This is a genomic window from Veillonella sp. CNR 79/14, assembly GCF_003992185.1.
In the GTDB taxonomy this organism is placed as follows: Bacteria; Bacillota; Negativicutes; order Veillonellales; family Veillonellaceae; genus F0422.
Genome location: NZ_RQVH01000004.1, coordinates 57,672 through 115,342 on the forward strand (window position 1 = coordinate 57,672; position 57,671 = coordinate 115,342).

The 57,671-nt window shown below is 40.0% G+C and carries 48 protein-coding genes, 3 pseudogenes and 1 riboswitch (2 of these 52 cut by a window edge); of the genes and pseudogenes, 8 read left to right on the top strand and 43 right to left on the bottom strand.

Going from position 1 to position 57,671, the window contains the following annotated elements:
* The 22 genes and pseudogenes from aspS to EO119_RS02610 form a co-directional block, all read right to left on the bottom strand.
* Positions 1 to 1,605, bottom strand: partial view of an aspartate--tRNA ligase gene (gene aspS, locus EO119_RS02510; RefSeq protein ID WP_126940556.1) — the 5' portion only. It extends 192 nt beyond the left edge of the window; only the first 1,605 of its 1,797 coding nucleotides appear in the window; its start codon is at positions 1,603 to 1,605; its stop codon lies beyond the left edge, outside the window.
* A gap of 1 nt (position 1,606) precedes the next feature.
* Complete coding sequence (gene hisS, locus EO119_RS02515) at positions 1,607 to 2,881, bottom strand: histidine--tRNA ligase (RefSeq protein ID WP_009352959.1); 1,275 nt, start codon at positions 2,879 to 2,881, stop codon at positions 1,607 to 1,609.
* A complete protein-coding gene (gene hemZ, locus EO119_RS02520) occupies positions 2,881 to 4,473 on the bottom strand; it encodes a coproporphyrinogen dehydrogenase HemZ (RefSeq protein ID WP_126940557.1) in 1,593 nt (530 codons plus the stop codon). The genes hisS and hemZ overlap by 1 nt, the downstream gene beginning before the upstream one ends.
* Before the next feature lie 22 nt (positions 4,474 to 4,495).
* Positions 4,496 to 4,987, bottom strand: coding sequence for a Fur family transcriptional regulator (locus EO119_RS02525; protein ID WP_009352981.1), 492 nt, complete (start codon positions 4,985 to 4,987; stop codon positions 4,496 to 4,498).
* Positions 4,980 to 6,050, bottom strand: a complete 1,071-nt coding sequence (locus EO119_RS02530) for an AI-2E family transporter (RefSeq protein ID WP_126940559.1) — start codon at positions 6,048 to 6,050, stop codon at positions 4,980 to 4,982. Before EO119_RS02530 ends, EO119_RS02525 begins: the two co-directional genes overlap by 8 nt.
* An 8-nt stretch (positions 6,051 to 6,058) precedes the next feature.
* The gene (locus EO119_RS02535) at positions 6,059 to 6,682 is read right to left on the bottom strand and encodes an MBL fold metallo-hydrolase (protein ID WP_009353002.1); all 624 of its coding nucleotides are present in this window, start codon (positions 6,680 to 6,682) and stop codon (positions 6,059 to 6,061) included.
* A gap of 12 nt (positions 6,683 to 6,694) precedes the next feature.
* The gene (gene dtd / locus EO119_RS02540; protein WP_009352832.1) at positions 6,695 to 7,144 is read right to left on the bottom strand and encodes a D-aminoacyl-tRNA deacylase; all 450 of its coding nucleotides are present in this window, start codon (positions 7,142 to 7,144) and stop codon (positions 6,695 to 6,697) included.
* Positions 7,141 to 9,300, bottom strand: a complete 2,160-nt coding sequence (locus EO119_RS02545; protein ID WP_370447308.1) for a bifunctional (p)ppGpp synthetase/guanosine-3',5'-bis(diphosphate) 3'-pyrophosphohydrolase — start codon at positions 9,298 to 9,300, stop codon at positions 7,141 to 7,143. Before EO119_RS02545 ends, dtd begins: the two co-directional genes overlap by 4 nt.
* 65 nt (positions 9,301 to 9,365) lie before the next feature.
* The gene (gene recJ / locus EO119_RS02550; protein WP_126940561.1) at positions 9,366 to 11,372 is read right to left on the bottom strand and encodes a single-stranded-DNA-specific exonuclease RecJ; all 2,007 of its coding nucleotides are present in this window, start codon (positions 11,370 to 11,372) and stop codon (positions 9,366 to 9,368) included.
* A 439-nt stretch (positions 11,373 to 11,811) separates the two neighbouring features.
* On the bottom strand, positions 11,812 to 13,212 hold the full coding sequence (locus EO119_RS02555; protein ID WP_126940562.1) for a DASS family sodium-coupled anion symporter: 1,401 nt from the start codon (positions 13,210 to 13,212) through the stop codon (positions 11,812 to 11,814).
* A gap of 91 nt (positions 13,213 to 13,303) precedes the next feature.
* Positions 13,304 to 13,696: a 30S ribosomal protein S9 gene (gene rpsI, locus EO119_RS02560; RefSeq protein WP_009352806.1), complete on the bottom strand. Its 393-nt coding sequence runs from the start codon at positions 13,694 to 13,696 to the stop codon at positions 13,304 to 13,306.
* A gap of 21 nt (positions 13,697 to 13,717) precedes the next feature.
* Positions 13,718 to 14,158: a 50S ribosomal protein L13 gene (rplM, locus tag EO119_RS02565; protein WP_009352918.1), complete on the bottom strand. Its 441-nt coding sequence runs from the start codon at positions 14,156 to 14,158 to the stop codon at positions 13,718 to 13,720.
* Positions 14,159 to 14,283: 125 nt separating this feature from the next.
* On the bottom strand, positions 14,284 to 14,811 hold the full coding sequence (locus EO119_RS08200) for an N-acetyltransferase (protein WP_231723389.1): 528 nt from the start codon (positions 14,809 to 14,811) through the stop codon (positions 14,284 to 14,286).
* Positions 14,812 to 14,823: 12 nt separating this feature from the next.
* Positions 14,824 to 15,726: pseudogene (gene murB, locus EO119_RS08205) on the bottom strand (UDP-N-acetylmuramate dehydrogenase); the annotation flags it as partial.
* 1 nt (position 15,727) lies between these two features.
* Positions 15,728 to 16,078 (bottom strand): YlbF family regulator, encoded by a 351-nt coding sequence (locus tag EO119_RS02575; RefSeq protein WP_009352993.1) that lies wholly within the window; start codon positions 16,076 to 16,078, stop codon positions 15,728 to 15,730.
* A 192-nt stretch (positions 16,079 to 16,270) separates the two neighbouring features.
* A complete protein-coding gene (trmL, locus tag EO119_RS02580) occupies positions 16,271 to 16,759 on the bottom strand; it encodes a tRNA (uridine(34)/cytosine(34)/5-carboxymethylaminomethyluridine(34)-2'-O)-methyltransferase TrmL (RefSeq protein ID WP_062400978.1) in 489 nt (162 codons plus the stop codon).
* A gap of 15 nt (positions 16,760 to 16,774) precedes the next feature.
* Complete coding sequence (gene moaC, locus EO119_RS02585; protein WP_062400980.1) at positions 16,775 to 17,245, bottom strand: cyclic pyranopterin monophosphate synthase MoaC; 471 nt, start codon at positions 17,243 to 17,245, stop codon at positions 16,775 to 16,777.
* Between the two features lie 218 nt (positions 17,246 to 17,463).
* Positions 17,464 to 18,138, bottom strand: a complete 675-nt coding sequence (locus EO119_RS02590; RefSeq protein ID WP_062400982.1) for a metal-dependent hydrolase — start codon at positions 18,136 to 18,138, stop codon at positions 17,464 to 17,466.
* A gap of 175 nt (positions 18,139 to 18,313) precedes the next feature.
* Positions 18,314 to 19,729, bottom strand: coding sequence for a decarboxylating NADP(+)-dependent phosphogluconate dehydrogenase (gene gnd / locus EO119_RS02595; RefSeq protein WP_062400984.1), 1,416 nt, complete (start codon positions 19,727 to 19,729; stop codon positions 18,314 to 18,316).
* A gap of 23 nt (positions 19,730 to 19,752) precedes the next feature.
* The gene (locus EO119_RS02600) at positions 19,753 to 20,610 is read right to left on the bottom strand and encodes a DMT family transporter (protein WP_009352991.1); all 858 of its coding nucleotides are present in this window, start codon (positions 20,608 to 20,610) and stop codon (positions 19,753 to 19,755) included.
* 7 nt (positions 20,611 to 20,617) lie between these two features.
* Entirely contained in the window at positions 20,618 to 22,117 is a 1,500-nt protein-coding gene (gene thrC / locus EO119_RS02605) for a threonine synthase (protein WP_126940566.1), read from the bottom strand.
* A 211-nt stretch (positions 22,118 to 22,328) separates the two neighbouring features.
* Positions 22,329 to 22,498, top strand: a riboswitch (cobalamin riboswitch).
* 424 nt (positions 22,499 to 22,922) lie between these two features.
* Entirely contained in the window at positions 22,923 to 23,729 is an 807-nt protein-coding gene (locus tag EO119_RS02610) for an ADP-ribosylglycohydrolase family protein (protein WP_062400987.1), read from the bottom strand.
* A 258-nt stretch (positions 23,730 to 23,987) separates the two neighbouring features.
* Here EO119_RS02610 and EO119_RS02615 point away from each other — a divergent pair, with 258 nt between their 5' ends.
* From EO119_RS02615 to ychF, 4 genes are all read left to right on the top strand, one after another.
* Positions 23,988 to 25,325, top strand: coding sequence for an MATE family efflux transporter (locus tag EO119_RS02615; RefSeq protein ID WP_062400989.1), 1,338 nt, complete (start codon positions 23,988 to 23,990; stop codon positions 25,323 to 25,325).
* Positions 25,326 to 25,464: 139 nt separating this feature from the next.
* Complete coding sequence (locus EO119_RS02620) at positions 25,465 to 26,694, top strand: LL-diaminopimelate aminotransferase (RefSeq protein WP_062400991.1); 1,230 nt, start codon at positions 25,465 to 25,467, stop codon at positions 26,692 to 26,694.
* A 164-nt stretch (positions 26,695 to 26,858) separates the two neighbouring features.
* A complete protein-coding gene (locus EO119_RS02625; protein ID WP_009352856.1) occupies positions 26,859 to 27,833 on the top strand; it encodes a diaminopimelate dehydrogenase in 975 nt (324 codons plus the stop codon).
* 324 nt (positions 27,834 to 28,157) lie between these two features.
* Positions 28,158 to 29,264 carry a redox-regulated ATPase YchF gene (gene ychF / locus EO119_RS02630; protein WP_062400993.1) on the top strand — a complete coding sequence of 369 codons (1,107 nt, stop codon included), beginning with the start codon at positions 28,158 to 28,160 and terminating at the stop codon, positions 29,262 to 29,264.
* 70 nt (positions 29,265 to 29,334) lie between these two features.
* Here ychF and EO119_RS02635 read toward each other — a convergent pair whose 3' ends face one another.
* From EO119_RS02635 to EO119_RS02655, 5 genes and pseudogenes are all read right to left on the bottom strand, one after another.
* Positions 29,335 to 29,649: a DUF3343 domain-containing protein gene (locus tag EO119_RS02635; protein ID WP_126940568.1), complete on the bottom strand. Its 315-nt coding sequence runs from the start codon at positions 29,647 to 29,649 to the stop codon at positions 29,335 to 29,337.
* A 58-nt stretch (positions 29,650 to 29,707) separates the two neighbouring features.
* Positions 29,708 to 30,043 (bottom strand): annotated as a pseudogene (yedF, locus tag EO119_RS08255) (sulfurtransferase-like selenium metabolism protein YedF); the annotation flags it as partial.
* Positions 30,044 to 30,376: 333 nt separating this feature from the next.
* Positions 30,377 to 30,580, bottom strand: a pseudogene (locus tag EO119_RS08260) (sulfurtransferase TusA family protein); the annotation flags it as partial.
* Complete coding sequence (selD, locus tag EO119_RS02650; RefSeq protein ID WP_126940570.1) at positions 30,570 to 31,598, bottom strand: selenide, water dikinase SelD; 1,029 nt, start codon at positions 31,596 to 31,598, stop codon at positions 30,570 to 30,572. The gene selD and the pseudogene EO119_RS08260, both read right to left, overlap by 11 nt.
* Positions 31,599 to 31,643: 45 nt before the next feature.
* Positions 31,644 to 31,850, bottom strand: coding sequence for a DUF951 domain-containing protein (locus tag EO119_RS02655; RefSeq protein WP_009352829.1), 207 nt, complete (start codon positions 31,848 to 31,850; stop codon positions 31,644 to 31,646).
* A gap of 518 nt (positions 31,851 to 32,368) precedes the next feature.
* Between EO119_RS02655 and rbr the strand changes: the two genes are divergently transcribed.
* Both rbr and EO119_RS02665 read left to right on the top strand, forming a co-directional pair.
* Positions 32,369 to 32,917 carry a rubrerythrin gene (rbr, locus tag EO119_RS02660; protein ID WP_009352954.1) on the top strand — a complete coding sequence of 183 codons (549 nt, stop codon included), beginning with the start codon at positions 32,369 to 32,371 and terminating at the stop codon, positions 32,915 to 32,917.
* Positions 32,918 to 33,396: 479 nt separating this feature from the next.
* Positions 33,397 to 33,888 carry a hypothetical protein gene (locus EO119_RS02665; protein WP_126940572.1) on the top strand — a complete coding sequence of 164 codons (492 nt, stop codon included), beginning with the start codon at positions 33,397 to 33,399 and terminating at the stop codon, positions 33,886 to 33,888.
* 276 nt (positions 33,889 to 34,164) lie between these two features.
* On the opposite strand, the gene EO119_RS02670 is transcribed toward EO119_RS02665, so the two are convergent.
* Complete coding sequence (locus EO119_RS02670) at positions 34,165 to 35,553, bottom strand: cation:dicarboxylate symporter family transporter (RefSeq protein WP_009352814.1); 1,389 nt, start codon at positions 35,551 to 35,553, stop codon at positions 34,165 to 34,167.
* A gap of 331 nt (positions 35,554 to 35,884) precedes the next feature.
* Between EO119_RS02670 and EO119_RS02675 the strand changes: the two genes are divergently transcribed.
* Positions 35,885 to 36,781, top strand: coding sequence for a LysR family transcriptional regulator (locus EO119_RS02675; protein ID WP_009352925.1), 897 nt, complete (start codon positions 35,885 to 35,887; stop codon positions 36,779 to 36,781).
* A gap of 298 nt (positions 36,782 to 37,079) precedes the next feature.
* Here the strand turns inward: EO119_RS02675 and EO119_RS02680 are convergent, their stop codons facing one another.
* The 3 genes from EO119_RS02680 to EO119_RS02690 all read right to left on the bottom strand — a co-directional run bounded on the left by EO119_RS02680 (position 37,080) and on the right by EO119_RS02690 (position 41,189).
* Positions 37,080 to 37,796: a gamma-glutamyl-gamma-aminobutyrate hydrolase family protein gene (locus tag EO119_RS02680; RefSeq protein ID WP_062401004.1), complete on the bottom strand. Its 717-nt coding sequence runs from the start codon at positions 37,794 to 37,796 to the stop codon at positions 37,080 to 37,082.
* A gap of 214 nt (positions 37,797 to 38,010) precedes the next feature.
* Positions 38,011 to 39,177, bottom strand: a complete 1,167-nt coding sequence (locus EO119_RS02685; RefSeq protein WP_126940574.1) for a 2-methylaconitate cis-trans isomerase PrpF family protein — start codon at positions 39,175 to 39,177, stop codon at positions 38,011 to 38,013.
* A gap of 77 nt (positions 39,178 to 39,254) precedes the next feature.
* A complete protein-coding gene (locus EO119_RS02690; protein ID WP_126940576.1) occupies positions 39,255 to 41,189 on the bottom strand; it encodes an aconitate hydratase in 1,935 nt (644 codons plus the stop codon).
* A gap of 143 nt (positions 41,190 to 41,332) precedes the next feature.
* On the opposite strand from EO119_RS02690, the gene EO119_RS02695 reads away from it, so the two are divergent.
* Positions 41,333 to 42,169, top strand: a complete 837-nt coding sequence (locus tag EO119_RS02695; RefSeq protein WP_126940578.1) for a LysR family transcriptional regulator — start codon at positions 41,333 to 41,335, stop codon at positions 42,167 to 42,169.
* Between the two features lie 127 nt (positions 42,170 to 42,296).
* On the opposite strand, the gene citF is transcribed toward EO119_RS02695, so the two are convergent.
* The 12 genes from citF to EO119_RS02755 form a co-directional block, all read right to left on the bottom strand.
* Positions 42,297 to 43,847: a citrate lyase subunit alpha gene (gene citF, locus EO119_RS02700; RefSeq protein ID WP_126940580.1), complete on the bottom strand. Its 1,551-nt coding sequence runs from the start codon at positions 43,845 to 43,847 to the stop codon at positions 42,297 to 42,299.
* Entirely contained in the window at positions 43,837 to 44,769 is a 933-nt protein-coding gene (locus EO119_RS02705; protein WP_009352816.1) for a CoA ester lyase, read from the bottom strand. Before EO119_RS02705 ends, citF begins: the two co-directional genes overlap by 11 nt.
* On the bottom strand, positions 44,769 to 45,038 hold the full coding sequence (locus EO119_RS02710) for a citrate lyase ACP (RefSeq protein WP_009352869.1): 270 nt from the start codon (positions 45,036 to 45,038) through the stop codon (positions 44,769 to 44,771). Before EO119_RS02710 ends, EO119_RS02705 begins: the two co-directional genes overlap by 1 nt.
* A gap of 95 nt (positions 45,039 to 45,133) precedes the next feature.
* A complete protein-coding gene (locus EO119_RS02715) occupies positions 45,134 to 46,555 on the bottom strand; it encodes an anion permease (protein WP_062401015.1) in 1,422 nt (473 codons plus the stop codon).
* Between the two features lie 718 nt (positions 46,556 to 47,273).
* Positions 47,274 to 48,176 carry a LysR family transcriptional regulator gene (locus tag EO119_RS02720; RefSeq protein ID WP_062401016.1) on the bottom strand — a complete coding sequence of 301 codons (903 nt, stop codon included), beginning with the start codon at positions 48,174 to 48,176 and terminating at the stop codon, positions 47,274 to 47,276.
* A 125-nt stretch (positions 48,177 to 48,301) separates the two neighbouring features.
* Entirely contained in the window at positions 48,302 to 49,000 is a 699-nt protein-coding gene (locus EO119_RS02725) for a Bax inhibitor-1/YccA family protein (RefSeq protein WP_062401019.1), read from the bottom strand.
* A gap of 9 nt (positions 49,001 to 49,009) precedes the next feature.
* Positions 49,010 to 50,746 carry a pyruvate kinase gene (gene pyk / locus EO119_RS02730; RefSeq protein ID WP_062401021.1) on the bottom strand — a complete coding sequence of 579 codons (1,737 nt, stop codon included), beginning with the start codon at positions 50,744 to 50,746 and terminating at the stop codon, positions 49,010 to 49,012.
* Between the two features lie 10 nt (positions 50,747 to 50,756).
* The gene (locus tag EO119_RS02735; protein ID WP_126940581.1) at positions 50,757 to 54,164 is read right to left on the bottom strand and encodes a DNA polymerase III subunit alpha; all 3,408 of its coding nucleotides are present in this window, start codon (positions 54,162 to 54,164) and stop codon (positions 50,757 to 50,759) included.
* Between the two features lie 166 nt (positions 54,165 to 54,330).
* On the bottom strand, positions 54,331 to 54,942 hold the full coding sequence (ttdB, locus tag EO119_RS02740) for a L(+)-tartrate dehydratase subunit beta (protein WP_126940583.1): 612 nt from the start codon (positions 54,940 to 54,942) through the stop codon (positions 54,331 to 54,333).
* Positions 54,942 to 55,841 carry a L(+)-tartrate dehydratase subunit alpha gene (gene ttdA, locus EO119_RS02745; protein ID WP_009352839.1) on the bottom strand — a complete coding sequence of 300 codons (900 nt, stop codon included), beginning with the start codon at positions 55,839 to 55,841 and terminating at the stop codon, positions 54,942 to 54,944. The genes ttdB and ttdA overlap by 1 nt, the downstream gene beginning before the upstream one ends.
* Before the next feature lie 14 nt (positions 55,842 to 55,855).
* The gene (locus EO119_RS02750; protein WP_126940585.1) at positions 55,856 to 57,124 is read right to left on the bottom strand and encodes an SLC13 family permease; all 1,269 of its coding nucleotides are present in this window, start codon (positions 57,122 to 57,124) and stop codon (positions 55,856 to 55,858) included.
* A gap of 282 nt (positions 57,125 to 57,406) precedes the next feature.
* Positions 57,407 to 57,671: the 3' portion of an AraC family transcriptional regulator gene (locus EO119_RS02755; protein ID WP_164725667.1), read on the bottom strand. Its footprint extends 782 nt past the window's final position; the window shows 265 of its 1,047 coding nt (coding positions 783-1,047); its start codon lies beyond the right edge, outside the window; its stop codon occupies positions 57,407 to 57,409.

Consider the following 57,671-nt stretch of genomic DNA (forward strand, 5'->3'; position numbering starts at 1 on the left):
ATGTGGAGGAGCACCGTATTCAAAGGCATCTAACATAAAGCCAAATTTAGAACGACTTTCTTCTGTGCTTAAGCCGATCGCATTGAATACTTTTTCTTGTACATCAGATTGATAAATACGGATGGAACCACCACCGATTTCCACACCATTCAATACCATGTCGTAAGCGATGGCTTTTACAGCACCTGGATCTGTGGCTAACAAGTCCATATCCTCTTCACGTGGAGATGTGAACGGATGATGCATTGCCACAAAGCGTTTATCTTCCTCGTCGTATTCAAACATAGGGAAATCAGTTACCCATAAGAAGGCCAATTTGTTTTCATCAATTAATCCGCGGCGTTTACCCATTTCAAGACGTAATTCGCCAAGAGCTTTCGCAACCACAGCTGGTTTGTCCGCAATCATCAATACCAAGTCACCTGGCTCTGCGTTCATTTTTGCACCGATGTTACGAATAGTATCTTCACCTAAGAATTTCATGATTTGAGATTTGATTGTGCCATCTTCATTGAAACAAGCCCAAGCCAAACCTTTGGCACCATAGATACCTACGAAGTTTGTCAAATCATCTAATTCACGACGTGGAATACCTGCATAACCTTTTACAACGATACCTTTTACTTGACCGCCATTGTCGATAACGGAGCGGAATACTTTGAACTCTGTATCTTGCACACAGTCAGTTACATCTGTAAACTTCATATCAAAACGGATATCCGGTTTATCAGAACCATATTGATTCATCGCATCATCCCAAGTCATGCGAGGCATTGGTAATGGAATTTCCACATCTTGTGCCGCTTTAAATACATGGGCAATCATTTGCTCTTGCATGTTCAAGATTTGCTCTTGGTTCATGAAGCTCATTTCGATGTCCAATTGTGTAAATTCAGGTTGACGGTCTGCACGTAAATCTTCATCACGGAAACAACGAGCAATTTGGAAATATCTTTCATAGCCAGCAACCATCAAAATTTGTTTGAAAATTTGTGGAGATTGTGGCAATGCATAAAATGTACCAGGATTTACACGAGATGGAACTAAGTAGTCACGAGCTCCTTCTGGTGTACTTTTTGTCAACATTGGTGTTTCAATTTCCAAGAAACCATTGTTGTCAAAGAAATCGCGCATCGCTTTTGTCACTTTATGACGCAAGATCAAGTTTGCTTGCATTTCTGGACGGCGAAGATCTAAATAGCGATATTTTAAACGAATATTTTCATCTACATCGATATTGTCTTGAATATAGAATGGAGGTGTTTTCGCTGCATTCAATACACGTAACTCTTCACAGTACATTTCATATTTACCAGTTGGTAAATTAGGATTCACAGCCGCTGCATCACGTTCTGTAATTGTACCGCGTACGCACAATACATATTCATTACGCACATCTTCTGCTTTATGGAAGGACTCCATATTATGATCAGGAGATGCCACGATTTGCACAACCCCAGAGCGGTCACGTAAATCAATAAAAATCAATCCACCATGATCACGACGGCGCTCTACCCAACCGCAAAGAACCACTTCTGTTCCTACTTGTTCTGCACCGATAGTTCCACAATGATGTGTACGGTGTAAACCTTTCATAGTTTCCATTCTAATTTCCTTTCACTAACTCAGTTATACGGTTTGTAATCTCAGCTAAGGATACTGTTTCTTGTTCAGATGTATCCATATATTTTAAGATGACCTTACCTTCAGCTAATTCATTATCACCAATTATAATAACATATTTTGCGTTAATTTTGTTAGCATACTTCATTTGGCTCTTCATAGATTTACCAGAACCTTCCATTTCTGCTTTTACATAGGCATTACGCAGGGTATTTGTAATTCTGAAAGCCTCTTTTTGTGCCATTTCTCCTAATGCCACTACGAAGACGGAATCTTCTTGTGTTGGTTCTGGTAATAAGCCTTGTTTTTCTAGAGCCAACAATAACCGTTCCATACCCATCGCAAAGCCTACCGCAGGTGTATGTGGTCCATCTAGTTCTTCTACTAGACCATCATAACGACCACCACCAGCAACAGCACTTTGAGACCCCAATGGAGTGTACTGTACTTCAAAAGCAGTTTTCGTGTAATAGTCTAAGCCACGAACCAAGCGTGGATTTAAACTGAATTTCTCGCCAGCTGCTGTTAAGTATTCTTTCACATGATGGAAATGATCTTGACACTCTTCACATAAATTATCACTTAACTCCGGAACACCTACTGCCAATTGTTGGCACTTTTCTTCTTTACAATCAAGGATACGCAATGGATTCTTGTATAAGCGGCTTTGACACAGTTCACATAGTTCTTCTTTTTTTGGTTCAAAGAAAGCAATTAGTTTCTCTCTATACGCAGGACGACACGTTGGACAACCTACAGAGTTTACTTCTACATTCAAATCTTTTAAACCTAGGTCACGCAATAATTGCAACACCAAAGAGATACATTCCGCATCAGCACTTGGAGCTTGTGTACCCAATAATTCTACCCCAAATTGATGGAATTGACGATAGCGACCAGCTTGCGGCTTATCGTGACGGAACATAGGGCCAATATAGAACCACTTTGTAATCGATTCTTGTCCATAAATTTTATTTTCTAAATACGCACGCACCGCAGAAGCAGTTCCTTCTGGACGCAATGTATAGGATTGATCTTTTTTATCTCCTGTAGGAAAGGAATACATTTCTTTTTGTACGATATCTGTAGTTTCCCCAATACCGCGTAAAAATAAGCCTGTTTCTTCAAACATAGGCGTACGAACTTCTTCAAATCCATAGGTCTTACATAATCGACGAATGGTATTTTCAATATAGTACCAATTTCCAAGAACACTCGGCAATAAATCCTGTGTCCCTCTTGGTTTTTGAATAGCCACTAGCTGTCCCTCCAATGTTCATTACTTAGTAAATCGCGTTTCTCTAATAGTCGTTGTATATCTTGAATATACGTATCTACATCTTTCGGCATGTATTGTTTTTGTTGTCTAAAATCACTGCCACCTATCCATTTAGAGACACTACCTGGTCCTATAGAAAGTATGGGCTGACGTTCTTCTATCATTTGTATATTATAAATGCTTTCATAGTTTGGCAAGGTGTAGCCAATGTTCTCCATTTGCCCCACCATGTATTGTTGACGATACATATAGTATGGTATATATCCTAATTGTAATAATGCTTCATGGGTTTCATCTAACATGGTTTGGACCATATCCTCAGAAGGAATCTCTTTGGCAAAGCTACTCCCATATAAAGGACTACCTTTTTTCAACGCTAATGTATGGACAGTTACATTATGAGGACGTAACTGCTCAATGTATTGCACATTCTCTTCCATATTTTTTACTGTTTGACGTGGTAATCCTGCAATAAAATCCATATTGATAGAACAATTTGTGTGACTCGCCACATACTCATAGATAGATAAAAATTCTGCAACGCTATGACCACGGCCAATGATACGCAACAAATCATCCTGCATCGTTTGGGGATTCAAGCTAATCCTAGTAACACCCGCATCTACAATAGATTGAACCTTGTTAGCATTCAATGAGTCAGGACGCCCGGCTTCTACAGTAAACTCACGGCCCTTTGGAATCACATCTCCCAATGCATGCACAATATGGTGAAAGTCTCCATCTCCTAAACTGGTTGGAGTTCCTCCACCCATGTATAACGATTGTACCTCTAAACCATATGTTTTAACAAGTCTTTTCAAGTGTTCTATATCACGATGATAGACATCCACAAAGTCCTGTATCTTTCCATAGTTCTGAATGAGTCCATAGGGAAAGGAACAATAGGTGCAATGAGTTTCACAGAAAGGAATGCCACTATACAAACTAATCTCCTTAGGAGATTGTTGTACATGTGCTACATACGGGCGTTCCAGTACTGCCACTTGCTCTAATAATTTCCACTTCACATGGCTAATACTATGGATACTTTCCAGTTCTTGCCGAACCTTCTCTAAATCACCTAAGGAGTCCCATAGTTTATGGGTCAACTTAGTAGGCCGTACGCCTACTAAAGTGCCCCATAAACTAGTCCTCACACCCAATATACGTCTAAGCTTTGATAAGACTTCTCTGCCTATCAGTTTCCGACCTTCCACAGTGTCTTTTCCAGAAATAGACCATATATGAAGATAGTCTGCGTATAACTCTGATGGTCTCTGTATACCAGTCTCCAATAGCTCTTCTTGTACTCTAGTATGGCAGAACAACTGTACTACCAACTGTGTACCATCAGTATCTGCCTCTAGTTCACTGATAATATCCCCAAATTGTACTAACACACTCGGAGTAGACTCATTTTGCCTATACTCTATGGGAAATAGACCTTGTACATAAGGACTAGAGCCAGATTCCCTAATATCCGATACATATATAATAAAGTCAGGGTTGTCTTTCGATGAAAACAATCCCACTGCACCACATTGATGAGCTATGACAGAACCTAACTCCATAGGTCCTTCATAGCTATATGTATTATGCATGTTCTTTTTCAGATTCTGCTTGTTTTGCCTTTTCATGACATTCGCCACAGAAACCGTATACTTTTAATTGATGGTCTGTGGTATGGAAGTTCAATTTTTTAGCGATAATGGATTCTAATGTTTCCAACATATCATCTTCAAATTCTTTCACACAGCCACACTTAACACAAATCAAATGATGATGGAAATGAGATAATTCATCGCTATTTAATTCATAGCGATTACGACCATCACCAAAATCCAAACGTTTCACTAAGTCTAACTCAGTGAATAAGTCCAATGTACGGTAAATCGTAGCTAAACCAATATCTGGATTGTTCTTTTTCACTAAAATATACACATCTTCTGCACTTAAGTGCTTCTCTTCTGCTTCAATAAACGTTTGTAAGATAATTTGACGTTGTGTTGTTAATTTATATTTTTTATCTTTAATACGCTCTTTTAATTTTTCCATTGTTGCTTGTACTTCCATTGCTTTATCCATGATGTTCCTCTTTCTGTAAACTATAATATTTATTAAAATACCACAACCGTTTTGCTATAATTTGTGCTACAGCTGTCAATGGTACGGCAGTCATCATACCGATCATCCCAAAGAAATAGCCTCCCACAAAAATGGCTGTAATAATAACTAATGGGGGAAGATTAATAACATGCCCCATAATCTTAGGCATAATAATTTGTCCATCTAGCACTTGCAAGATCCCATATGTAATGGCAACTTTTACGGCTAGAGGACCACTAATAACAGCGGCTAAAATAATGGCTGGCGCCGCACTAATAAATGGTCCAATGATAGGAATCCACTCCGCGATACCCGCTAATACTGCTAATACAAGAGGATACGGCAAATCGTAGCAATAGCATACGATAAATGTAAGGCAAAACATATTACTTGCTAATAGCAATTGTCCCCGTAAATATCCTCCTAAAGTACGAATAATATCATTCACTACGTCTTCCAAATGAGCTGAAGTAGGGCTGGAAAAAATATTTAATATAGCCCGTTTAATACTACGTCCATCTTTCAGTAAATAAAATGTTAAAATCGGTACTAATAACAATTGTAATAAGGTACTAGCAAAGGAAACAATAGCAAGCACACCACGTTGTGCTAAATCCACTCCATAATTACCAATCGTAACTAGAGTTGAATTAATCACACCTTCAAATTGATGTGGTATGATACTTTCACCATCGATACCTTGTAATCCTTTTACCACTTCTACAAATTGGTCTAATACATATGGTAAGTTAATTAATAATTTTGTTAATTCACTAATTACTGGTACCATCACATATCGAACCAACACGGTAGATACGAGTGCCACTACCACGAAAGATGGAATAATAGCTAACCATCGTGGGCATTGTTTCCAATACTTTCGAATATATTGTTGCGTCATATTTACCCAAGGCCATAAGAGCAAGGTTAAAATAATAGCAATCACTAAGGGAATCACTACCGGTAATGCAATCGTTAGACCTATACTCGCTAAAATCAGTAAAATACAGCGTAGCCAATATTGTATAGATTTATCTCCCATCCTATCACCTACCGTACAAATGGATTAAATTGCTTTTCATCGCCAATTGTTGTTTCTGGTCCATGTCCAGGATAGACCTTTGTATCTTCTGGCAATGTATATAGCTTTTCTTTAATCCCCTTACTTAATACGTCAAAATCTCCATTAGGAAAATCCGTCCTGCCTATTGACCCTTGGAACAAGGTATCCCCTGCCAGTAAAGTTCCCTCTGTGTAATAACATACTCCACCTGGTGTATGACCTGGTGTTTCAATCACAGTAAAGGTAGTGTCACCTAAGGAAATCGTATCGCCCTCTTTTACATAGCGTACATCATCTACTTCTGCTGTAATATAGCGACCAGAATGAGCACTCAAATTCACCGTTGGATTCGTCAAACATTCCGCATCGCCTTCGTGAATATATACTGGCACATGGTACGCATCCACCAACGTTTTTACAGCTCCAATATGATCACTGTGCCCATGAGTTAATAAAATACCTTGCACCTTAAATTCGTGACTATCTAGAATTTCTTTTAACTTTTCTCCTTCGTCGCCTGGATCAGTTACAAGGCACGTATTATCTGCTTCATTATGCGCAATGTAACAATTCGTTCCATACGCCCCTAAGGGCATATAATATAACTTCATTTCTTAACTCCATTAAAACTCTTTACTACTCTCTAATAGAATCGTCACAGGTCCATCATTGACCAATGCTACTTGCATATGAGCTTGAAATTGACCTGTACTCACGATTAAGCCTTTTCCTTTGAAAGCCTCTACTAGCTCCAAATATAAGCGCTCTGCCATCTCTGGTGGAGCTGCTTTCATAAAATTCGGTCGACGCCCCTTACGCGCATCTCCGTAGAGAGTGAATTGCGAAACTACGCACACCTCACCACCTACATCTAATACGGATAGGTTCATCTTATCCTGTTCATCTTCAAAAATGCGTAAGTGGCTTACCTTTTCACAAATATATTGTACATCCTCTATTGTATCCGTATCTGTTACGCCTACTAGTACTAAAAGACCTTGCTTCGTACTACCAATAACAGACTCATCTACGGTAACCGAAGAAGAACTCACACGTTGTACAACGGCTCTCATGCTTTCCCTCCTCGATGGACTGAATATACATCTTTCACTCGGCGCAATTTCGTCATCACATAATCGAGTTGTGACAAATCTTTAATGTCTAGCATTAAATGGATCGTTACATCTTTTGCATCGTCAGTTTTCGCATTAATATTGGAAATGTTAATTTTCATTTCTGACAAGACTGCCATCACTTCCATTAACAAACCACTGCGATCATAGGCATGCACGGACACACTTACTTGGAATTGATCCTGTGTAGCTCCTTCCCAATCGACTTCTATCATACGATTCAAATCATCTGGGGTATGACCAATATTGGTACAATCTGCACGATGTACAGAAACGCCTCGGCCTCTCGTAATATAGCCAATAATGTCGTCTCCTGGTACAGGATTACAGCAACGAGCCATACGAACCATCACACCAGCTTCACCTTTTACAAGAACACCACTGCTACTTTTCTTAGATTTTCCTTGATGTACTTTAAGACGGTCGATGACAGCCATCGTATCTTTTCGCTGCTCTTCCTTAGCGACTTCCTGCTTATGAATGTCCACTAATCTGAGCAATACTGTATTCACTGAAAGTCCACCAAATCCAACGGCAGAGTACAGCTCAGCTTCGCCGCCAGCATTCAAAGATTTTCCAATCTTTTCTAGGCGACCATTTTTTGTTAAGTCCTTCCAATCATAGCCTAAGCGTTTCGCTTCTTTTTCTAATAGTTCGCGACCTTTGACGATATTTTCTTCTTTATTTTCACGCTTAAACCAGTTTCGAATCTTTGTCTTACTTTCTGTAGAGCCGACAATATTTAACCAGTCTAACCGTGGTTTCCCATTTTTAGAAGTGACGATTTCAACGATGTCACCATTTTGCAATTCATAATCCAAAGGAACAATCTTGCCATTAATTTTGGCTCCTACACATTTATTCCCCACATCGGTATGAACACGATACGCAAAATCCAGTGGCACTGTGCCTTTCGGTAACTTCATAACGTCGCCTTTTGGGGTAAAGACGAATACTTCCCCTGTAAAGACATCCAGTTTCAAAGCGTTAAGCAATTCTTTCGGATCGCTTGCATCTTGCCACTCAAGAACATGACGAATCCAGCCTACCTTTGCATCAAAATCAGCTTCTGCTTTCCCTTTATTACCTTCCTTATATCGCCAATGGGCGGCTACACCATATTCAGACACACGATGCATATCCCAAGTACGAATTTGAATTTCTACAGGCTGACCTTTTGTACCGATAACTGTGGTATGCAAGGATTGATACATATTCGACTTCGGCATCGCAATGTAATCTTTAAAGCGATACGGCAAAGGTTTCCACAAACTATGTACTGTACCTAGCACGGCATAACAATCTGGAATCGTATCTACGATGACTCGAACGGCATACAAATCATAAATTTGAGATAAATCTCGATTGTCCTTTTTCATTTTCTTATAAATACTATAAAAGTGTTTGGGACGACCTTTTACATCTGCTTTAATATGAGCATGTTCCAAAGCATCTTTCAAAGTATTCATAGTATCATTTACAATATCCTCACGAGCTTGTCGTTTTTCACTCATCTGTTGTACTAGGTCATAATATTTTTCTGGTTCTAAATAGCGGAACGATAAGTCCTCTAGTTCCCATTTAATATTAAAAATACCTAAGCGATGTGCCAATGGCGCAAAAATTTCTAATGTTTCTTGGGCTATGCGTTGTTGTTTATCAGGACGCATATGCTTTAAGGTACGCATATTGTGTAATCGGTCCCCTAGCTTGATGACCACTACGCGCACATCTTTTGCCATGGCCAAAATCATCTTTCGATAATTTTCAATTTGCTGTTCTTCTTTTGTTTGATACTGAAATTGATTTAGTTTTGTAACCCCATCTACCAAGAATGCCACTTCTGGTCCAAATTGTTCTTCTATTTCCTCTAAGCTTATCTCTGTATCTTCCACTACATCATGTAATAAAGCAGATACCAAGGTAGATCGATCAATTTGTAGTTCGCTCAATATGGTGGCAACCCCTAAAGGGTGCAAGATATACGGTTCTCCAGAAGCCCGTTTTTGTGGAGCATGCGCTTTATCTGCCAGTGCAAACGCACGCTCTATGACTGGCCAGTCTTCTTCTGGTAAATAGGACCGAACACGGTCCATAAATTGTCCATATTCTCGTTCTTTATTAAATGTATGCTCCTGAGGGGTACTTATAGTACTTACCATTATGATCCCTCCTGACTATAAGTCATAAACGTCAACGATGTGTGAAGTTCCAACTTTTGTTGCACATTCACCCAGCGATATACATGACGTCCATCATCCAATGCTTCCTCTTTTAGAATGCCTAAATCTTTAAATACATCTAAAGCAAGGATTGCTTCTCGCGAAGTCATTTCTTGTGGCTTACACTCTAACGCTTCTCGCTCCACTATATACTTTGGTGCTGTGGGAGACCGGAAAATATGTTTTACCACAGTATACATCTTGCGTAAGCTATCTACTTCTAGTCGTTCTCTTTGTTGTGAAAGTGGTTCCAAGTCTTGCACAATGAGTTGTGGCATCACCACGCCTTGCCATTCATTTTTCTGCAAAGAAAATGCTACTTTTACAGGGTCATCTGCAAAGATTTCCTGCATATAATGTGCCCCTTGCCAAGCCACCGCATCAATGGGGCCCTGTTGACCTTGCAAGATAATTTTACAATGATTTTTTTGAAATCCCATAGGGTACAGATTCTGCACACGAATCTTAGGAAGTGCAAACACAGGCGTACTATTCCCCATACCATAAGGCTCTAAAGTAGCTATTTGATCAATTAACTCAATGCTAATATCATCGCTATGCATAGCACCATCAACGGTGACAATGGGAATATAATCTTCTTCTGTTAATTGTTTACGGCAAAACTCACTAGCTTTTTCACGTAAGGCATCAATATGCTCTGCTTGTACACTAAATCCTGCCGCCTGTGCATGTCCACCAAACTGTATTAATGTATCTCCCGCAAAGGTTAACATATCATACATATTACAATGATCAATACTACGACAGGAGCCTTTACCAATTCCATCATGAATACTAATCACCATAGTCGGTTTATAAAAGGCTTCTACCAAACGGGACGCAACGATACCGATAACTCCAGGATGCCAGCCTTCGCCTGCCACTACAATACATTGATCCGCCAAACTTCCTTGTGCTAATACCGATTGATACGCTTCTTCAAAAATAGCTCGTTCAATCTGTTGTCGCTCCGTATTTGTTTCTTGCAACTCTTCTGCAATTTCCATGGCCTCAACTAGGTCTGTGGTAATCAGTAATTCTACAGCTCGTGTCGCATGCGTCACCCGTCCTGCTGCATTTAATCTTGGTGCTAAGGTAAACCCAATATGGCCTGCAGATAGTACTTTTCCTTCTAAACCGGCCACTTGCACTAAGGCTTGAATCCCTACATTGGGAGACTCTGTCATCTTACGCAAACCTTCACGGACGATAATCCGATTTTCTCCCACTAAGGGAACTACATCAGCAACCGTGCCCAAAGCTACAATATCTAAGTCTTCTCGATATTCTTCACCAGTACGACGCTTCCATAAAGCTTGGCAGACTTTGAATGCCACACCTACGCCAGATAAGTTTTTATCTGTATAGGGACACTCTGGCTGTTTATGGTTAACCACCGCTGTAGCCCTTGGTATTTGCGGCGGTGATGTATGATGGTCTGTAATAATCATAGACACGCGATCTCTCACAGCTTCTACAATATCATAGGAACTAATACCGCAATCTACAGAAATAATTAAATCTGTTTTTTGAGCAATCAAATATTCCAAAGCTTCTAAGTTGAGACCATATCCTTCACTTTGTCGCTCTGGAATATAATAAGTTACATTCGCTCCTAATCGCGAAAAAAATCGGTACATTAGTGATGTAGCCGTAATACCATCTACATCATAATCTCCGTAAATGACAATGGACCCATTCATGGCTAAGACTCTTTCGATTTCTTCCACAGCCTGTGCCATTCCTTTTAACATAAAAGGATCTAATAAATCATCCATTGTGCTATATAAGAATGTTCGACCTTCTTCTACAGTGGTAATCCCACGGTTTGCCAATAAATGAGAAACAATAGGATGCACTGCTAATCCAGAGGTCAATTGAGATTCTATTTCTTTTTGATGTTCGGCAATTTTCCAACGTTTGCCTTTTCGTTTATCTAGTTTCATACGTACCTCTTGGAGGGATATTTCTTTCATTATCATTATCATTATTATACATGAAAGTCCGAGTATTTTCAATAAGTATCATTATTAAAAATATAATAATTTACTTTTATTATTACATCTTATGACAAAAGTAGTGTTTATAATTAAATTTCTTCACTCTTCAATTATCAATTTCAAACTCTAAAACCCCACCATAACAAATGTGAGGGCTCTTCGTATATGAGCATCCCACACATTTAGCATAAAACTAAAAAAGGTTGTACCCAAATGCACGTACAGCATTTCAGTACAACCTAATGTAAAACCTGTCCTAGTTCTAATTATACAGAATATGACATCCATCACTTCTATGAAGCCATATACTACCATCATTACAAAGAAATCATCTACTCATGCACTACGATGACTACACTGGAAGTATTTCCCTATATACATTATCTTAGATGATTCCAAATAACTTCATGCTTAGGTTACCAAAGAAGAAATGGAAGATATAATTCAATACGGAAATATAAAATCCTACTTTCCACCAGGTCACTTGTGGCACGTAGTGACTGCCAAAGAAGATTGGCGTTACCCCAGAGCTATAATGTGTCAACGTACAGCCGGGGCTATTCATCAAGCCAAACATTAAAATTGCATAAGGAATTGGTGCTCCCAAGGCAATTAAGATAGACGCAAAGGCAGAAAATAAAGCTGTAATACGAGCGGTGCCGCTGGCGAAGAAATACTGCGAGTATACAAAGACTAACGAAATAATCAAAGCCGCCCACTCCCAAGACATACCACCTAACATAGTGCTGACGAATTTTGCAAAAACAGCTACAACCCCTAATTTACCAAGTAATCCAGCCATACCTACTAGAGTACCCATCCAGATTAAAATATCCCAACCTGTGGTTTCTTTCAAAATATCATCCCATGTAAGACATTCGCTAATGACACAGGCTAGTACGGCCATAATCGCAATGACCGTCGCATGTAAACCCGTAATTGTCGTAGTAGACCAGAGTAGAATTGCCCCCACAAAGATAGCTGCTACCTTTTTCTCCATCGTCGTGATCGGACCTAGTTTATCTAACTCTTCACGAGCCATAGCTGGAGCTTCTGGTGTTTCTTTGATTTCAGGTGGGTAAATCTTATAAATAAACCAAGGCATGATAACCATACTGAGCAAACCAGGCAAGGCTCCTGCTAAAAACCACTCCCACCATGTCACAGTGTAGCCAAATAATTTTGCCCCTAAAGATGTAATCAACAAGTTACCACTACAAGCGGTCAAGAATACAGTCACTGTACAGGCATTTACTGTGTGAGCCGTAGTCATTAGGTAGGCTCCCATGCGACGTGCCGTTTCTCCTGGTCTCGAATCAAAGGCCATAGAAATATTTTGCACGATAGGATAGATAATACCACCTCCACGAGCTGTATTAGATGGAGTAGCGGGAGAAATAATTAAATCTGTCATCGCCAAGGCATAGGCTAAACGCAAGGTACTCGTACCGAACCAATGAATTAAGGTATACGCAATGCGTCGACCTAATCCAGAGTTAATGATCCCTCTAGAAAAGAAGATAGCGGATACGATAAGCCATACATTAGGCTCTGCATAGCCTAATAACGCTTCATTCATCTTAATCGAACTAGTAGCTACTGCCGCCGCAGATCCCATAAATGCCATTACCCCAGTGGGATATGGTCGTAGTATAAAGCCCACAATAGTAGCTGTAAAGATAGCTAATAAATGCCATCCTTGATCTGAAATTTCTGGCGTATGTGGCAAATACCATATGATCAGTGCCACAGCTACCACTCCCAATAGTCTTAGTAGTTTATCCATGTAGTATCATTCCTTTCTCTATTAACACAGATCCTCCAGAGGTAACAAAAAACCCAGCACCATAAGGGTACCGGGTTCTGTAATCGCCAAATTAACGTTTGGAGAATTGGGATGCTTTACGAGCTTTTTTAAGACCGTATTTTTTACGTTCTTTCATACGTGGGTCACGAGTCAAGAAGCCAGCCTTTTTAAGACCTTGACGAAGTTCGCCATCAACTTCTAATAATGCACGAGACACACCGTGACGAATTGCACCAGCTTGACCGGATGGGCCACCACCAGCTACAGTTGCCACAACGTCGTATTGTTCTAAAGTGTTTGTTAATACCAATGGTTGTTTAACAATCAACTCAAGAGTTTGACGACCGAAATATTCATTTAATTCGCGTTTGTTTACAGTGATTTTACCTGTACCCGGTACCAGACGAACTCTAGCAACGGAAGATTTTCTACGACCAGTGCCGTAGTATTGTGCTACTGCCATTATATGTTCCTCCTCCCGGTATTAACGGATATCTAATTCCAAAACTTCTGGTTTTTGAGCAGCATGTGGATGCTCTGCGCCAGCGTATACATTCAATTTACGGTATTGTTGTGCACCCAATTTATTTTTTGGAAGCATACCTTTAACTGCCATTTCGATTACACGCTCAGGATGTTTTTCCAACATCATAGCAAGTGTAGTGAAACGAGATCCGCCTGGATAACCAGAATGACGGAAATATTCTTTTTGTAATAATTTTTTACCTGTTACACGAACTTTTTCTGCGTTCACAACGATAACGTGGTCACCAGTGTCTGCATGTGGTGTAAAAGTTGGTTTATGTTTGCCCCGAAGAACTTTAGCAACTTCGGCAGCAAGACGTCCTAAAGTTTTACCTTCAGCGTCAACAACATACCATTTGCGTTCAATATTGTTCGCATTGGCCATAAATGTAGTTTTCATGCTGCTTTCCTCCTAATAACAAGAATGTATTAACAGAAGCAATTGCCACCTTCCGGGGCTAGTGGAAGTCCGTACAAATTGCTTACCGAAATATTATACTCAAAATACAATGGATATGTCAAGGATTATCGCAAAGATTTCTTCAACAACCAATCGATATCTGTCTTCTCTGGAGTCACAACAAATTGGTGTTCTCCAAATTTTTCAAACCCATAGCGTTTATAAAAATGTTGGGCTTTATAATTTTTCTCCCAAACGCCCAACCATGCCCAAGAAAAATTACCAGATTCAGCGATGCGCAAAGCTTTTTCAAATAAGGCTTTACCCACACCTTGTCCATGGTACTCTTTGAGCACATACAGGCGTTGCACTTCAAAGGCATTCTCTAATTTACGCTCTGTTTGTGCGTCGCCCCAGTTTATTTTCAAATACCCTGCCAACACATCATCTACGTAAGCTAGATATGTTTCGCTCTCGTCATGGTCCAACTCACGTTTCAATACATCATGGTTATAAGCCTCATCAAAGAAAGCCTGTAACTCCTCTTCCGTATTGTCATGACTGAAAGTTTCTCTAAATGTGTCTGCACACAAGTTAGACAATGCTGGAATATCTGTCTCTTGAGCTCTCACAATGGCGACAACAGAACCCATTGGTTCACGAGATTCCCCTAGAATGCGCACCTCTGGTTCCAACTGCACCCCATGAGCTGCATGAATCCGCTTTTGGACCTCATGAATTACACCTAGCACATCATTGGCTGTAGCGCCTCCACGATTGACCACAAATCCAGCATGCTTCGTAGATACCTCTGCAGGTCCTACGGACAACCCTTTCAAACCTGTTTGGTCAATCAAAGTTCCTGCATAATATCCCGGTGGGCGCTTGAAGGTAGATCCTGCGCTAGCATGTTCCAATGGTTGTTTAGACTCTCGTTTTTCAGTAAGATCATCCATCCGTCCTTGGATATCCTCAGGATTTCCTTCCTGTAATTCCATAGTCACACGAACGATGATTTCATGGTTCTCGTGGAAGCGGCTATGACGATAGGCAAACTGTAACTCTTCTCGGCTATAGTGGTGCAAGTTCCCCTGCATATCTACAGCATCTACACTGGTTACCACTTGATCCATCTCTCCATCATAGGCACCTGCATTCATGAATACAGCGCCGCCCAAACTACCAGGAATACCGATGGCAAATTCCAAGCCGCTTAAACATTCACGTTGGGCGTATTCGGATACTTCTTTCAAAGTATACCCAGCGCTCATAGTAATGGTTGTACCGTTGCGGTGTTGCTCCTCTTGCAATTCTTTCAAGCAAAGAACGACGCCACGCATGCCTCCATCTTGAATCAACACATTAGATCCTAGGCCTAGCACAAAAGGTTCTATATTATGAGTATGTAATACACGCATGCAATCCTGCAATTCTTGTATAGAACGAGGTAGTACAAGTAGATCCGCAGGTCCTCCTATTTGAAAAGTCGTGAAAGGTGCTAACATCGCATCCCTTTGAATACGATCCAACGGAATCACCTGTTGCAATGCTTCCCATACAGCACTCATATTAGTTTGCCTTTTCTAAAATTTTCATACCTTCAGTGATTGGTTCGCTAATGATTCGATAAATATCATTCGCCACTTGTGTCCAACGTGCATGGGCTGTTAAGTACGCATTTGCACCAGAATTAGCTTGTACCATTGGCAATAAGCCTTCTAATTTTTTCAATAATTCTTCCGCTTCAGGAGCATCTGCAATTTTTGCATATTCCAGTTGCATTTGTAAAGACATAAATTCTTCTACCATGCCTTTTGCTGCTTGGTCGTCTTTAATTGCCTCTTGGGCTGCCATCATCTCTTTATGTTCTTCGCTGTCACGCATTGCTTTTTGTAATTCATAGGCTAAATCGTAATTCATAATTCCTCCTCCATCCTATTAGGATTTCATTCTTATATTCTTTCATATATTGTGTATGCTATACAGTCTATAGTATCTAATCTTTTGTCATTCTGTGAAAGTCTACGATATTTCACTATATATAGGCTATACCATATGATTAGACTTACTATATTTAGCATTTTCTATAGACCAATACCTACTATCAAGAGGTTACACCTCGATAGATACACCTGGTCCAACGGCCTGCAAATCTGGGAAATCCAGTTGGCGCATAGCTTCATAGGCAATGATTGCCACCGCATTCGATAAATTCAAAGACCGCGCTTCATCAATCATCGGAATACGAATGCATGTGTCTGGATTGGCTGCCACAATTTCTTCTGGCAAACCTTTTGTTTCTTTACCAAACACGAGCATATCTCCAATTTCATATTGCACTTCTGCGTGGGTATGGGCAGCCTTTGTCGTAGCATACCAAAAACGCCGATTTTTATATTGTTCATACACTTCATCCAAGGACTTATGTATTTTTACATCTACTAGATGCCAATAATCAAGACCTGCTCGTTTTAAATATTTATCTTCAATGGAAAACCCCAAAGGTTCCACCAAATGTAGTGTCATATGATTTGCTGCACAAAGACGTGCAATATTGCCTGTATTACCAGGAATTTCCGGTTCTACTAATACAATTTCCATGATTCACCTACTATCTTATCGCTTAAAATGTCCGCTTTTACCACCTTGTTTTTCCACAAGATACACAGGACCAATGGTCATACTTTTATCAACGGCTTTCACCATATCATAGACCGTCAATAGACCAACTTGAACCGCTGTTAACGCTTCCATTTCCACCCCTGTAGGACCCGTAGTTTTCACTGTGCTACGAATGCACACAGCTTGTTTCTCTTCTACCAAGGAACAGTCTACACTCACCTTCGTCAACGCCAATGGATGGCATAACGGAATAAGGTTAGACGTTTGTTTCGCTCCCATGATGGCTGCCAATTGTGCCACTGCTAACACATCACCTTTTTTGACATTCCCACTAGCCACAATACTAAAAGCTTCCTCACTGAGCGTAATAAACCCTTCTGCTACAGCTACGCGCTCTGTATGATCCTTTTGGGACACATCCACCATATGCGCATTACCGCCTTCATCAAAATGTGTTAATTTCATAGATACCTCCATGTGAATTTCATTATACCATAGAGAAGGGATTGACGTCAGTAATCTATGTTAGAGAAAAGAGTCTACGCAAAAAGGATTGCCACATTAGCATATGCTAGTGACAATCCTTTCATGTAGAAAGATTATTTTTACATTAATTGAGCAATTTCATCGCTTCTGTAATTTTTATTTGTTCAAGGAACTGTTTATTTTTCATATTCCTTATATTACAGCTCGATAGTTTGCCCTGGATCAACCACAAGTCCAGCTTGTTTATGCTTTGCTTCTAACAAAGCCACAAAGGTTGCTGGCTCTTTATCAATCACAGGCCATGTTTTGTAATGAATTGGGATGGTTGTATTTGCTTGAATCCAAGATGCTGCTGTCACCGCATCTTCCACACCCATCGTAAAGTTATCACCGATTGGTAGTAAAGCATAGTCAATTTCACCATGGCGACTGATTAATTTCATATCACTAAACAACGCCGTATCCCCAGCAAAATACACACGTTTACCAAAAAACTCAATGATCACACCTGCCGCATGACCACCTGGAACACCAGACCCATGAAAAGCTGGTGTTAAACGGATAGAACCAAATGGGAAATTAAACTTTCCACCTAAATGCATCGCATGGCTACGAGCCCCTGCTTCAGCGGCTTTTCGAGCTACCTCTGCAGTAGAGATTACAAGGGCATCATTCTTCTTGGCAATCATATCGGTATCACCATAATGATCATCATGACCATGGGACACAAAAATATATTGGCACTCTATATCCTCTGCCTTTGCCACATCCCATGTATTACCCGTAAAAAACGGATCACATACCAACGTTACATCACCATTGCTCAAAGCAAACGTAGCATGACCATAATACGTTAACGTTACATTGCTCATAAGAATACCTCCCTCAGATTATCTTAGTCCAACAATATTTGTTAAGTAAATTATATCATTCATAGAAAGCTGGTCGCAAGATAAAGAGCATGTATACATAAAAGTCAACATCCCTAGGCCGCCACCTAGGGATGTTTGCTATATATTCATGTTACAAAATCTAGCTATATAGTAGTTACGCTTCCGCCCACTCTGTATGGAATGTGCCTTCTTTGTCTGTACGTTCGTATGTATGAGCACCGAAGAAGTCACGTTGTCCTTGGATTAGATTTGCTGGCAATACACCACGACGATAGGAATCGAAGTAATCTAAGGATGCACTGAAAGCAGGTGTTGGGATACCATAACGTTTCGCAGCAATGATCGCTTCACGCCATTTTGCTTGATGTGTTTGCAATGCTTCTGCGAAGAATGGATCCAACATCAAGTTATTCAAATCTGGGTTATTTGTGAATGCTTTTTTAATATCTTCTAAGAAAGCAGCACGGATAATGCAACCGCCACGCCATAACAATGCCATGTCACCGAAGTTGATATTCCAATTATATTCTTTTGCTGCTGCTTTAATCAATGCAAAGCCTTGTGCATAGGAGCAAATTTTAGACGCATATAAGGCAGAATGGATAGCATCTACTAAGGCTTCTTTATCACCTTCAAAAACTTCTGTAGGACCTGCTAACACTGGTTCTGCCAACACACGCTCCGATTTGTAGGCAGACATAGCACGCGCAAATACGGCTTCCGCGATGGTTGGAATTGGCACACCAAGGTCTAAACCTTCTTGGCTAGTCCATTTACCAGTACCTTTTTGACCAGCTTTGTCCAAGATTTTTTCTACTAATGGAGTTCCATCAGTATCTTTGACTTTCATAATTTTAGCAGTAATTTCGATGAGGTAAGAATCTAATAATCCCGTGTTCCATTTCGCAAATACATCGCCGATTTCATCATCACTCATGCGAAGTAATTCTTTCATCATGAAGTAGGCTTCGGAAATTAATTGCATATCGCCGTATTCGATACCATTGTGCACCATTTTTACATAGTGACCTGCACCGTCATCACCTACATATGTGCAGCAAGGACCGTCTGCCACTTGGGCTGCAATGGATGTAAAGATAGGCGCCAATTCATTGTAGGAAGCTTCGTTGCCACCTGGCATCAAGCTTGGACCATTTAAAGCCCCTTCTTCACCACCAGATACGCCAACTCCTAAGAAACGGAAACCTTTGGATTCTAAGTATTTTGTACGACGAATCGTATCTGGGTAATGGGAGTTACCGCCATCGATTAATGTATCGCCTTGATCTAAATATGGTAAAAAGGCTTCAATCATATCGTCTACAGGTTGACCTGCTTTCACTAAGAACATGATTTTACGAGGTTTTTCTAACATTGCTACAAACTCTTCTGGAGTATGTGCTCCGCCGATTGTTCCTTCGTGGTTATAGTTGGCTACAAAATCGTCTGTTTTTTGTGGTGTACGGTTGTACACTGCAATGCTGAATCCATGACGGGCAATGTTGCGGGCCAAGTTTTGTCCCATAACAGCCAAACCAACTAGACCAAATTGATATAATTTTTCACTCATCGTCATACCTCTTTCTTGATTGACTACCGGGTGTGAGCTTGTTCTTCTTTCAAACGAGCCAACATCACTGATGAACTAAACATAATAATACCTGCTATGACGGTCGCCAAAGCTAGGTTTTCTCCGAAGACGATAAATCCCCAGAAGGAGTTAAAGAACACCCCTACATATTGCATAAATTGTGCTACTACTGCATTGGTTGCCACAAACGCACCAGTTAGGAAGAATTGCGCCACTACAGAAATGGCTCCGATAATCCCTAAATACAGTGCTTGTGTTGCATTAGGCCACACAAAATCTGGTATCATCACGATACCGCCTACTAGCATGGTGGTGACTAAGAAATAAAACATGATTTCATAGGAACTGTGACCACCCTTTAAGCTAATGGTACGAATCGTTGTATAGGCCGCCGCCGATAAGGCTGCTCCTGCAATGGCAATAAAAGAATACCAATGTAATCCCGATAAATTCCAAGGTTGAATCATATACACAACGGCTAAGAAGATCAATCCTAACCATTTAGCAGATCCATCAGGCAATTTTTCTTTCAACACAAAGTTGCTAAAAATCAGGACGAATATACCTGATAATTGAAATAGTATGGATGCATCTGCCATCGTCATATAGACTAATGCAATGAAATTACTTAAATTTCCTAATCCACCGAAGATACCACGCAAGGTTAATAATCCTCGATGTTCCGTGGAAAAGGAAATTCCTTTTTGTCGCATCACTATGAGTACGGCAATTGTTCCTATGAGCCCTCTGAAAAATGTCACCTCCGCCGCTGGCATACCATCTCCTAAGAGTTTCACGAATAAATTCATGATACTGAAGGCAAAGGATGACATGAGAGAAAAGAAAAATGCTTGTACCATAGGTCACCTATTGTTTGAAAGTATCCACAAAGGATAGAATTTCTTCTTTCATAGATTCTTTTGGAATTACCTTCGTAAAACGCAATGGCTTATGTTGCAACTCTGCCAATTGTTTCGGACAACCTACGCCTGTGACTGCAGAAATATTGCCTAAGCTTTCATAAGGAGTTGATCCTACTTTGATATCCAAGGCTTCACAAATCGGTGTTGGGAATTTAAAAGGATGCGCCGTGGAAGCAATCACCGTATGACGGTGACCATCTTCAGGATGAGCCTCTAGCTCTTTCATATAAGCTCCCATCGCCACCGCTGTGTGCGGATCCATCACATAGCCATAGGAGTTGTACACTTGCTCGATGACAGCTTTTGTCATGTCATCGTCTACATAGGCGCCAGCAAATTCTTTTTGCACCGCTTGTAGTTCTTCTGGAGTGACAGAGAATTTGCCCTCTGCTTTCAGTGCTTTCATACGCTCAGCTGTCAATTCTACATTTTCACCGCTCACATAATAAATAAACCGTTCAAAGTTAGAACTTTCCAAAATATCCATAGACGGAGAAATGGTTGTATAGAACGGACGATTCATATCATAGGTACCAGTGCTGAAGAAATCTGCGAGCACATTGTTTTGGTTCGAGGCACAAATTAATTTACCAACCGGAATACCCATGCGTTTTGCATAGTAAGCGGCCAAAATATTGCCGAAGTTGCCTGTTGGCACCACCACATTAAACGCTTCATCTTCGTGGATAGCCCCCATATTTACCAATTCAGCATAGGCTGCCACATAGTACACCACTTGTGGCGCTAGACGGCCGATATTAATAGAGTTAGCAGAAGAGAACTTCACGCCTTTGTCTGCCACTTCCTTCGCCACATCAGTATCCACAAAGAGACGCTTCAAAAATTGTTGCGCATCATCAAAGTTACCTTCGATGGCTGTTACATTGACATTTGCACCTTCTTGCTTTTGCATTTGCTCTTGTTGCATAGGGCTAACGCCATCCGTTGGGAAAAATACTTGAATATGCGTTCCCGGCACATCTTTGAATCCTTCTAAGGCTGCTTTTCCTGTATCACCAGAGGTAGCTGTCAATATCAACACTTCTTTTGTTTCTTTTTCCGCTTCCTTTGCTGCCACCAATAAGTACGGGAACAAAGATAAGGCCATATCTTTAAAAGCTTGGGTGCGACCGTGGAACAACTCCAACACGGATACTCGCTCTAACAAGGAATGCATTGGCGCCATATCTGGTGTATCGAAGTTCACCGTATTATAGGCACTACGAATCATCGTTTCTAATTCTGCTTCTGTGAAAGTCGTAAATAACTTACTCAACACAACCAGTGCAATTTCTTCATAGCTTTTATCTGCCACATCGCGGTAGGACAAACATTGTTCCGGAAACTCCGCCGGCACATATAACCCTCCATCACTTGCCAATCCATGGAGCAATGCAAAGGTTTCACTCACTGTTTCATGACTGCGCGTACTTGTATACTTCATTCTTTCATCCTTTATGTTTCACAATATATTGTATTATCTTCATTCATTATAAATTAATGCTATCTATTTAGCAAGAAAAGGCGCACTTCAATCTCAATCATGACAATTAGTAATAAAAGTCACAATTATACCACTCTAATTATAAAATAGTCATACTTATTCATCTTGTTCTTGACATTGAAAAACTAAAAGAGTACAATACACACATACAATCAAACATTCGGGAATAGGTGCGAAAGCATAATAGAGAAGCCAGTTAAAGTCTGGCACGGTCCCGCCACTGTAAAGCAGAGCAAATCCAATTATGTCACTGGGAAACTGGGAAGGCTGGAGGCGCGTTGAAGCTGAGTCAGGAGAACTGCCTATTCATCATTCACCACTTGACCTACGAGAGATAGGGAGGAGAATCAAAGGCCTTTTTCTGATACTCCAAAATACAAGAAAAAGGATTTTTTATTACTACAATATGCGTTGTATGGGATACGTCACATATTGATGATTGCCTTATCATGGCCAAGTGAATTTACCATTATGGTATTAGCACTCAAAGTGTTGATATAGTTGTCATGATTTTGTATGGGCGTACATCATCATCCTAAAAAGAACCTGCCGGTGGGCAGGTTCTTTTTTTGCTTCAATACTAAATAGGGAGACCACTCACATACGAGTAGCCTCCCATATTTTTATCATAATTCTATTTTCTCTCTATCGTCATTGCCCTTGACATGGTACAATACAATTGCATAGGGGATTCCGGCCTCTTGTATCATACCCTCAAAGGCAATATGCGTGTCCAGCGCTAGCTTTAGAGGGTTTTTTCTTTGTCCATATACATTGCTTTGAAGTCATTATAGTCTTCCACCATATATTCTGGCATTATGGATAAGGCTTTTTCTTGGATCCATTCTGGGATTCCATAATAGGCTCCTGCCACAGCACCAACAATGGCACCCAATGTATCACAGTCACCACCGATGTACATCACGTTGCGGATAGCCGATTCATAATCTTCACTTTCAAAGAAACATTGCATCCCTTCTGGCACTGTTTTTTGACAACTTGGCTCAAACTTATATGTCTTGTGCAGTTCTTCCACGCTGTACTCCCCAGGATAATAGGATCGTACCATTTCTTGAATTTCTTCTTTCGTTGCTCCATGAAGTGCTTTGAAGACGGCTAAAGCCGTCACTTCTCCACCTTTTAATCCTTCCGGATCATCGTGGGTGGTACCTGTTATAATTTGGCTCAACAGTTTGACTTCCATTTCACTATTCCCTACGTAAGCCACAGGACTAATACGCATCGCTGCTCCATTACCCCAACTACCATAGGGATCAGTCGCATCAGATAACCCCCATTGGAAAAATTTTGCACCAAATCCACCCATCGGTAATGGATTGGAAAGAAAATATTCTTTCATACGATAGATAGTAGCTCGTTGTAAATGTGTCCCCCTTCCTTTTACATCGATTAAAGCTCGTGCAATAGCACATGTTAAAATCGAATCATCTGTAGGCTCACAAGCCTCTGACAAAAACTCGAAGTCTCTGCTTTTGATATTATTGAACTCATAGATTGAGCCCGCTATATCTCCAATGATTGCTCCTAACATAGAACTCCTTTCCGGTGTTTCCACCAAACTCATTGCGATAATTACATAGATGTATGCAAAAATTATATACATCTGTGATTTTCCCACAATATACCTCGTTATATCTATTGATATAACCGAATTGTTAACATTATACACCATGTCTTTTTAAGAGACAATACCCCCTCAACAGCTATAGACATATAGTTTAGCAAGTGATAAAATTAAATGTTATTAACATTATTAATATCATAAGTAAGTTTGTTTTTGGGAGGCACTATGTCTTTATTTTCGATGATAAAACACTTTTGTTTAGTGGCTGCCCCCGTCACAGCAACACAAGTTTCATTAATTCTCGGCAGCTTCGTAGCTGTCACCTTAACGGGGCAGTATAGTACAGTGGATCTGGCCGGCATGGCTATGGGCTATAATTTATGGGTAGCAGCCTTTTTTGGTCTCACTGGAATTCTTTTAGGAGTCACTCCTATCGTATCTCACGCTTTAGGCGCTAAAAAAACAGAATCTATCGCTTCTATTATGTGGCAAAATGTCTATTTAGGGCTTATTTTTGCCACAGGTCTTATTGTAGCCACCCTGATGGGTCTTTCCCCCTTGCTAGATATACTCGGTATCGAACCCGCTGCCAAAACGGTATGCCTACAATATATGTACGCTATGTGCGTCGCCTTTCCTGCGATGATGATCATGTCCGCCTTTCGGTACATCGTCGACGCTCATGGCAATACACAATATTCTTTATATATCATTAGTAGTAGTGTATTAATTCAGTCCATCGGTAATGCTATCTTCATTCCAGGTCTTGGCCCTATTCCCGCCCTTGGCGGATTTGGTGCTGGCATCGCAACAGTCATCGCCTATTGGTATATGATGTTCTGCTACCTTGGAATGATTACGTATCACAAAAAGTTTAAACACTATCAGTTTTGGTCCTCTTTCACAGGGCCTAGTTGGGTACTCATTCGCGACCAATTATCTTTGGGTATCCCTATTGGATTGTCTATCTTTGCGGAAATCAGTATTTTCAGTGCCGCCGGCATTTCTATGTCCAACTTCGGCACTGACATCATTGCGGCCCACCAAGCTGCAGCTAGTTTTCTAGGAGTTACCTTCTCTTTTCCACTTAGTTTAAGCATGGCTTCTACCATTGTTATCGCCTATGAATTAGGCGCCAAACGATACGAACAAGCCGTCACCTATACATGGATCACCCGTGGTGTAGCAATCTTTATCGCACTTTGCATTGGCACCTATTCCTTTACCCACATCGATTACTTAGCAGAACTTTTCACCAATGAGGAGCACATGATTCCTTTAATTGAAAGTTTCATCTCCTATGCGGTGTTCTTCACCATCATCGATGCTCTAGGCACTCCATTACAAGGAGTGCTCCGTGCGTACCGGGATGTGACAAGTGTATCGATCATTGCTATCGGTACCTATTGGGGTGTTACCGTGCCTGTAGCTTACCTTTGTTACGCATTTACAGACTTCGGTCCTTATTCCGTTTGGATTGGATTATTAACTAGTACCTCCACTGCTGCACTATGCTATATGTATCGACTACGGAGAGTACAAAGAAAACTATTAGAAATATAACTATACTTCTTACGGAGCTGTTCTTAGAGCGGCTCCATTTTTTGCTTTGACATATCTTTTTAAATACTATAGAATATAGAAATGCAATTTAAACTATATATAAATGTATCATTATTGATGTATAACAGAAGGAGCTCCTATGGCTACTATCAATCCAAATTACGAAAACCTACAAGGTTCCTATTTATTCGCAAATATTGCACGCAAAGTAGAAGCTTTCAAAGAAAGCCATCTGGAGGCAGACATCATTCGCCTTGGCATTGGCGATGTGACACGCCCTCTTGTGCCAGCTGTCATTGAAGCTATGCACGCCGCAGTAGAAGAAATGGGTTCTGCCGATACATTCCGAGGTTATGGTCCTGAGCAAGGCTACGATTTCTTGCGCAATGCCATCGTTGAAGGCGATTATGCTCCCCTAGGCATTACTATTCAAGCTGATGAAATCTTCGTATCTGACGGTGCTAAATCTGATGTGGGCAATATTCAGGAAATTTTCTCTGAAAATAACATCATCGCTATTACTGACCCTGTATACCCTGTATATTTAGATTCTAATGTGATGAGTGGTCGCACTGGTAAAGCTATCGACGGCATCTACGAAAAAGTGGTATATTTACCAACCAATGCAGAGAATCATTTCTCTCCGGCATTCCCAAAAGAACGAGTAGATATCGTCTATCTTTGCTGCCCTAACAACCCAACTGGCACTGTATTAAGCCGTGCTCGTTTGGCGGAATGGGTACAGTGGTGTAAAGATAACGAAGCGATCTTAATGTTCGACTCCGCTTATGAAGCTTTCATCACATCTACAGATACAGTTCGTTCTATTTATGAAATCGAAGGCGCTCGTGAAGTGGCCATCGAATTCCGTTCTTTCTCTAAAACAGCAGGTTTCACTGGTACTCGTTGTGCCTACACTGTAGTTCCTCACGAAGTAACTGCAAAGAACACAGAAGGCAAACGTGTTCCTCTGAACCCAATGTGGAATCGTCGCCAGACCACAAAATTCAATGGTGTTCCTTACATCATTCAACGTGGTGCTGCTGCTGTTTACACACCAGAAGGTCGTGCACAAATTAAAGAACACATCGCTTACTACATGGAAAATGCTCGCATTATCCGTGAAGGCTTAGAAGCCATTGGTCTAACTGTATTTGGTGGTGTTGATGCTCCATACATTTGGATTCAAGCACCAAAAGGCATGACTAGCTGGGACTTATTCGATACCCTATTAGAAAAGGTACACATTGTAAGCACTCCTGGTTCTGGCTTTGGTCCAGAAGGCGAAGGCTATTTACGTCTCACTGCATTCGGAAGCCGAGAAAACACCATTCGTGCAGTCGATCGCATTAAAACATTACAATTTTAATATCCCCCCTTTTCTCTATGAGAATTTTTCGCTATAATGGTACATGCGAAAAATAGCGGACATAATCCTCCCTATTTTATTTCATCATATACTGTAATCTTACATTACAGTTCGTATAGCATTAATATTAATGAAAGTATCAACTTTCACGAAAGGAAGTAACAATGAGCAACATTCGTATTGGTATCGTTGGATACGGCAATCTTGGTCGCGGTGTAGAAGCGGCTGTAGCATTACAACCAGATATGGAATTAGTAGGCGTATTCTCTCGCCGTTCTGGTTTACAAACTGTTAGTGGCGTTCCTAGCTACACAATGGAAGAAGTGGAATCTTTCAAAGGCAAAATCGATGTAATGGTATTATGCGGCGGTAGTGCTACAGACCTAATCGACCAAACGCCTGCTTTAGCAGCGCATTTCAATGTCATCGACAGCTTTGACACACATGCTCGCATCCCTGAACATTTCGAAAATGTGCGCAAAGTAGCCCAAGAAGCTGGCACAGCAGCATTAATCTCTTGCGGTTGGGACCCTGGCATGTTTTCCTTGCAACGTGTGTACGCTGAAAGTATCTTACCACAAGGCGATTCCTACACATTCTGGGGCCGTGGTGTATCTCAAGGTCATTCCGACGCGATCCGTCGTATCGAAGGCGTAGCAGATGCTCGCCAATACACAGTGCCTAAACAAGAAATCATCTCTGCTATCCGCAATGGTGAAACACCAGAAGTGACAGCTACTTCTTCTCACCTTCGTGAATGCTATGTAGTATTGGAAGAAGGCGCTGACGCAGCTCGCATTGAAAATGAAATTAAAACAATGCCTAACTACTTCGTTGGCTATGAGACAACTGTAACATTCATATCCCAAGAAGAATTGGATGCTAACCACAAAGGCATCCCACATGGCGGTCTTGTGATCCGCAGCGGCGAAACTACAACAGGTACAAAACACATCTACGAATTCGGTTTACAACTAGACTCTAACCCTGAGTTCACTGGCGCTGTATTAGTAGCCTTCGCTCGTGGTGTGCATCGCTTAGCAGCACATGGTGGTCGCGGTGCTTTCACAGTATTCGATATCGCACCAGCTTGGTTATCTCCAAAATCCGCTGAAGAATTACGTGCCCATTATCTATAAGATATACGTTTGATAATAGTATCTTCGTTCATGAGATACACGAGGCTGTAACAAAATAGCACCCAATAAAATAGAGGAACGTTGATCAAGAAGTATCAACATTCCTCTATTTTTATATTTTATATAAATCTATTGGCAGTCTATATGCAATTATGGTATACTATGACTGTAAAAAGAGAGCCCTCAACGTGCACTAGGCGTTAGGCTCATCTCGAATGATGGAACACGAAATGCCTAACGTGTTAAGGTCCACTAAACCTTATATCGTTAGGCATTTATATTACTTTAATAATTTATCGCAACCAACAAAGGAGTTACCCACACATGAGCACAAATTTAGAAGTAGGCATTGTAGGCCTTCCAAATGTCGGAAAAAGTACATTGTTTAATGCTATTACAAAGGCTGGCGCAGAAGCGGCAAACTACCCATTCTGTACCATCGAACCAAATGTAGGCGTGGTAGACGTACCTGACGCTCGTTTAGCGGTGTTGGCTGAGATGTTCGGTTCTAAACGCATCTTACCTGCTGCCATGCGTTTTGTAGACATCGCAGGCCTTGTGGCTGGTGCATCCAAAGGGGAAGGTTTAGGCAACAAATTCTTAAGCCACATTCGCCAAGTCGATGCCATTGCACAAGTGATTCGTTGTTTCGATGACCCTAACATCACACATGTGGCTGGTTCTGTAGATCCTGTTCGCGATATTGAAATCATCAACACTGAACTTTGCTTAGCTGATCTTGAAAGCGTAGATAAGCGCTTACAACGTATTGCTAAATTAGCAAAATCTGGTGACAAAGATGCTCGCATTGAAGCGCCTATTTTAGAAAAAGTATCTGCTGCTTTAGGCGATGCCATCCCTGTTCGTGCCCAAGGCTTAACAGACGATGAGCTAGAAATCTTAAAAGACCTAACACTATTAACAGCTAAAAAATCTTTATACGTAGCCAATGTGGGGGAAGATGAAGTGTCCGACTACTCTGGCAACGAATTTGTCAAACAAGTAGAAGACTATGCTGCTAAAGAAGGTTCTGGCGTAGTTGTCGTATCTGCTCGCATTGAGTCGGAAATTGCTGAATTATCCGACGAAGAAGCAACAGCTTTCCTAGCTGACCTCGGTTTAGAAGAAAGTGGCTTAACAAAATTAATCAAAGCTAGTTACTCCTTATTGGGCTTAATTAACTACTTCACAGCTGGCGAAATGGAAGCTCGTGCGTGGACTATCGTGGAAGGCACAAAAGCCCCTCAAGCAGCTGGTAAAATCCACTCTGATATCGAAAAAGGTTTCATTCGCGCAGAAATTGTATCCTTTGACGATTTAGAAGCTTGCGGCAGCCAAAATGCGGCCAAAGAAAAAGGTCTTGTTCGCCTAGAAGGCAAAGACTATATTATGAAAGACGGCGATGTAACACATTTCCGCTTCAACGTATAATAACCTACTAACAATACAGGCATATACAGTGTACTTTTACTTAAAATATCACTGTATATGCCTTTTTTAGTTAGCAAGGTCTGCGTACATATTCAGTTGGTTCTTTTCCCTTTTCATAATAATACATATGAGAAGGGGTTATTTTTTCTACTTCAAAGATACGTAACACTTCTTCTATATATTCTTCTTGCACACCAATAGAGAGCCCACAAGCGCTAGATAGCTCTGGTGGAACTGGCATTAACTGATGAGGCACTTTATATTGCCCTAACATTTTATCTGCTTTATCTGCAAAATAGTAAGAGCTAAATAGAACGAGTACTTTTTGTGGTACCTTATCTGTAGCTGTATCAGATTTCTTACTATCTACTGCAAAAACGTTCATGTGCGTCTACCTCATTCCATCTTTCCAGTTCTATCTACCAATGTTACCACGCATCTAATTACAACGTAACAAAGGGTTCTTGCATCATACTTTCAGTAATAGCATACAGATTCGTAATAGTGCCTACTTGCACTTTGTCTTTCACCTCGTAAAAGTCTAAACAAATGCCACAGCCACTAACAGTCACCCCTGCTGCTTCTAAGGCTTTGAAGTTTTCAATATGTTCAGACCCTTCTACGAGCATTTTTACAGCGCTATTAATGCAATAGATGGCTTTGGGTTTCACATCTGTTTCTGTCAATACATAGATGAATGTTTTCATCAAATTACGACCTAACTCTTCACTACCTTCACCTAAATAGTCTTTTGTCAGCAATAAGACTTTACCACCCATAGAAGGGGTTGGCACAGATGGTACCGCGGTTCCCATCAATTCAGGGGGAACTGTATCTTGACTAATCGGCGCACCCATTGCTGCTTTTTCTGCTTTTGTTTTTTCATAAGCTGCAATACTGCGTTCCAAGCTACCTGTACCATTTGTCATATAAAATGGGGCCTCTCCACCGGCAATCGTTGTATTCGTTACAACCTTTCCTAGGGGTGCAGCAAATTCATTTTCAAAAATATCTTCCAAATCTAGGTCCTCTAAATCATTCGAAGTTTGAATATTTACAGCACTAACCGCAGTCACTTCCGCTTTCACAGCTGTAGGGGGAATCAATACAACGATGTAATTTCCCTCTTGTTCTAATACATGGTTTTCATAGCCTCGGTATTCTCCTAATTTCACCACATTGTCACGGCTCACATCATTGTCGACAATGACTTTTACATACAGATTCGCATCAGAATCCATCGCTTTTTTTGCTTCAATCACAGGCGCTGGGCATACTTGGCCTCGCATATCTATCGTTACTTCTTTATTTGACATAGACTTGTTTCCTTCCTTCCTGAATGACACGGCCGATCTGCGCGGCCTGTAAACCCTTTGCCTGTAACTCTGAAAGTAACTGCTTTCCTTCACTTTCAGAACAAGCAAATAATAAACCACCTGATGTTTGCGGATCAAAACAAATATCGCTCCATACTGGATCTAAATGGTCAGCAAACTCAGCTTGATCGCCTAATGCTTTACGATTCCCATAGGTAGACGCTGGAACTAAGCCCATACTAGCAGCCTCTAATACATCCGTAAAGAGAGGAATTTGCTCCGCATAGAGTTCCACAGATGTTCCACTAGCTTTTGCCATTTCAGATACATGACCAATCAAGCTGAATCCCGTAATATCCGTACAACCGTGAATGATAAACTGCGCCGCCACATCTCGAGCTCCTTTATTAATCGTTCCCATACTGTGCACAGCTTCCTGCACACCTTCAGAGAATACGCCACCTTTTGCAGCCGTGTTCATAATGCCCGTTCCAATCGGTTTAGATAGAATTAAGACATCACCCACTTGAGCATCTCCATTCGTCCAAATATGACGTGGATTAATGAGACCAGTCACAGCCATTCCAAAAATAGGCACTTCATTTTCGATACTGTGACCACCAAGAAGAGCTACTCCCGTCTCCAGTAAAACCTCATTGGCCCCTTCTAAGACCTCACGAAGGACACCTTCTTTCACTAAAGACACAGGAAATCCTACAATATTCAATGCTGATATAGGCGTGCCCCCCATGGCATATATATCACTTAAACTATTGCAAGCCGCTACTCTACCAAAGAGTCTCGGATCTGCCACTGGAGGTGTAAAAAAATCCACCGTCTGTACAATAGCTTGACTTTCATTAATTTGATACACTCCAGCATCTTCCATACCAGATGCATCGGTCAATACAGCTGGATGTGTAGGCATCTTCATATGTTGCAACACATCCTCTAAAATGTGCGGCCCAATCTTGCAAGCACAACCGCCCTTAGCTGCATATTTCGTTAAATCAACCATAGGTATCCCTTTCCTAGAAAATTATTATGATTTACAAATCATATTTTATTCTTCTGTTGCTTCTTTTCTGGATACTATCTTTTTTACATTCTTTTCAAACTTAGGTCGTGGTATCATCACTTGATGCCCACAGCCTTCACAGACTGTTACGAAATCAACGCCAGTTCGTTTAATCTCCCAATTCTGACTACCACAAGGATGGGGTTTCTTCATTTGTACCACATCACCTACTTGGTATTTTATAAATCCCATAGGCACCTCCTATTTCCATGATTATGTTTATAGTATATCATCTAACTTTATATTTCTCTATAGGGCCGTATGGGTATTACTAAAAGTTTGCACTAAGTCTGTCAACCCTCTCATCAGTACTGATGACTGCTATCACTTGTTAGCAACTGACAACTCCCCTTTTCTGTTTCATAACTAAGAAACCCTATAAATAGAGGGATTTCTATGTATTATCATTACAGCTTTATCTCTTGAGTTCGATTCTCAATTTCTTTTCTGTGTAATCCCCTTGTTTTTATAGGGAATTAAATAGCTATAAATGCGATACTATAGCCGATTGAGAGGCTTTATCATTTACAAAAAATTTTAAATTTTTCTAAAAAAAGACTTGCATTTCTCATTTTCATAGTCTATAATGTAATCAACAATGATTATTCGTTAAGTAACGAAATCAATAGGGACTTGTTCAAGTGAACAAGCCCACTATACAAATAAGTATTTATTTTATTACAACAATGTAAAGTACATGGAGGAACAAAATGCCAGAATTAAAAGGTACTCAAACAGAAAAAAATCTTCAAGCAGCATTCGCTGGTGAATCTCAAGCTAACCGTAAATATACATACTATGCAAGTGCAGCTCGTAAAGCTGGTATGAACAAAATCGCTGATTACTTCGAAGAAACAGCAATCAACGAATCCGCTCATGCTAAAGTATGGTTCAAATTGTTACACGGTGGCGATGTAAACGCTGACGTAGCAATCAACTTAAAAGATGCTGCTGCTGGCGAACACTACGAACACACTGTAATGTACCCAGAATTTGCTAAAGTTGCAAAAGAAGAAGGTTTCGCTAAAATCGCTTACTTATTCGAACAAGTTGGTGTTATCGAAGCTCGTCACGAAGAACGTTACCTTGACCTTGTAACTGCTGTTGAAGGCGGTAAAGTGTTCAAACGTGAACAACCAGTTGCTTGGATCTGTGCTAACTGTGGTTATATCCACATCGGTGAAGAAGCTCCAAAACTTTGCCCAGTATGTGCTCATCCACAAGCATTCTTCTCTCAACACGGAGAAACTCTTATCTAATCAGTAAGCCGAGTGGTTTCTTAGATAAGTACTATAAGATTGTATCAAGTGATACAAAACAACCTACATAGAGAACTAAGTAGTTCTAAGGGTAAGTACCCCATACAAATGATATACTAAGTAGTAATGATATATACCCAAGTGGGTCAAATTACATATACCTTATCCCAAGTGGGTTAGAACTAGTATAGGTATACTAAAGCGACTGTGAAAACAGTCGCTTTTTTGTACCCTAACTCATAAGTATATAGGTTCATAGGTATCCTCCATATAGTAGCTATACATATCTTTCACCATGTATCATCGTATCTTCATTTTACTAGGATATACTTTAACTACAAGGTCCACTTCTCAAGATGGATACTAGTATGTAACAAACCCTTACACGCAGTTGTTTTCAAAATATACCTGCGGTGATTGTAAACACTACTAGGTACTGAACTATATTTTACAAATGTAATGATGAAAAGGAGACACTTATGAAACGTGCACTACTATTGACAACTATAGCCATGACTATTGGTTCTTCCGCTTTTGCTTCATCCATCAACTACCCTAATTTTCAAAGCGACCATACACCTATGTCTTTTAAAATGGCATCTACTGAGGATATGAAAGCATACACGAAAGATTTGGAAAATTACTTAGCAGATACAGATGCAGTGATTCAAATGTTGATTACTAAAAAACGTGCTGCTATCGATGCTTACAATGCAGGTGTACGTGAATATAACAAGGATGATTTTTTTCATAAAGATCGTGTAGAACCATACTCCTATGATGAAAGTTACTCCCAAACTAAACGTGTAGGTGGTCATACATACCATACCTTTGGTGATACTGTGATTATCACATCACCTAACTCTATTCCTGTAGTTGAAGAAACAAAATCACAAAAAAAGGAAGAGGATGACGCCTTCGCACGCATGATGCGTCGTATGGAACGCCACCTAGGCATTGATCGCTGGTAAGGTTTCCTATATATACCCTTAAATAGCCTTACCTATATTCTTTTATATTCCCTTCCCTATATCAATATATACCCCATACAAATAAGGGCCTCTGTCGCACGATAGAGGTCCTTATTTTACATCTGTCATGGCACATTCAAGGAATAGAATATCCTATTTTCTTCAACTCCATGATAGAAAAAAGCTGCAACCTACGCGATACCAATAGGTTGCAGCTGTATATCTTTTAGTACTTTCATCATAGATACATGATGCATCTAATACATTACTTATACCTTATCGAATTGTTTTTGTGTCGTTAAAGGCTTCTTGGTCAAAAGTTCCTTGCAAACGATCTACTACAATAGCATTTGTCATAGAACCACTTACATTTAACATTGTACGTCCCATATCTACAATAGGGTCTACTGCTAAAATTGGAGAAATGGAGCCGAAGAATGCTCCCATACCAGTACCAGATAAGGATACGGATGCTGCCATAGTTGCTGTACCCGGAACCCCTGCAATCCCTAAGGAGCCTAATGCAATCACGATAACGCTCATCACATACATTGTAAAGTCTAATGGCACTCCAGATACGCGAGCGATATAAACGATACATAAGGCTGGGAAGATGCCTGCACAGCCTTGCATGCCTGCTGTCGTACCAAAACTTGCTACTGTATTCGCAGTAGCAGGGTTAACGCCTAACTTTTTAGTCAATGTTTCTACCGTCAATGGTAATACACCCATACTAGAACGAGATGTGAAAGCCAAGATTAAGGCTTCTTTTGCTTTACGGAAGTACATGATTGGACTAACACCAAACATAGTTAATAATACAGCTTGTACTACTAACATGATTGCAACGCCTACATAGATTAAGATAATAAACAAGCCCATGTCAGCAATAGCACCAAACCCTTTTTGCGCCAATGTTGTGGCCAATAACGCCACAACACCATATGGCATTAAGCCGATCACAAAATCTGCTACCCAGAAGATAACTGTATGCACTTCATCAAATAATTTTGTGACTACTTCTAAATCACTGGCACCATGTTGTTTCACAAGTCTAGCAACACCACCAATAATAACACCAAATACAACAACAGCAATAACATTAGTTTGCGCCATTGCATTAATAGGATTTGCTGGTATCAAGGCACGTAATGTGTCTACTACTGGTTTTACTTCACGCATTTTGGAATCACCAGCCACTGCTAAGGTACCTTCCCCTAATCCTGTTACAGTACCTAGCACTAAACCTACAATAGCAGCAATACCTACCATGATTAAAGCTACCACACCTGTGGAGGATACAAGGCGTTTTAAATTCGCATTCGTATCCATATGCAAAATAACATGAACAATGGAAATAAATACTACGGGAATTACGAGCATTCGGATTAAATCAATGAATCCTCCCCCAATAAGAGAGAACCACTTTGTGCTTTCCTTAATAAATACCACGTCCATTGGGTTTTTAGGAAATCCTGCAATCAATTGCACCGCAACCCCTAACACAGCACCTACTACAGTGGCAATCATCACCAATGTGCCGAATTGAATATTTCTTTTTTGAAGAAAATACACGTATCCCAACGCAATAAGGAATAACACAAGTATTCCTACTGTCATGGGATCGCTAATCATGAGAAATTGTGTAAAAAATGGCATATCCATACAAATTCCCCTTCCTTTCCAGACCTAACTATAGTCCAATTACTTCTTGATTCCCTGCACTGTACAGGCAACAATATGACCCAATTATATCATTCTCAATATAGCACGTCAATATTCCTACTTTTTATATAGGTTTATATCCATGAGTTATAATCATAAACTAAACCATAATTAACAGCATTAGTTAACAAATATAGGAGACGAATTATAAAATTTATAGTACAATAGAATAGTAAAGGTTAACAATAAGAGATCTATTGTACGATGATGTGCGCCCATGAATAGAAACGAACTAACATGACATCTGACTACGTATGTTTAGGAGGATACCATGGATACATCTTACTATTATAATTTTATCATCTTAGTACAAACGGGGAATATGACGCAAGCAGCAGAGATACTGCACATTACGCAACCAGCTTTAAGTAAGCAACTCAAGTACTTAGAAGCAGAATTTGGTACCCCCCTATTAGTTATCAAGCGTGGCCAGCGTGGAGCTAGCTTTCACCTCACCGAAGCCGGTCGCATTTTCTATGAAAAAGCACAACAATTATGCTCCATTGAAGAGTCCACCTACGCTGATGTAAAGCGTCTTAGTTCTGAGGTAGAAGGCACACTTCGTATCGCCTCCTCTGCCTCTAGGTCTACCGCCTTAATTCAGCAATATTTGCATTTCTTTTCCCGCCAATACCCTGTGGTGCGTTATGAAATCTATGAAGGATTAATGACAGATGTAACGGAATCTTTATTAAATGGTAGCGCTGAAATTGGTCTATGCAATGAGCAAATGGTAGATACTAACAAATTTGATGTTCTCTATACGCAAACAGAGGACTTATACGCTCTGTTCCGAAAAGATTTATTTTGGACAGACCGTGACTTAGAAAGCATTTCTTGGAATGATATTGCCAAATGTCCTCTTAGCCTATCTGGTGGTTCTGTACGTATGTTAATGCAAGCTCATCACAATGACTTCTCTTCTCTCAATGTTATTTCTGTAACTACCACAAAGAGTTCTGCCATTGAATGGGCTCAATCTGGACGTACCATAGCCATTATTCCTATGGATGGACAGGAAACTGTATCTCATCCAGATATGACTCGCATTAAGTTAACAGAACTGACCAACACATTCTATAAAGCATTTATCACCATCAAAGGACAACCTTTATCCATGGTGGCACAACAGTTTTTAGAATTCTACAAAGCGCATTCAGGAGAATAGTAGCTACGAGGCTATGCATTTTATATCCATGTGAACAAAAACACTACAACACTTTACAGTAAATAGAGGAACATTGATCATTGCGTATCAATGTTCCTCTATTTATTTTATATTTATATATTCCGCACTATTGATGCCTTTATCTAAGTATTTTATAGTACAGGGTATCTACAGCAAGCCGACTAATGTACTATACAAAAAAGGGTCCCTAAGGACCCTTTCCATATATAAATTACATGGTGTATCAATTTCCTTACGCAAGCTACACCATTTGAGAGCAAAATTAACTCTTTACATACTATTTAGCAGCGTTTACAAAATCTTCAAAAATTACTTTATTTAACTCTGTATGACGCATCATTTCTGGGTGGAATTGATAAGTACGTAGATATGGATAGTCAGTACCTTCCATTGCTTCTACTACAGTATCTTTCGCACGTCCTACCACACGCAATCCTTCCCCTACTTCTTTCACGACTTGGTGATGATGGGAATTAACCATCACTTCTTCTGCACCTACCATAGCAAATAATTGGGAGTCCTTTTCAATCACCATGGAATGAGTTGGTAATCCTGCTGTTTGGCTTTGGGCATGCTTAATCGTAGCAAAGGCAGGTAAATCTTGATACAAAGAACCTTTGTGAGCTACATTGATAATTTGATGACCACGACAAATACCCATAATAGGAATGTTCCGTTCTTTCGCAAAGGCTAATAGACGCATATCAAAAATATCGCGTTCTGGCCAAATTTCACCTAACCCACGTTCTGGCTCTTCGCCATAGAATTGTGGGGCAATATCATGACCGCCAGATAAAAGTAACCCATCAATGCGCTCCACCAAAGCTTTCAACACAGCTTCATCTTCTTGGAATGGAATAATCACAGGAATACCACCTGCTTCTAATACGGATTGCACATAATCATCATTTACATAGGATCGTTTATACCCTGGGAATGGACCTCCTTGGTCAATCATATGAGAACCTGAAATGCCGATTAATGGTTGTTTCATGTATATTACCTCTCCTTACTTATATACTATAATATATAGCTATATAATAAAGGAATTTATCCTTCATTACAAGGTGTACATATATCTATTCACAAAAATAGATGTATTTTTTGATTCCCACCATACTATAAAAATAGATATAGAGGAAAGTCCATACTATAGATGGGCTTTTCTCCGTATATCATGGTATATCTGTTACAATAACTTGTTTCTACTAGTATTTACCTACCTTAACATAGGCAATGCCATCCATAATAGGTCTAGCCGTTCTTGCTACACCAGCTTTGGTAACATATAGACTCTCTGTATCTATATCAATAGTAAATGTAAAAGTCCCACTTGGATGACCCAAAGTAACGGTTTTTGTACGCTTAGCTTCTTCACTGACTACATCATTGACGATTGTCCCTGGAATGAGCGCTGCTGTTGCAGTAGCAATACCTCCCGTCACTGCATAGGCCTTATGAATCACTTGTAATGCTTTTGTTCGTGCTACTATATCTATCGATGTACCTTCAATAACACGGCCCTGTATATCTGTATACGTACAAGCCGTTCCCACCATACATACTTTTGGAATGGCTGGACTAGCACTATCTTTTGATGTAGCTAATCCCATTCTGACAGCGGCAGTCCTACGAATATCTTCTAATATAGCCAATAGCCCCTCTTCATCTGCTTCAATGTCACTTGGCAGTTCTGTTCCTGTATATCCTAAATCTTCTGCTTTCACAAATACACTCGGTGTGGCAGAGTCCACAAAACTTACGTCTATCCTATGATTGTTCTTCGCTGTATGCGCATTGCCCACTTCCAAAGTGATGGTATCTCGCACATTGCCTGTAGGCAGTAATTTCCCAGTTTTAGACCCACTAGGGGATTGAAAATAAAGCATAATTTGTGCCCCTGTACCAGGAACTCCATCGATGGCAAAGTCTCCTGTTACCACTGGTAATCCACCTTGTACAGGTATATGAGCTTCTATGATTTTATGGGTATTCGTATTATGTATACGAACTACAGTTATTGGCTCTACTGGTTCTACCAAACCACGTAACATAGCAAAAATACCAACTCCAGATGAAATATTACCACAATTACCTTCATAATCGACAACTGCCCTATCGATACCTACGTAAGCAAATGTATAATCTACATCACATCCTTCTACCGAAGCAGGTCCCACAATAGCCAGTTTACTCGTTAAAGGGTCTGCTCCTCCAATCCCATCAATTTGACGTACATCTGGACTCCCATAGAGGGATAGAATCATTGCATCTCGTTCTGTTGGATCTGTTGGCAAGTCTGGAGCATATAAATAAGCTCCTTTACTAGTTCCGCCACGCATGTATAATACGGGTAATTTCATATAATCTTTCATCATACACCTCGAATATAGAGGATGACACAGTCTGCACTGTGCCATCTCCTACTGCATATATTAACTATTATTACTAATTATTGTCCACCATTACGCAAGAAGTTCAATTTACCTCCTGCTCGAACAATTTCTAGTTGTCGTTCATTTAATGGTGTTCTTAATGTATAAATAGTAGATTTTGTTTTATTCTCTACGGTAAATACACCAGCTGCAAAGGAAGCATCATCACAATGATAGAATAATTCATCACCTTCTTGAATACTCTCATAATCTGCATCATTTTCAAATAATAAAGGCAAAATACCAAAGTTAACAAGATTATCCATATGAATCCGTTCAATAGATTTTGCAATCACTGCTTTTACTCCTAAATACATTGGGCAAAGTGCGGCATGTTCACGAGAAGATCCTTGTCCATAACTTTCACGAGCTACAATCACATTATAGTATCCATGCTCAACATTTTCTTTACATTCTTCTGCAAAATCTGGTTTTATAGGGCTAAATACATATTGACTATATTTAGGTACATTTGATCTAAATTTCAAATATGGTCCAGCTGGCATAATATGATCTGTAGTAATTTTATCCTCTACTTTTATAGCCACTTTAGCAGAAATTGTTTCTGGTAAGGCACTATTACTTGGAGGTTCACCAATATTAGGACCACGTAAAATAGATTGGTTCACATCACAGCTTGGAGCAATAATCAAGGAATCATCAATTTCATACACCTCAGGGAGCTCAATTGTTGGTGCTTCTATCCCTATTTCACGAGGATCTGTAATCGTTCCCGTTAAAGCAGAGGCTACCGCTGTTTCTACTGAAACTAAATGCACTAAGGCATCTTTAGTCCCACTACGACCCTCATAGTTACGGTTATTCGTACGTAAAGAAATAGATTTTGTTCGTGGTGCTTGCCCACAACCTACACAGAATCCACAGGCACTTTCAAAAAGACGTGCTCCGGAAGCAATTATATCTGCTAAGGCTCCATTTTTTGTAATCATTGCTAATGCTTGCTTGGATCCAGGAGCTACTCCAAAACTCACATCTGGATGAATTTTACGCCCTTTCAACATTGTTGCTACGATCATTAAGTCTCGATAACTGGAATTGGTACAGCTTCCCACTAACACTTGATCTACGGCAACATCTTTTAATTCTGCTACTGTTTTTACATTATCTGGAGAGTGTGGACATGCAATCATAGGCACTAATGCATTTAGATCAATTTCAATGACTTCATCATACTGTGCATCTTTATCTGCCTGTAATTCCACCCATACATCTTCACGACCTTGAGCGCGCAAAAACTCTTTTGTTTTTGCATCACTTGGGAAAATGGATGTAGTAATTCCCATTTCTGCACCCATATTTGTGATTGTTGCTCTCTCCGGTACTGTTAAAGATACCACACCTTCACCTGTATACTCGATGGCTGTTCCTACATTTCCTTTAGTGGTTAAAATACTTAATACTTTTAACACGATATCTTTTGCTGCACACCAAGGTTGTAAACGCCCATTTAATTTAATATTCGTAACTTTAGGACAAGTTAAATGGAATGGCTTTCCTGCCATAGATGCCGCCACATCCATACCCCCAACACCGACAGCAAACATCCCTAAACCTCCAGCAGTTGGAGTATGACTATCTGCACCTACTAAGGTTTGACCTGGTCTAGCAAATCGTTCCAAATGTACTTGATGGCAAATCCCATTACCTGCTTTTGAGTAATAAATACCATATTTACTTGCTACATCTTGTAAATATTTATGATCATCTGCATTTTCAAATCCATCTTGTAATGTATTATGATCTACATAGGATACGGATAGGGTTTTTACTGTATCTAAACCTAGTGATTCAAATTCTAAGTACGCCATAGTCCCTGTGGCATCCTGTGTTAACGTTTGGTCTATGGCAACAGCAATATCTTCACCTGCAACCAATCTTCCCTCTACTAAATGAGATTCTAATATTTTATAGATTAAACTTTTTCCTGCCATCTTAGTCCTCCTACTTATGACTAACTACGGTTTTACCTTACTTGAAGGCCTTTATAGTTTAAGTATATATGTTGTAAGTAAATAAATAAAATAGATTACATTTATCTTATGTGATAAAATATTTCTATTAAAGGAGGGCTACCATGGAAACTATGGAAAAAGATTGGCATTTTTTTATTGCTATTGCAGAAGAGGGAAATATGACGAAGGCAGCCAATCGTTTATATATCTCTCAGCCTGCGTTATCGTATCGTCTACAGCAACTAGAAAAGCAGTTCAATAAACCTTTATTTATACGTACATCTCGTGGCGTTACCTTAACAGAAACAGGGGAATTATATTATCACTATGCCTTAGATATGCTACATAGAAAGCGTGAATTTGAAAACACTCTATCCAATTATAGTAAAGAAATAACGGGAACATTACGTCTTGGCGTCTCGAGCATCTATGCCAATTATATGTTACCTGATATTTTATCAGGATTTACGCAAGCCTATCCAAAGGTAAAGTTAGAAGTTTATACTGGCATTAGCTCTAAAATAGCTCAATTATTTCAATCTAATGAGGTAGAGGTTGCTATTATTCGCGGTCCTCAATCCATTGACGGTGAATCATTGTTAATTCATACAGATCGCATCGGTTTAGTAACCAATACATCTTTACCTTCTAAACCTATGCCCAGAGAAGACATCTTGACTTTGCCATTTATACGATATGCAACAGCCCATGATTTATATACTATCATCGATAAATGGTGGAAACAGCATTACCAAGTCCCTCCCAACGATAGTATAAAAGTTGATACCATGGCTACATGTCGACAGTTCATCAGAAAAAATTTAGGATGGTCTGTCCTCCCAGAAACAGGATTGGGAAGGTTCTCTGATGAATTTACCTTTGAACCATTACTATGGGAAGATGGTACACCTCTATTGCGAGAAACAAAACTTTATTATCAAGCATGCCCTACAACGTAGAGCTGTTCATACCTTTATTACCTATATAAAAAGCACTATATAATAGTCTATTGCATATACATATACTAGATATATAAAAAGGATTGAACTCTTTGAGTTCAATCCTTTTGTATTTGATAGTATGTAATTATAGTAATGGTTTACGTACTACGTCGATGATAGATCCATCACGATATTCGATGATGGCTACTACATCTTTAGGATCTTGAGATACTTCAATACCTTCTGGTTTACCAACCATGTCGTACGCCATTTGTTGTAACTCTTCAATTGTGTAAATTGGCAAGTTAGAATCTTTGAAACGTTCGATCAAATCTTGACGATTTGGATTGATCGCGATACCACGTTCTGTTACTAATACGTCGATACTTTCACCTGGAGTGATAACTGTTTCCACGCGTTCACGAATCATTGGTAAGCGACCACGAATCAATGGGCAAGTGATAACAGTTACTTTAGCGCCTGCAGCTGTGTCAGAGTGACCACCGGATGCACCCATCAAGATACCATTGGAATCAGTCATACAGTTTACGTTGAAATCTGTATCGATTTCTGTAGCGCCCAAGAATACTACATCTAAATAGTTTGTCATGCAGTCTGTTGTAGGGTCTGCGTACATGGATGCGCTCATTTCGATATGATTTGGATTTGTATCCAAAGATGCCGCTGCTGTTGTGTCAAATGTTTGTGTATCATAAATTGCTTTGATGTGACCTTTTTCAAGCATGCTTACTAGTACGCCTGTAGCACCGCCAACACCGAATCCACCAACAACGCCTTTTTTCTCTAATTTTTCACCGATGAATTTAGCTACTGCTAATGGAGCTCCGCCAGCGCCTAATTGGAAAGAGAAACCTTCTTGGATAATGCCCGCTTCATCAAGGAATTCTGCGGCCATTTCCGCAATTTTAATTTGTACAGGATTTTTTGTGATTCCCACAGCACCAGATGCGATACCTTCTGGATCACCGATAGCCTCTACTTCTACGATGTAATCTACATCTGTTTGAGGGATGGAGATTGGGTATACATTGTCGATTAAGTTATCTGTTAATAATACAGTTTGGTCTGCATAGTGAGAGTCAACCATAGCATAACCCAACGCACCGCAAGCGGATTTACCTTTACGGCCTGTCGCATTACCACGACGATCACAAGCAGGTACGCCCATGAAAGCTACATCAATGTGAGCTTCTCCAGTGCAAACGGCACGAGCACGTCCACCATGAGAACGAATCACTACTGGGCGTTTTAATACGCCTGGGTTCAAGCTTAAGAATTTACCCAATGCATCACGAAGACCAGATGTTTCGATGGCTGTTACTGTACCATCTTTAATCATATCGATTAAAAACTCATGGCAAGGAGCTAAGGAAGAGTTAAGGATTGTAATATCTTTGATTCCTTTGGCTTGTATACGGTCCATCACAAGTTTCATTACATAGTCACCATTACGTAAATGATGGTGGAAGGAAATAGACATGCCATCTTTCAGACCTACTTTTTCGATAGCTTCATCAATGGAGCCTAGCAATTTATCTTCACCTGGAGTGTGAAGTTTCACTGGTTTACCCGCACGAACTGCAGTTTCTGTCATTGCAAATTGTCCTTCATAGAGACGACGACCTTGAAGGCATTCTAATTCCATAGGAATATCGCGACCAATTTTATTTAACATCGATTTCTGCTCCTTCCTCAAGTTCTACTTTGATACCTGCTGCACGGGCTTTATCTACCACGCGTTGTGCACGTACTACGATAGGACCGTCGATCATTTTACCATCTACGGCGATAACGCCTTTATTGTTGCGAAGTGCTTCTGCATAGGAGTTCAACACTTTTACAGAATGAGCAATTTCTTTTTCATCTGGAGTGAACACTTCATGGATAATTTTGATTTGGCTTGGGTGAATACAGGATTTTCCATCATAACCAAGAGCTTTAATGAATTCTACTTCTTCACGGAAGCCTTGTGGGTCTTTCACATCGGAGAATACTGTGTCAAGTACACGGATACCTGCTTCACGAGCTGCATGAAGGATCGTTTGGCGAGCAAATAACAATTCATGAGCTGGTTTATGTTTACCTGTACGAAGGTCAGCACGGTAGTCTTCCGCGCCAAGAGCGATCGCTACTACACGAGGACCTTGTGCAATTTCACGTACATTGTATAAACCTTTTACAGATTCGATAGCTACGATAATGTTGATGGTGCCTTCTTCCCAACCATTCGCTTTTTCTACTTCTTCAATTTTCTTAGCAACGATTTCTACTTCAGATACATCTTCAGTTTTTGGAAGACGAATCAAGTCAGGTTTTGCTGGTACAATCACATCAAGGTCAGCATAACCATATGGAGTTTGTGTAGGATGGTTGATACGAACCACTGTTTCGCCTTTGAATTTTAAAGTTTTCAAAGCTTCTGCTGTCAATAAACGAGCTGTATCTTTTTCAGTGACTGCTACAGAGTCTTCAATATCAAACATGATGGAGTCTGCACCGTGGATATCAGCACTGTTAATCATTTTAGGCGTGTTACCTGGTACGAACATCATGGAACGAGATAAACGTTTTTTTGCTAATTCAGTTAATTGGCTCATTATGCTTCGCTCCCTCTTTCTAATGCACCCAATACACGGGCTTTAATAGTATAATCCCAAGCTGCTTTATCGATAGCTGTTACTTTCACGCCATCGAAGCCTGCTTCTTTTACAGTGGCTTCAATGAAAGCACGAATATGCTTACCATAAGCACGCTCAACTTTTGATTTTAATTCTACTTCGATACCAGATGCAATTGGTTCAACCGTTACCAATACATCATTTTTTTCATCAAAGCCAGCCATAGCTGCTTTCACTAGATGTTTCATAGCAAATCCTTTCTATTACATCAAAATATAGCATAAAAGTCAGGTTCTACAGAGGTATTTCCCCTGTAGACTCTGACTATACAAATTACCTTGTCCTATAGGATGCCTAGCATACCCCACCATGGATAGCCTACTACGAATGTAAGGGTTAAGCACAATACAGCGATAATACCGCCAGTAATCCACCAATCTTTTACATCATTGTAACCTGCGCCAAATACGATTGGTGCTGCTGCTCCGCCGTAGTGTGTTAATGCACCACCATAAGAGTTAGATGCACAAAGCACTAATGCTAATGCCATAGGATTTACACCTGCTGCTGGGCCTACTGCCAAGAATACAGGTAGCATTGCTACTACATAAGCAGATCCAGATGCAAATAAGTAACGAATTGCTACGGAAATAATACCGATAATAACAAGTGCTACAAATCCATTATCTCCGAAGTGAAGATGTGTTTGCATTACATCTGCTAACCATTCGAAGAATTTTGCTTTAGATAACGCATCAGATAAACCGATGATACCACCGAACCACATCAATGTGTTCCAGCCACCTTTATTGGCAACCATATCATCCCATTTAATCGCGCCTAAGCAGAAACTAGCAACCATAGCTACAATAGCTACTGCAGTAGCATCAATTTTAAATTTAATACCAAATGCTGCTAAGATAGAAGGCAATGCCCAACCTACTAATGCAAAGATGAAAATACCAACTAATGTTTTTTCAGCGCTAGTCATAGGTCCTAATTCTGCTAAGCCTTCTGCCGCAATTTTCTTATTGTCAACTGTAGTCAACGTTGGTTTGTTTAATAAGTATGTTACATATGGAACTATTAATAACATTACTATGCCTGGTACTGACATAGCCAATGCCCATAATCCCCAATCTAAATGTACACCTAACATTTTTGCCATGAAGTCACCTGCTAGTGCATTTGGTGCCATCGCTGTTAGGAACATTAAGGACGTAACTTTTGTTACCATGTACGTATTAACCATTAAGAAACGACCAGCTTTGTTCGCTGTTTCACCAGGTTCAGAACCCAAGGATTTCGCTACGGAGTTCATGATTGGGAATACGATACCACCACAACGAGCAGTGTTAGATGGTGTAGCTGGGGAAATGATTCCGTCTAATAAAGCCGTTACATAGCCTAAACGAAGTACTGTACCGCCAAATGCATTGATTAGATGATACGCAATACGACGGCCTAAACCAGTCTTTACAAATGCTACAGATAAAGCAAATGCAGAGAATACCAACCATGCTGTTGTTGTAGCATAACCAGAAAGAACTGCTTTTGTGTTACCCAAAAATAATGCAGAACCTGCAATAGCGGATAATACTACTACAGGAGCTGGAAATGGCTTCAAAATTAAGCCTACGATAGCTGCTAAATAGAAACCAAATAGTTTCCAAGCACCATCTGCTAATCCTTCTGGAGCTGGGCTATACCAGATCACGATTGGGATTAACAACATAATCAAAGCATTGATTACTTTTTTGTTCATCTTGTGTCTCCTTACTACATAAGATATAAATACATTGCCTATGTTGCTTGCACTCATACTTTCTATAAACGTGAAACTTAATATATATATAAATGAATGTATATAAGGGCGGTTCACCACTTACTAGAATACTAGAACGTGCAAATGTCTAGGTCTTTTTACGCTCTCATTATATCCAATCATTTCAGAAGGTAAAAATAAAAATCCTTTATAAGGCTTATAAAAATTTTATTATCATCAAAAAGCCTTCATGTATGCATTTAGAGAATACATTATAAACATAGGTATCATGCGGTTTTTATGTTATTCCTACTAAATTGTTCCTATTTTCATGATATATATCTATAATAATTGCTACTTTCATATACATTAACAGTCTGTTAATAGTATTATAAACTAATCAAATATTAGCATTAGAAAAATCTATACATTGTAAAAACTCAAGCATACTAATATACAAAAGTACCAACTACAATGCAAACCACATACAAAAAGAACGCAACTCAATTAGCTGCGCTCTTTATATGTAATACTTTATACGCTTTATCAACTATGAGGCCTTGTTCGACCAGACATGTAACCCCTATCTATCTATATACGTAGTCAGGGACATATTTTTTGCTGACCAAATATATACAAATCCATTAAGTTGTATACTTATATCTATGGACAAAAATACCTGACAGTTGTAAATCCTTACCATACGCACATCAGCCTCTTAGCTTGTATATCCCGATAATGTAACGATTTGATGATTTTCGTAATACTCTGTTACATAATCAATGAAAGTTTTCACTGCAATAAGCTTTGTACTTACTTCATCGTGGAACAAATAGGTAGAACGTACCAATGGACGATTATCTTTCATCCGCAAAGGTTCTACATAAATACCATGTTCACGGCAACTACCAAGTCCTAAATATGGTAAAATAGCCCAACCTAATCCTTCTCGCACAAAGTGACGGCAAGTCACCATAGAATCCAGCTCCATGGCTGGTCTCACATCCCCCACGCTATGTTCTTTCTTCCAATTTTCTACCACTGTCGCAATGGATCCATCCGTGCGATAGTTAAGCATCGGAATATCTCGTAATTCCTTGTAATCTACAGGATGTTTATAGACTAAACAATAGGGTTCATCAAAAAGACGCACACCATTCGGCACATGATTATATTCACCACGGGCAAAGGCAATCATCACCTCTCCAGAATTAAACATTTTATTCACATGGGAGCTATACCCTGTCTTTACTTCAATACGAATCTTAGGATACTGTTTTGTGAAATTATTGAGTAAATGAGGCAACTCATAGTCCGCAAAATTAATGGATGCAGCAATTTTTAAGGTACCTTGTATTTTTCCCGTCACCTTTCCAATATTTTGTCGCAATTCCTCCCGGGACCGAATCATACGTCGGCAATAATCGTAATACAGCTCGCCTTCTGCAGTTAACGCAATGCCATCATTAGCACGAATTAATAAGGGACGCCCTAAAATATCTTCTACTTGCTTTAATCGATAGCTTAATGCAGGTTGTGAAAGAAATAATTTTTCTGCTGCTTTCGTAATATTGCCTTCTTCCACCACTGTGACGAAGGTTTGCCATTCTTTTGCTTCCATATACAACCTCCTTACTTGTGTTAATCTATTATATATTATCTCATATATCGAAAGATTTGCATACTAAAAGGGAGAGCTTATAGCTCCCCCCTTTTATAAATGTGCTCTCACAAATTAACGATACATTACCGACGACCGAAAACGCGAAGTAGATTGATGAAAATATTGATGAAATCTAGATATAAACCTAAAGCACCAATCAATTCAACACGTTCCAGAACACTTTCATCTTCATAAGCTACTTCCATTATGGTCCGTTTAATGCGATATACATCATACATGGTAAATAAGGAAAAAATCCCTACGGCTATATAGCTGTATACTAATAATCCAAAGTCGCTAGCACCAAAGAACATCATAATCAAACTAGCAATGAGTAGCGCAATCACTGCACCCATTAAAAATGTGCCTAATCCAGACAAATCTTTTTTTACCACTACTCCTAAAAAGGCAAAGCTACCAAATACCGCTACAGCCCCTGTTAAAGCATATACTACCACCTCAAAGGAATAGTGTAACGCGATAGCGGTCAAGGTCAATCCATTCATAATAGAATAGAGGAAAAACATAGCTTTCAAAAATGTGTTAGACGCCGTGTATTGACGGAAGGAAAATAAGAACACTACCGCCACTTCAGCTAACAAAATGATATTAAAGTTGGAATGGGCAAAGCGCAACCAACTGGAGTTCGTCAACGCCATAAACCCAATGATGGCTGTAGTCAATAAGCCCCACACCATCCAAAGCATAGAATTGCGCAATTTACGATTTACAATTTCTTCTACTACCACTGTATCTGCTTGTGTAGGAATATGATACTCCATAATTACCTCCTATCTTGCGTTTGCAATACCTTCATAGACATTACCACGAATACCATCGACTGTTACCACTTGACCATTTGTCAATTGCGATTGCTCATGAGCACCTAAAATAACAGGAATACCAAATTGAATGCCTGCAATAGCTGCTGTCGATGTGTATCCTTCTTCTGCGGTAATAATAGCACCAGCTCGTTTCGCTAATTCCATATATTCAGGTTCTAAATCACGAACTACTAGAATACTTCCATCTGTCATAGACTCTGTAGAATCAGCGTGATGGATTGGTCCCGTTACAGATAGTTTACCAACTCCACGACCTTTGGTCAATACATTACCAGTGACATGAACACGAATCATATTAGTTGTACCAGATAAGCCAGATGGCACACCAGCTGTAACAACCACTAAATCACCAGATTGAATCAATCCTTCTCCTAAGGCGGCACTCATAGCGCAGTGTACCATTTCATCTGAATTGGAGTGGGATGGTCCTTGAATCGGTGTCACCCCCCAGTATAACTGCATACGGCGTACAGCATGTTCATGTGGTGTGACTGCAATAATTTGACAGTTTGGACGATGACGAGAAATACTCATAGCTGTAATACCCGATTCAGTACAAGTAATGATCGCACCAGCTCCCAAAGAACGTCCTACTTCAACAGTAGCAGAACAAATAGCATCTGTCGTTTTTGCTTCTTCTAACGGTACTGTATGATTACTATTCACATATAAATCAGATGTTTCTGTTACTTTTGCAATACGAGCCATAGTTGTTACCGCTTCCAATGGGTAGTCCCCCCCTGCAGTTTCCCCAGATAACATGACCGCATCAGTACCATCTAATATGGCATTCGCAACGTCACTAGCTTCTGCTCTTGTAGGTCTTGGATTGGTTACCATGGACTCTAACATCTGGGTCGCTGTAATCACAGGCTTGGAGGCGGCATTACATTTTTGAATCATCATTTTTTGCAATACAGGCACTTCTTCGGCTGGAATCTCTACACCCAAGTCACCACGAGCCACCATTAATCCATCAGAGACTTCTAAAATATCATCTAAATTATTAAGACCTTCTTCATTTTCGATTTTAGAAATGATACGAATATCTGCCCCTTTGGATTCCAAAATACGACGAATTGCCACTACATCGCTGGCCCGTTGCATGAAAGAAGCTGCTACATAGTCCACACCCATTTCACAACCAAATACCAAATCTTTTTCATCTTGTTCCGACACTGGCGGCAAGGATAAGGATACTCCTGGTACAGCCACTCGTTTGCGATTGCTCATCATACCCGTGTTCATAACAGTCGTATGAATCTCCGTGCCCTCGATAGAATCAATACGCAATGTCACTAATCCATCAGATAAGAGAATTTGTTTTGCCTCTTTCACATCTTCTGGCAATCCCGCATGATTCACGGAGCAAATCTCCTTCGTTCCTTCCACATCTCTTGTAGTCAACGTAAAAGCTTGTCCTTCTTCTAAACACACTTTGCCTTCTTTGAATAAGCCAAGGCGAATTTCAGGGCCTTTTGTATCTAGCATTAATGCCACTGGAATACCTGTTCTAGTAGAGGCTAAGCGAACGAGCTCCATACGCTTTGCTTGCTCTTCATGAGAACCATGAGAGAAGTTAAAACGTGCCACGTTCATACCTGCTCGCAATAAGGATTCTACCATTTCTAAACTATCTGTACTAGGTCCCATGGTACAAACAATCTTTGTTTTTTTATTCATTTCTATCTCCTTATAGTAACTCTACTGCATTGGCCCCTAGTAAGGCTTGCACACGCCCAATAGATTCTTTTGATGGGGTGAAATAAAAACTACGGTTCACCGCTAAGCTGCGTTTTTGACGTTGCAAGAATAGAGTGACTGGTGTATCTCCTTGTAATTCTTGCAACAGCTTTTGTAATTGTTGGCTCACTGGCGGTGTATCATGAGCTATATCAATATGAATACGAATCTGTCGTACTCTATCATATTCTACTTTCAATAATTGTACGGAACTAGCAATGCATTGCACACCTTTTTCATCCGCATCAATGCGTCCCTCGATAGCTACCACACCATCCCGTTGCAATAGCATATGACTTTTTTGATACCCTTGTGGGAATACTACCACTTGTACGGTGCCTGTGAAATCTTCCAAGGTTAAGGTGCACATTTTTTCCTGTTTCGCTTTCGTTAATCGATCTACTTTTTCCGTAATCAATCCACCAATAGTAACAGTTTTGCCATCAAAATCTTCTGGATTTTCTGCTAAGCGCCCTAATTGAAACAGCCCTTCCAATTCATCACGATAGGCATCTAAAGGATGGCCCGTAATATAAAAGCCGGTATATTCCTTTTCATCTTTTAGTTTCAGCTCTTTGGGCAAGTCTGGCAGGTTAGGAACATGGATAGTTTCCATTTCCTCTACCTCCGCAAAGAGACTCACCGCTCCTAAGGCACTATTTTTTTGTCCTTTAGAACCAATCCCTTGGGCTTGTTCATAAATCTGCAATAGCTGATTACGATTTTCTTTGAAAGAGTCCATCGCCCCGCATCGGATTAAACTTTCTAACAAGCGCTTATTCACCACACGATACGGAATGCGTTCGCAAAAATCAACAATGGATGTAAATTGTCCATTGGCCTTACGCTCTGCAAGCAATTCTTCAATAGCATTATCACCTACATTTTTGATACCACCTAAACCAAAACGAATTTGTCCATTTTGTACGGTAAACATACGCTCCGAATGGTTGATATCTGGTCCTAATACAGCCACCTGTTTCGCTTTACACACATTGATATAATTCGTCATTTTATCCATATTACCCATAAAGCTTGTCATAGTAGCAGCCATAAACTCTGGGAAATAATGGGCTTTCAGGTACGCCGTTTGATATGCAATATAGGCATAAGCGGCAGAGTGGGATTTATTAAATCCATAACCTGCGAAATATAGCAAGAGATCAAATACTTCATTGGCTAGCTTCTCATCGATACCATTGTTCACAGAACCAAATACAAAGGAATCTCGTTGTGCTTTTAGTACAGATTCCTTTTTCTTACCCATGGCACGGCGCATTAAATCCGCCTGCCCCAAGGAGAATCCCCCCATAGCAGAGGCAATCTGCATAACTTGTTCTTGGTATAGAATAACCCCAAATGTATCCTCTAAAATAGGCTCTAATATAGGATGTAAATAGGTCACTTCTTTTTCTTTATGACGACGCTTAATAAAATCTTCTACCATGCCCGATCCCAATGGTCCCGGACGATAGAGGGCCACTAAAGGAATTAAATCTTCAAAATGTTCTGGCTTCAAATCCATTACTAATTTTGTAATCCCTTCCGATTCTAACTGGAAGACCCCTGCTGTTTCCCCTTTACATAAGATTTCACAAGATGCCTTGTCATCTAACGGGATGGCATCCAAGTCTAGCTCAACACCATGATTTTCCTTAATGAGGCGTAGTGCCTCACCCATCACTGTCAACGTACGAAGTCCCAAAAAGTCCATCTTCAATAGGCCTAGTTCTTCGATATTATCTTTATCATATTGCGTGACAAAACCATCTTCATTGGAGTTTTGTACCGGCACATACTCATCTAATGGTGCTGCTGAAATTACGACCCCCGCCGCATGGGTAGAAGAGTTTCTCGCAATGCCTTCTAAGCGCAAGCAAAGATCAAATAGTTCTTTTACCGATGCATCACTTTCATATAGATCTTTGAGTTCTTTTACCTCTAAAGATTTTTTCAAAGTGATACCTAGCTCATTGGGAATCATCTTAGCTAATCGATTCACCTCTGGCAAAGGCATATCTAGCACGCGACCTACATCACGAATAACAGCACGAGCCGCTTCGGTACCGAAGGTAATAATTTGTGCTACTCGCTCTTGTCCATATTTTTCTGTCACATATTCGATGACCTTATTCCGAGTTTCATAGCAGAAGTCGATATCGATATCGGGCATACTCACCCGCTCTGGATTCAAAAATCGTTCAAAGAGCAAATCGTACTTGATAGGATCTAGACCTGTAATCCCTAATAAGTAGGCTACCACTGACCCTGCTGCACTACCACGACCCGGACCTACTAGTACCCCATGTTCACGAGCATATTTAACATAGTCCCAAACGATGAGGAAATAATCTTCAAAACCCATGCGACTAATAACACCTAACTCATAATCTAGTCGCTCTTGTAATACCGGTGTTACCTCTGGGTAGAATTGAGGAATATAGGACTCACACACTTTACGCAAGTAAGAATGTGCTGTTTCCCCTTCTGGTACATCAAATTTTGGCAAATGGTGTGCATCAAAATTGAACTCTACATGGCAACGTTGCGCAATCTTCAAAGTATTATCCAAAGCTTCTGGAATATGACCAAAGAGTTCTTCCATTTCATCGCCGCTTTTCATGTAAAACTCATTACTGAAAAACTTCATGCGATCTACATCATTCCGCCTTGCACCCGTAGCAATACATACCTTAATATCATGAGCTTCCGCATCGTCTGCATAGACATAGTGAAAGTCATTAGAACATACAAGTCCCACACCATATTGCTCTGCCATATCTACCAATACATCTTGAACCCGTAATTCCTTAGGATCTCCATGGTTCTGAATCTCTAAGAAAAAGTTCTCTTTTCCATAGGTCTCAAGATACCATTCTAAAGCACGATGAGCGCCCTCAATGTTGTCCTGTAATATTAGTTGCGGAATTTCTCCTGCAATACAAGCACTCAAAGCGATGATTCCTTTGTTGTAGGTAGATAGCAAATCTCGATCAGCACGTGGCTTGCGGTAAAACCCTTCTGTAGAGGATTTAGATACGATTTTTACAATATTTTCGTATCCTTCCATGGTTTCTGCTAAGAGAATTAAATGCTTTAATCGTTCATAGGTCTTACCTTCAGGGCGGTCAAAACGACTGCCTTCGGTCACATATACTTCACATCCTAAGATGGGTTTGATGCCTTGTGCCATTGCCTCTTTATAAAAATATATGGCTCCATACATATTACCATGGTCCGTTAACGCTAGGGCAGGCATATTGAGTTCTTTCGCACGACTCACCATTTGTGGCAATCGGCTAATGCCATCAATGAGGCTATATTCACTATGACTATGCAGATGTACAAATGGTCTCATGGGCCCTCCTTACTAACGTAACGTGATATACTTTCATTCTCTTTATTATATCATAATTTGCATATTTCAGTGTACCGTGAAAGCGTTTGACACCCATCAATTACTGCATCCTTTCAAACTTAAAAATGCCTATGTAATTCGCACAGCAAATTACATAGGCGTTGCATTATTTAATAAACTTTACTTCTTGGTAGATAGATTCTAATACTTCTTCTTTTTTCGCATTATACTCTACTTTTTTCTGTTCAAACCAGTTATTGCCTTCTGTATCAATGGATACAATTAAAGGACCAAACTCTTTCACACGACATGTCCAAAGCGTTTCTGGCATACCTAGCTCTCGCCAGTTAGCACTTTCAATTTCTTCCACTTCTGTAGCCGCTAGTACAGCATTGCCCGCAGGGAATACTAGATGCAAGGCTCCAAACTCTTTACAAGCACGTTCTGTGTTCGGTCCCATACCACCTTTACCAACAATAAGGCGTACACCGGTCTCTTTCACAAAATCGCACTCAAACTTTTCCATACGCATACTTGTGGTAGGTCCTACAGACACCATTTCAAATGTGTCATCTCCCAGATCTCTGACGATAGGACCCGCATGCAAGATGGCGCCATCCCGTACATCCACAGGCAATTCACGGCCTAATTCAATCAACCGACGATGCGCTACGTCACGACAGGTCGTAATATGACCTGTTAAATAAATGATGTCCCCTGCTTTAATACCTTCTAAATCTTTCCGCTGAATCGGCGTTGTTAATACTTTCTTTTCCATTAATATGTCACCCCACTATGCGATAGAATTGTACATTGTCCATCTTTATCAAATACCATATGGCCTCTGCGGTGATTCCAACATCCCACATTAACTGCTACAGAAATAACCGATGGATGACGAGCCCCATGCTCAATATTGACGCCTAGCAAGCACTTATCTCCACCCATACCTTGTGGGCCAATATGCAAGGAGTTAATCCCATCTTCTAGCAATTGTTCCATTTTTGCTGCTCGTTCATTAGGTGCCACGGAACTCACGGGTCTCATTAACGCTTTTTTTGAAAGTAACGCCGCTGTATCAATAGACGTAGCCACACCGACACCAATTAACAATGGTGGGCACGCATTTAATCCGTAGGATGTCATCAAATCTAAGACAAACTTTGCTACTCCTTCATAGCCTTCTCCAGGCATCAATGTTTTACCGCTACCTGGCAAGGAACACCCACCACCTGCCATGTAAGGGAAAATTTCAACATCATCTCGATCCGGCACAATATCCCATAAAATATAAGGTGCTAAAGTACCAATGTTTTTTCCAGTATTATATTCATCAAACGTTTCTACACAATTATGTCGAAGCGGAGTTTCCTGTGTTGCTTGATACGTTGCATTTCTCAAGATACTTTCCAATTCACCAAGCAATGGATAATTAGCACCTACTTTTACCCAATATTGCAATACTCCTGTATCTTGGCAGGATGGGCGACTTAACTCTTTTGCTAACTTCATGTTTTCTTTCATAGTTGCATAAATTGTTTTCGCTAGCGGATTTCGTTCATCATTCGCTAATTCTGTAATTTTTTCTTGTACATCGTCAGGTAATACTTTAGCAACATGGCCTACAAAATCACTAACGATCTTTGTCATTCGTAACACTTGTTCTTCTTTATTCATAGAAACCTCCTAAATTATGGGTAAAAGGGAAAGAATATTGGCAAAATAATTAATGACACGATTGTCACTATCACAATGAGAGGAACCCCTACTTTCACGTAGTCCATAAAACTATATCCTCCAATGTTATACACCATGGTATTGGCAGGCATACCAATTGGTGTTGCATATGCACAAGATGCACCTATAACAGTAGCCATCAACACTGCTTTAGGATCTGCTCCCATAGACTGTGCTAATTGCAACCCGATAGGCACCAACAGTGCTGTGGCTGCCGTATTAGACATAAAGTTTGTTAATACAGCGGATAAGATAAAAATCACTGCCATCACAATATATGGACTTGGATTGCTACCTAATAACCCCATGATCGTATTTGCTACTACAGAACCCGCACCTGTTTTCACAAGAGCTGTAGCAATAGATAAGGAACCAACGAACAAGAATATTGTTTTCATATCAATGGATTTTACCGCCTCTGTTTCAGTCACCACATTCGTAGCCACTAAAATAAGTGCCCCAATCCATGCAGATACATACAGTTTAACACCAATTTGAGATTCAAAAATCATTGCTAAGATAGTACCTACCAATACCAATGTCGCCATCCATTGTTTCCATTTTGGTACATGGCTATAATCTTCCACTGTATCATAGGTAGAGTCTACAGCACGACTTGGTGTGTCTGGCAATAATTTATATCCCAATAACAAGAAGTAAATAATACCTACTAGCAAAATTGGTCCACCAATTAAAGCATAATCAAAAAATCCAAAGGATAAGCCAATTTTTTCTAATCCTGCTTGTGCGATCATATTTCCTGGGGCCCCAATTAAACTAAGATTACCACCCATAGCCGATGCCAATACTAAGGGGATTAAAAATTTTGATTGGTTAAATCCTGATTTTTGTGCAATTCCAATTGCAACAGGAATCAATACCGCTGCCGTTCCCGTATTAGACAAGAAGCCCGATAATAATCCTGTAATTAGCATGACTGCAACAATGAGCATTTTTTCAGTGCTAGCCATTTTTGTAACTACACTACCTACCACTTGTGCCACACCAGTTTCAAAGAATGCTGCACCCACGATAAACATAGCCATAAATAAAAGAACATTACCATCTACAAAGCCTGCAAAGGCCTCTTTAGGAGATAAAACTCCAGATAAGACTAGACCAACTGATACTAACATCGCCGTAATCGATAAAGGTATCTTCTCCCATACAAACATGACTATGGCAAACACTAAGTAACATAACGTAATACTAACTGCATCCATTCCATTCCTCCTGAATCTCTAGCACCGTATTAATATATGCCCTCATTATAGCTATTTATACAGCCCCCTTCTATCCAATATTCATCATGATACTTTTCTATAAAATAGGCATATTTATCTATATTTTTGCAATTTTAAGTCCAATATATATAAAAAAATGCTATGTTATTACATGTAATAACATAGCATTTACCAGTATTAATTAAATTCAGTCTTATTTTATTATATAAAAATATATCCATATACTTAATATTATATATATGCAAGTAAAGTATACCTAGCTTATTCTAGTGTCTGCAATAGCTGCTGTAATTCTTCTTTAACCCACTGAACCTTACTAACAAGGCTTTGTTTCGTATATTCATTTTCCTCATACTTCACATTTTCTCTAGTCAGGTAACTTCCATACATTGTTAATATCCCCTTAATTTCTGTATCATCAGAGCTAATATATTCTTTCCAATCTTCTAACACTGTATGACGCTCAATTCTCTTTGCTCGTTCACGATAGGCAGAAGGAGTTAGTTTAAAATGCTTTTTAAACGCA

What these genes read in the sequence shown, in the direction of transcription:
- hemZ (WP_126940557.1), bottom strand. Translation starts at nt 4,473, where the DNA reads ATGGAGTTAGGTTCTGTCATAGCTCATCAATGTGGTGCAGTGGGATTG.
- EO119_RS02525 (WP_009352981.1), bottom strand. Translation starts at nt 4,987, where the DNA reads ATGGATAAAGCAATGGAAGTACAAGCAACAATGGAAAAATTAAAAGAG.
- EO119_RS02530 (WP_126940559.1), bottom strand. Translation starts at nt 6,050, where the DNA reads ATGGGAGATAAATCTATACAATATTGGCTACGCTGTATTTTACTGATT.
- EO119_RS02535 (WP_009353002.1), bottom strand. Translation starts at nt 6,682, where the DNA reads ATGAAGTTATATTATATGCCCTTAGGGGCGTATGGAACGAATTGTTAC.
- dtd (WP_009352832.1), bottom strand. Translation starts at nt 7,144, where the DNA reads ATGAGAGCCGTTGTACAACGTGTGAGTTCTTCTTCGGTTACCGTAGAT.
- EO119_RS02545 (WP_370447308.1), bottom strand. Translation starts at nt 9,300, where the DNA reads ATGGACCGTGTTCGGTCCTATTTACCAGAAGAAGACTGGCCAGTCATA.
- recJ (WP_126940561.1), bottom strand. Translation starts at nt 11,372, where the DNA reads ATGAAACTAGATAAACGAAAAGGCAAACGTTGGAAAATTGCCGAACAT.
- EO119_RS02555 (WP_126940562.1), bottom strand. Translation starts at nt 13,212, where the DNA reads ATGGATAAACTACTAAGACTATTGGGAGTGGTAGCTGTGGCACTGATC.
- rpsI (WP_009352806.1), bottom strand. Translation starts at nt 13,696, where the DNA reads ATGGCAGTAGCACAATACTACGGCACTGGTCGTAGAAAATCTTCCGTT.
- rplM (WP_009352918.1), bottom strand. Translation starts at nt 14,158, where the DNA reads ATGAAAACTACATTTATGGCCAATGCGAACAATATTGAACGCAAATGG.
- EO119_RS08200 (WP_231723389.1), bottom strand. Translation starts at nt 14,811, where the DNA reads ATGGGTTCTGTTGTCGCCATTGTGAGAGCTCAAGAGACAGATATTCCA.
- EO119_RS02575 (WP_009352993.1), bottom strand. Translation starts at nt 16,078, where the DNA reads ATGAATTACGATTTAGCCTATGAATTACAAAAAGCAATGCGTGACAGC.
- trmL (WP_062400978.1), bottom strand. Translation starts at nt 16,759, where the DNA reads ATGGAAATTGTATTAGTAGAACCGGAAATTCCTGGTAATACAGGCAAT.
- moaC (WP_062400980.1), bottom strand. Translation starts at nt 17,245, where the DNA reads ATGAAATTAACACATTTTGATGAAGGCGGTAATGCGCATATGGTGGAT.
- EO119_RS02590 (WP_062400982.1), bottom strand. Translation starts at nt 18,138, where the DNA reads ATGAGCAATGTAACGTTAACGTATTATGGTCATGCTACGTTTGCTTTG.
- gnd (WP_062400984.1), bottom strand. Translation starts at nt 19,729, where the DNA reads ATGAGTGAAAAATTATATCAATTTGGTCTAGTTGGTTTGGCTGTTATG.
- EO119_RS02600 (WP_009352991.1), bottom strand. Translation starts at nt 20,610, where the DNA reads ATGGTACAAGCATTTTTCTTTTCTCTCATGTCATCCTTTGCCTTCAGT.
- thrC (WP_126940566.1), bottom strand. Translation starts at nt 22,117, where the DNA reads ATGAAGTATACAAGTACGCGCAGTCATGAAACAGTGAGTGAAACCTTT.
- EO119_RS02610 (WP_062400987.1), bottom strand. Translation starts at nt 23,729, where the DNA reads ATGTTAGGAGCAATCATTGGAGATATAGCGGGCTCAATCTATGAGTTC.
- EO119_RS02615 (WP_062400989.1), top strand. Translation starts at nt 23,988, where the DNA reads ATGTCTTTATTTTCGATGATAAAACACTTTTGTTTAGTGGCTGCCCCC.
- EO119_RS02620 (WP_062400991.1), top strand. Translation starts at nt 25,465, where the DNA reads ATGGCTACTATCAATCCAAATTACGAAAACCTACAAGGTTCCTATTTA.
- EO119_RS02625 (WP_009352856.1), top strand. Translation starts at nt 26,859, where the DNA reads ATGAGCAACATTCGTATTGGTATCGTTGGATACGGCAATCTTGGTCGC.
- ychF (WP_062400993.1), top strand. Translation starts at nt 28,158, where the DNA reads ATGAGCACAAATTTAGAAGTAGGCATTGTAGGCCTTCCAAATGTCGGA.
- EO119_RS02635 (WP_126940568.1), bottom strand. Translation starts at nt 29,649, where the DNA reads ATGAACGTTTTTGCAGTAGATAGTAAGAAATCTGATACAGCTACAGAT.
- selD (WP_126940570.1), bottom strand. Translation starts at nt 31,598, where the DNA reads ATGGTTGATTTAACGAAATATGCAGCTAAGGGCGGTTGTGCTTGCAAG.
- EO119_RS02655 (WP_009352829.1), bottom strand. Translation starts at nt 31,850, where the DNA reads ATGGGATTTATAAAATACCAAGTAGGTGATGTGGTACAAATGAAGAAA.
- rbr (WP_009352954.1), top strand. Translation starts at nt 32,369, where the DNA reads ATGCCAGAATTAAAAGGTACTCAAACAGAAAAAAATCTTCAAGCAGCA.
- EO119_RS02665 (WP_126940572.1), top strand. Translation starts at nt 33,397, where the DNA reads ATGAAACGTGCACTACTATTGACAACTATAGCCATGACTATTGGTTCT.
- EO119_RS02670 (WP_009352814.1), bottom strand. Translation starts at nt 35,553, where the DNA reads ATGGATATGCCATTTTTTACACAATTTCTCATGATTAGCGATCCCATG.
- EO119_RS02675 (WP_009352925.1), top strand. Translation starts at nt 35,885, where the DNA reads ATGGATACATCTTACTATTATAATTTTATCATCTTAGTACAAACGGGG.
- EO119_RS02680 (WP_062401004.1), bottom strand. Translation starts at nt 37,796, where the DNA reads ATGAAACAACCATTAATCGGCATTTCAGGTTCTCATATGATTGACCAA.
- EO119_RS02685 (WP_126940574.1), bottom strand. Translation starts at nt 39,177, where the DNA reads ATGAAAGATTATATGAAATTACCCGTATTATACATGCGTGGCGGAACT.
- EO119_RS02690 (WP_126940576.1), bottom strand. Translation starts at nt 41,189, where the DNA reads ATGGCAGGAAAAAGTTTAATCTATAAAATATTAGAATCTCATTTAGTA.
- EO119_RS02695 (WP_126940578.1), top strand. Translation starts at nt 41,333, where the DNA reads ATGGAAACTATGGAAAAAGATTGGCATTTTTTTATTGCTATTGCAGAA.
- citF (WP_126940580.1), bottom strand. Translation starts at nt 43,847, where the DNA reads ATGTTAAATAAAATTGGTCGCGATATTCCTATGGAATTAGAATGCCTT.
- EO119_RS02705 (WP_009352816.1), bottom strand. Translation starts at nt 44,769, where the DNA reads ATGAGCCAATTAACTGAATTAGCAAAAAAACGTTTATCTCGTTCCATG.
- EO119_RS02710 (WP_009352869.1), bottom strand. Translation starts at nt 45,038, where the DNA reads ATGAAACATCTAGTGAAAGCAGCTATGGCTGGCTTTGATGAAAAAAAT.
- EO119_RS02715 (WP_062401015.1), bottom strand. Translation starts at nt 46,555, where the DNA reads ATGAACAAAAAAGTAATCAATGCTTTGATTATGTTGTTAATCCCAATC.
- EO119_RS02720 (WP_062401016.1), bottom strand. Translation starts at nt 48,176, where the DNA reads ATGGAAGCAAAAGAATGGCAAACCTTCGTCACAGTGGTGGAAGAAGGC.
- EO119_RS02725 (WP_062401019.1), bottom strand. Translation starts at nt 49,000, where the DNA reads ATGGAGTATCATATTCCTACACAAGCAGATACAGTGGTAGTAGAAGAA.
- pyk (WP_062401021.1), bottom strand. Translation starts at nt 50,746, where the DNA reads ATGAATAAAAAAACAAAGATTGTTTGTACCATGGGACCTAGTACAGAT.
- EO119_RS02735 (WP_126940581.1), bottom strand. Translation starts at nt 54,164, where the DNA reads ATGAGACCATTTGTACATCTGCATAGTCATAGTGAATATAGCCTCATT.
- ttdB (WP_126940583.1), bottom strand. Translation starts at nt 54,942, where the DNA reads ATGGAAAAGAAAGTATTAACAACGCCGATTCAGCGGAAAGATTTAGAA.
- ttdA (WP_009352839.1), bottom strand. Translation starts at nt 55,841, where the DNA reads ATGAATAAAGAAGAACAAGTGTTACGAATGACAAAGATCGTTAGTGAT.
- EO119_RS02750 (WP_126940585.1), bottom strand. Translation starts at nt 57,124, where the DNA reads ATGGATGCAGTTAGTATTACGTTATGTTACTTAGTGTTTGCCATAGTC.